Origin of the sequence: Corynebacterium sp. Marseille-Q2823 (assembly GCF_903645345.1) — a bacterium.
Classification (GTDB): Bacteria; Actinomycetota; Actinomycetes; order Mycobacteriales; family Mycobacteriaceae; genus Corynebacterium; species Corynebacterium hiratae.
The window spans coordinates 56878-114548 of record NZ_CAHJXS010000012.1; the positions used below are offsets into that span (position 1 = coordinate 56878).

The 57671-nt window shown below is 61.8% G+C and carries 47 protein-coding genes and 4 pseudogenes (2 of these 51 only partly in view); 26 read left to right on the top strand and 25 right to left on the bottom strand.

The window, feature by feature from the left end:
- Nucleotides 1-367 (top strand): annotated as a pseudogene (locus HWX44_RS12235) (ISL3 family transposase) (it extends 948 nt beyond the left edge of the window).
- On the opposite strand, the gene HWX44_RS13530 reads toward HWX44_RS12235, so the two are convergent.
- Entirely contained in the window at nucleotides 269-541 is a 273-nt protein-coding gene (locus tag HWX44_RS13530) for a MerR family transcriptional regulator (protein ID WP_080969572.1), read from the bottom strand. The pseudogene HWX44_RS12235 and the gene HWX44_RS13530 overlap by 99 nt on opposite strands.
- A gap of 167 nt (nucleotides 542-708) precedes the next feature.
- Between HWX44_RS13530 and HWX44_RS12245 the strand changes: the two are divergent.
- From HWX44_RS12245 to HWX44_RS12255, 3 genes and pseudogenes are all read left to right on the top strand, one after another.
- Nucleotides 709-1419: pseudogene (locus HWX44_RS12245) on the top strand (siderophore-interacting protein); the annotation flags it as partial.
- Between the two features lie 244 nt (nucleotides 1420-1663).
- Nucleotides 1664-3292 (top strand): ABC transporter ATP-binding protein, encoded by a 1629-nt coding sequence (locus HWX44_RS12250; protein WP_175974946.1) that lies wholly within the window; start codon nucleotides 1664-1666, stop codon nucleotides 3290-3292.
- A 99-nt stretch (nucleotides 3293-3391) separates the two neighbouring features.
- On the top strand, nucleotides 3392-5266 hold the full coding sequence (locus HWX44_RS12255; RefSeq protein ID WP_175974949.1) for an ABC transporter ATP-binding protein: 1875 nt from the start codon (nucleotides 3392-3394) through the stop codon (nucleotides 5264-5266).
- Nucleotides 5267-5458: 192 nt separating this feature from the next.
- Here the strand turns inward: HWX44_RS12255 and HWX44_RS12260 are convergent, their stop codons facing one another.
- The 7 genes from HWX44_RS12260 to HWX44_RS12290 form a co-directional block, all read right to left on the bottom strand.
- On the bottom strand, nucleotides 5459-6193 hold the full coding sequence (locus tag HWX44_RS12260) for an ATP-binding cassette domain-containing protein (protein ID WP_016456434.1): 735 nt from the start codon (nucleotides 6191-6193) through the stop codon (nucleotides 5459-5461).
- Nucleotides 6180-8186, bottom strand: a complete 2007-nt coding sequence (locus HWX44_RS12265) for a hypothetical protein (protein ID WP_175974951.1) — start codon at nucleotides 8184-8186, stop codon at nucleotides 6180-6182. The genes HWX44_RS12260 and HWX44_RS12265 overlap by 14 nt, the downstream gene beginning before the upstream one ends.
- A 5-nt stretch (nucleotides 8187-8191) precedes the next feature.
- Nucleotides 8192-8701, bottom strand: a complete 510-nt coding sequence (locus HWX44_RS13420; RefSeq protein WP_254868251.1) for a lactococcin 972 family bacteriocin — start codon at nucleotides 8699-8701, stop codon at nucleotides 8192-8194.
- A gap of 279 nt (nucleotides 8702-8980) precedes the next feature.
- Nucleotides 8981-10492 (bottom strand): recombinase family protein, encoded by a 1512-nt coding sequence (locus HWX44_RS12275; RefSeq protein WP_144013977.1) that lies wholly within the window; start codon nucleotides 10490-10492, stop codon nucleotides 8981-8983.
- 155 nt (nucleotides 10493-10647) lie between these two features.
- Nucleotides 10648-11436 carry a zeta toxin family protein gene (locus HWX44_RS12280; protein WP_175974954.1) on the bottom strand — a complete coding sequence of 263 codons (789 nt, stop codon included), beginning with the start codon at nucleotides 11434-11436 and terminating at the stop codon, nucleotides 10648-10650.
- 3 nt (nucleotides 11437-11439) lie between these two features.
- Complete coding sequence (locus HWX44_RS12285) at nucleotides 11440-11703, bottom strand: hypothetical protein (protein WP_070524133.1); 264 nt, start codon at nucleotides 11701-11703, stop codon at nucleotides 11440-11442.
- Nucleotides 11704-11733: 30 nt separating this feature from the next.
- The gene (locus HWX44_RS12290) at nucleotides 11734-13143 is read right to left on the bottom strand and encodes an aldehyde dehydrogenase family protein (RefSeq protein WP_175974956.1); all 1410 of its coding nucleotides are present in this window, start codon (nucleotides 13141-13143) and stop codon (nucleotides 11734-11736) included.
- 151 nt (nucleotides 13144-13294) lie between these two features.
- Between HWX44_RS12290 and HWX44_RS12295 the strand changes: the two genes are divergently transcribed.
- Nucleotides 13295-14215 carry a helix-turn-helix domain-containing protein gene (locus tag HWX44_RS12295; protein WP_175974975.1) on the top strand — a complete coding sequence of 307 codons (921 nt, stop codon included), beginning with the start codon at nucleotides 13295-13297 and terminating at the stop codon, nucleotides 14213-14215.
- A gap of 86 nt (nucleotides 14216-14301) precedes the next feature.
- Here the strand turns inward: HWX44_RS12295 and HWX44_RS12300 are convergent, their stop codons facing one another.
- The 7 genes from HWX44_RS12300 to HWX44_RS12330 all read right to left on the bottom strand — a co-directional run bounded on the left by HWX44_RS12300 (nucleotide 14302) and on the right by HWX44_RS12330 (nucleotide 22310).
- Nucleotides 14302-15789 carry an NAD-dependent succinate-semialdehyde dehydrogenase gene (locus HWX44_RS12300; RefSeq protein WP_070512982.1) on the bottom strand — a complete coding sequence of 496 codons (1488 nt, stop codon included), beginning with the start codon at nucleotides 15787-15789 and terminating at the stop codon, nucleotides 14302-14304.
- Nucleotides 15790-15798: 9 nt separating this feature from the next.
- The gene (locus HWX44_RS12305) at nucleotides 15799-16584 is read right to left on the bottom strand and encodes an HpcH/HpaI aldolase family protein (protein ID WP_070512979.1); all 786 of its coding nucleotides are present in this window, start codon (nucleotides 16582-16584) and stop codon (nucleotides 15799-15801) included.
- Nucleotides 16569-17354 carry a 2-oxo-hept-4-ene-1,7-dioate hydratase gene (hpaH, locus tag HWX44_RS12310; protein WP_175974977.1) on the bottom strand — a complete coding sequence of 262 codons (786 nt, stop codon included), beginning with the start codon at nucleotides 17352-17354 and terminating at the stop codon, nucleotides 16569-16571. Before hpaH ends, HWX44_RS12305 begins: the two co-directional genes overlap by 16 nt.
- A gap of 157 nt (nucleotides 17355-17511) precedes the next feature.
- A complete protein-coding gene (hpaD, locus tag HWX44_RS12315) occupies nucleotides 17512-18588 on the bottom strand; it encodes a 3,4-dihydroxyphenylacetate 2,3-dioxygenase (protein WP_102234302.1) in 1077 nt (358 codons plus the stop codon).
- 53 nt (nucleotides 18589-18641) lie between these two features.
- Nucleotides 18642-20159, bottom strand: coding sequence for a 5-carboxymethyl-2-hydroxymuconate semialdehyde dehydrogenase (gene hpaE, locus HWX44_RS12320; protein ID WP_046648739.1), 1518 nt, complete (start codon nucleotides 20157-20159; stop codon nucleotides 18642-18644).
- A gap of 16 nt (nucleotides 20160-20175) precedes the next feature.
- Nucleotides 20176-20838, bottom strand: a complete 663-nt coding sequence (locus HWX44_RS12325; protein WP_046648738.1) for a GntR family transcriptional regulator — start codon at nucleotides 20836-20838, stop codon at nucleotides 20176-20178.
- Complete coding sequence (locus tag HWX44_RS12330) at nucleotides 20835-22310, bottom strand: fumarylacetoacetate hydrolase family protein (RefSeq protein WP_046648737.1); 1476 nt, start codon at nucleotides 22308-22310, stop codon at nucleotides 20835-20837. Before HWX44_RS12330 ends, HWX44_RS12325 begins: the two co-directional genes overlap by 4 nt.
- 122 nt (nucleotides 22311-22432) lie before the next feature.
- Between HWX44_RS12330 and HWX44_RS12335 the strand changes: the two are divergent.
- Together HWX44_RS12335 and HWX44_RS12340 are read left to right on the top strand one after the other, a co-directional pair.
- A pseudogene (locus HWX44_RS12335) lies at nucleotides 22433-23796 on the top strand (MFS transporter).
- Between the two features lie 205 nt (nucleotides 23797-24001).
- Nucleotides 24002-25852 (top strand): FAD-binding monooxygenase, encoded by a 1851-nt coding sequence (locus tag HWX44_RS12340; RefSeq protein ID WP_175974979.1) that lies wholly within the window; start codon nucleotides 24002-24004, stop codon nucleotides 25850-25852.
- A gap of 169 nt (nucleotides 25853-26021) precedes the next feature.
- Here the strand turns inward: HWX44_RS12340 and HWX44_RS12345 are convergent, their stop codons facing one another.
- Genes HWX44_RS12345 through HWX44_RS12355 form a run of 3 tightly spaced genes read right to left on the bottom strand, consistent with a single transcriptional unit; the run spans nucleotide 26022 to nucleotide 28651 of the window.
- On the bottom strand, nucleotides 26022-26810 hold the full coding sequence (locus tag HWX44_RS12345; RefSeq protein ID WP_046648735.1) for an ABC transporter ATP-binding protein: 789 nt from the start codon (nucleotides 26808-26810) through the stop codon (nucleotides 26022-26024).
- A 3-nt stretch (nucleotides 26811-26813) separates the two neighbouring features.
- Nucleotides 26814-27671 (bottom strand): ABC transporter permease, encoded by an 858-nt coding sequence (locus HWX44_RS12350; protein ID WP_046648734.1) that lies wholly within the window; start codon nucleotides 27669-27671, stop codon nucleotides 26814-26816.
- Nucleotides 27668-28651 (bottom strand): ABC transporter substrate-binding protein, encoded by a 984-nt coding sequence (locus HWX44_RS12355; RefSeq protein WP_175974981.1) that lies wholly within the window; start codon nucleotides 28649-28651, stop codon nucleotides 27668-27670. The genes HWX44_RS12350 and HWX44_RS12355 overlap by 4 nt, the downstream gene beginning before the upstream one ends.
- 431 nt (nucleotides 28652-29082) lie before the next feature.
- Here HWX44_RS12355 and HWX44_RS12360 point away from each other — a divergent pair, with 431 nt between their 5' ends.
- The 6 genes from HWX44_RS12360 to trpA are packed head-to-tail and all read left to right on the top strand — an operon-like array spanning nucleotide 29083 to nucleotide 35701.
- Nucleotides 29083-30582, top strand: coding sequence for an anthranilate synthase component 1 (locus tag HWX44_RS12360; RefSeq protein WP_175974983.1), 1500 nt, complete (start codon nucleotides 29083-29085; stop codon nucleotides 30580-30582).
- Nucleotides 30579-31223 carry an anthranilate synthase component II gene (locus HWX44_RS12365; RefSeq protein WP_070547213.1) on the top strand — a complete coding sequence of 215 codons (645 nt, stop codon included), beginning with the start codon at nucleotides 30579-30581 and terminating at the stop codon, nucleotides 31221-31223. Before HWX44_RS12360 ends, HWX44_RS12365 begins: the two co-directional genes overlap by 4 nt.
- A complete protein-coding gene (trpD, locus tag HWX44_RS12370; RefSeq protein WP_175974985.1) occupies nucleotides 31223-32260 on the top strand; it encodes an anthranilate phosphoribosyltransferase in 1038 nt (345 codons plus the stop codon). Before HWX44_RS12365 ends, trpD begins: the two co-directional genes overlap by 1 nt.
- Complete coding sequence (gene trpCF / locus HWX44_RS12375; protein ID WP_175974988.1) at nucleotides 32238-33620, top strand: bifunctional indole-3-glycerol-phosphate synthase TrpC/phosphoribosylanthranilate isomerase TrpF; 1383 nt, start codon at nucleotides 32238-32240, stop codon at nucleotides 33618-33620. The genes trpD and trpCF overlap by 23 nt, the downstream gene beginning before the upstream one ends.
- Nucleotides 33621-33665: 45 nt before the next feature.
- Complete coding sequence (gene trpB / locus HWX44_RS12380) at nucleotides 33666-34880, top strand: tryptophan synthase subunit beta (protein ID WP_175974990.1); 1215 nt, start codon at nucleotides 33666-33668, stop codon at nucleotides 34878-34880.
- Entirely contained in the window at nucleotides 34880-35701 is an 822-nt protein-coding gene (gene trpA / locus HWX44_RS12385; RefSeq protein WP_070547217.1) for a tryptophan synthase subunit alpha, read from the top strand. Before trpB ends, trpA begins: the two co-directional genes overlap by 1 nt.
- A gap of 113 nt (nucleotides 35702-35814) precedes the next feature.
- Here the strand turns inward: trpA and HWX44_RS12390 are convergent, their stop codons facing one another.
- Together HWX44_RS12390 and HWX44_RS12395 are read right to left on the bottom strand one after the other, a co-directional pair.
- Entirely contained in the window at nucleotides 35815-37020 is a 1206-nt protein-coding gene (locus HWX44_RS12390) for an HNH endonuclease signature motif containing protein (protein ID WP_246819111.1), read from the bottom strand.
- A gap of 360 nt (nucleotides 37021-37380) precedes the next feature.
- The gene (locus tag HWX44_RS12395) at nucleotides 37381-38616 is read right to left on the bottom strand and encodes a dicarboxylate/amino acid:cation symporter (RefSeq protein ID WP_102234294.1); all 1236 of its coding nucleotides are present in this window, start codon (nucleotides 38614-38616) and stop codon (nucleotides 37381-37383) included.
- A 156-nt stretch (nucleotides 38617-38772) separates the two neighbouring features.
- Between HWX44_RS12395 and HWX44_RS12400 the strand changes: the two genes are divergently transcribed.
- The 4 genes from HWX44_RS12400 (at nucleotide 38773) to HWX44_RS12415 (ending at nucleotide 41475) form a co-directional block, all read left to right on the top strand.
- Complete coding sequence (locus HWX44_RS12400; protein WP_070517670.1) at nucleotides 38773-39237, top strand: SdpI family protein; 465 nt, start codon at nucleotides 38773-38775, stop codon at nucleotides 39235-39237.
- A gap of 511 nt (nucleotides 39238-39748) precedes the next feature.
- Entirely contained in the window at nucleotides 39749-40120 is a 372-nt protein-coding gene (locus tag HWX44_RS12405; protein WP_049155608.1) for a Rieske (2Fe-2S) protein, read from the top strand.
- Between the two features lie 80 nt (nucleotides 40121-40200).
- On the top strand, nucleotides 40201-41160 hold the full coding sequence (locus HWX44_RS12410) for a bile acid:sodium symporter family protein (protein WP_049155609.1): 960 nt from the start codon (nucleotides 40201-40203) through the stop codon (nucleotides 41158-41160).
- A 6-nt stretch (nucleotides 41161-41166) separates the two neighbouring features.
- Complete coding sequence (locus tag HWX44_RS12415) at nucleotides 41167-41475, top strand: hypothetical protein (RefSeq protein ID WP_049155610.1); 309 nt, start codon at nucleotides 41167-41169, stop codon at nucleotides 41473-41475.
- 10 nt (nucleotides 41476-41485) lie between these two features.
- On the opposite strand, the gene HWX44_RS12420 is transcribed toward HWX44_RS12415, so the two are convergent.
- The 4 genes from HWX44_RS12420 to HWX44_RS12435 are packed head-to-tail and all read right to left on the bottom strand — an operon-like array spanning nucleotide 41486 to nucleotide 44590.
- Nucleotides 41486-41818 carry a branched-chain amino acid transporter permease gene (locus HWX44_RS12420; protein WP_070547221.1) on the bottom strand — a complete coding sequence of 111 codons (333 nt, stop codon included), beginning with the start codon at nucleotides 41816-41818 and terminating at the stop codon, nucleotides 41486-41488.
- Complete coding sequence (locus HWX44_RS12425; protein ID WP_070547222.1) at nucleotides 41803-42519, bottom strand: AzlC family ABC transporter permease; 717 nt, start codon at nucleotides 42517-42519, stop codon at nucleotides 41803-41805. Before HWX44_RS12425 ends, HWX44_RS12420 begins: the two co-directional genes overlap by 16 nt.
- 35 nt (nucleotides 42520-42554) lie before the next feature.
- Entirely contained in the window at nucleotides 42555-43154 is a 600-nt protein-coding gene (locus HWX44_RS12430; RefSeq protein WP_049155619.1) for a YqgE/AlgH family protein, read from the bottom strand.
- Between the two features lie 2 nt (nucleotides 43155-43156).
- Nucleotides 43157-44590, bottom strand: a complete 1434-nt coding sequence (locus tag HWX44_RS12435) for a CCA tRNA nucleotidyltransferase (protein ID WP_175974992.1) — start codon at nucleotides 44588-44590, stop codon at nucleotides 43157-43159.
- Nucleotides 44591-44633: 43 nt separating this feature from the next.
- On the opposite strand from HWX44_RS12435, the pseudogene HWX44_RS12440 reads away from it, so the two are divergent.
- The 9 genes and pseudogenes from HWX44_RS12440 to HWX44_RS12480 all read left to right on the top strand — a co-directional run.
- Nucleotides 44634-45221 (top strand): annotated as a pseudogene (locus HWX44_RS12440) (NUDIX hydrolase); the annotation flags it as partial.
- On the top strand, nucleotides 45218-47314 hold the full coding sequence (locus HWX44_RS12445; protein ID WP_175974996.1) for a hypothetical protein: 2097 nt from the start codon (nucleotides 45218-45220) through the stop codon (nucleotides 47312-47314). The pseudogene HWX44_RS12440 and the gene HWX44_RS12445, both read left to right, overlap by 4 nt.
- Before the next feature lie 9 nt (nucleotides 47315-47323).
- Nucleotides 47324-50566 (top strand): murein biosynthesis integral membrane protein MurJ, encoded by a 3243-nt coding sequence (gene murJ / locus HWX44_RS12450; RefSeq protein ID WP_175974998.1) that lies wholly within the window; start codon nucleotides 47324-47326, stop codon nucleotides 50564-50566.
- A gap of 211 nt (nucleotides 50567-50777) precedes the next feature.
- Complete coding sequence (locus tag HWX44_RS12455) at nucleotides 50778-51311, top strand: YceI family protein (RefSeq protein WP_175975000.1); 534 nt, start codon at nucleotides 50778-50780, stop codon at nucleotides 51309-51311.
- Between the two features lie 290 nt (nucleotides 51312-51601).
- Complete coding sequence (pepN, locus tag HWX44_RS12460) at nucleotides 51602-54112, top strand: aminopeptidase N (protein ID WP_175975002.1); 2511 nt, start codon at nucleotides 51602-51604, stop codon at nucleotides 54110-54112.
- Nucleotides 54113-54217: 105 nt separating this feature from the next.
- Complete coding sequence (locus HWX44_RS12465; RefSeq protein WP_158396865.1) at nucleotides 54218-54793, top strand: RNA polymerase sigma factor; 576 nt, start codon at nucleotides 54218-54220, stop codon at nucleotides 54791-54793.
- A gap of 54 nt (nucleotides 54794-54847) precedes the next feature.
- Nucleotides 54848-55774, top strand: a complete 927-nt coding sequence (trxB, locus tag HWX44_RS12470; RefSeq protein ID WP_049155640.1) for a thioredoxin-disulfide reductase — start codon at nucleotides 54848-54850, stop codon at nucleotides 55772-55774.
- 7 nt (nucleotides 55775-55781) lie between these two features.
- Nucleotides 55782-56105, top strand: coding sequence for a thioredoxin (gene trxA / locus HWX44_RS12475; protein WP_046648711.1), 324 nt, complete (start codon nucleotides 55782-55784; stop codon nucleotides 56103-56105).
- A 65-nt stretch (nucleotides 56106-56170) separates the two neighbouring features.
- Nucleotides 56171-57355 (top strand): N-acetylmuramoyl-L-alanine amidase, encoded by a 1185-nt coding sequence (locus HWX44_RS12480; protein WP_070512899.1) that lies wholly within the window; start codon nucleotides 56171-56173, stop codon nucleotides 57353-57355.
- Nucleotides 57356-57513: 158 nt separating this feature from the next.
- Here HWX44_RS12480 and HWX44_RS12485 read toward each other — a convergent pair whose 3' ends face one another.
- Nucleotides 57514-57671 carry the 3' portion of a hypothetical protein gene (locus HWX44_RS12485; RefSeq protein ID WP_046648707.1) on the bottom strand. The gene runs 418 nt beyond the window's last position, so only the last 158 of its 576 coding nucleotides appear in the window; the start codon falls outside the window, past its right edge; its stop codon occupies nucleotides 57514-57516.

The window sequence follows — 57671 nt, forward strand, 5'->3', positions numbered from 1 at the left end:
GCCACCGATGACGAATACGTGGCACTCGAGGTCACGTGGATGGCTCTCACAGGACATGATCCAGGCCTACGGGCACCCGAAGAAATCGGAGGGCAAGAAGTTGATGGAACGGATCATCAACACCCTGCGTAAGGGCGTGCCGAAAGGTCTGGAGGAGCTGGCCCAGCTGGGTCGGACGTTGTGGCGCCGGCGCGAGGATGTGCTGGCTTACTTCGACATCGGGGCGTCCAACGGGCCGGTCGAGGCCATCAATGGCCGGTTAGAGCATCTACGGGGGATCGCCCTGGGGTTCGGCAACCTCGACCACTACATCTTGCGGTGCCTGATTCACTCCGGGCAGCTGCACACCCGGATCAACGCACTCTAAATCGTGAAGAACCCGTAAAGCGGAAATCAATTCGAGGCGCTCGCGGTGCGCGGGACCGTAGACGGACGTGGTCTGGTTCTTCTTCGCCCCGGGCGGAAGCAGGCCCTCGCGGATGTAGTACTTGATGGTCGCGGTCGACGTGTCCGTGGCCGCCGCGAGCTCGCCGAGCTTCATCGTGCCGCCCTTTCGATCGGGGATGGCCGCATTGGGCAGTGGCGCTACCTTGCCGATGGTCGGACGCCATGGAACCTGTCACATAGTTAGGCTAGGCTGTCCTTAAAATGTCTGCGTCGGTCCCGTGCGCTTTGCGACGGGACCCATCCTCGAAAGGTGAGTGGTCGATGGCGAAGGGGTTTGAGGCCGTCGTACTCCGTGGCCTGGGCGCCAAGGAACATGCGGTGACCGTGATCGGGAAACGCCGGCTCGCGCCGCACTTCATCCGGGTCACGTGCCGCTCGGAAGGGCTGCTCGATCCGAAGGGGGAAGCGCCGGCGAACTGGCTGCGCCTCTGGTTCCCCGACCCCGACGGCGGCCCGAAGGAGTTCCAGCGCGGCTACACGCTCGTCGATCCCGATCCGGCGACCGGCGAGTTCTCCATCGATTTCGTCATACACGAGCCCGCCGGGCCCGCCTCGCACTGGGCGGTGAACTGCGAGGAAGGCGACCGGATCGTCGCCATGCGCTACGGCGAGCAACCCTTCGCCCTGCCCGAGCCGCCCCCGGCGGGGTACCTGCTGCTCGGGGACCTCGCCGGCTATCCGGCGATCCGCGCCCTGGTCGCCGCCATCCCCGAGGACAGCCCCGTGGTCGTCTACCTGGAGCGGCACAGCCCCGACGACGACCACATCGCCCTGCCCGAGGGCCCGAACATCACCGCGTCCTGGGTCGACGAGCTTCCCGACGGGCAGGCGCTGGTCCAGGCGATCAGCGACGGGGACTGGGCCGGCTGGTACGCCTGGGTGACCGCGGAAACCGCGTCGACCCGGCACGCGAAGACACTGCTGCAGAAGAAATTCGGACTCAACCGAGCGACCTTGCACGCGCATGCCTACTGGGTCCGCGGACGCCAGATGGGCAAGACGCAGACCATCGATTCGGCGGGTCGAGGCAAGAGGCGTGCAAGGCTGCCGCCGCGCGACGCCGCCTCGATGTCAACGTCATGCTGCCTCGCTGCTCCCGCTGCCGGCACCACCGCCGTTGTCCAGCGCCTCCACGTCCGCAAGTGCCGGCGCCGTCGGCTCCACCGACGCTCCCGAACCCCGGCAAACCCCGGGCGCCGACGCCGGCAAGGGGGGTGTGCTCCGGCCGCTCAAGCGTCCGCTCATCGCCGCAGGCATCGTCGAGGGAGCGCTGTCCCTGCTGCAGCTGATCCCCTTCATCCTGTTCGCGGAACTGGCCCGGCTGTTCGTCGAAGGGGCACCTGCGGAGGCTTTCGCCAAACCGGCGATCTGGGCGGTGGTCGCGATGGCCGTCTCGGCGGCGGGGACGACGCTGCTGGTGCTGTGGCTTCACTTCCTGGACGCCAACTTCGCCACGGCGCTGCGGCATCGCCTCTTGGCGAAATTCTCCCGGCTGCCGTTGGGCTGGTTCATGCGCGGCCGGGCGGCCGACGTCAAAAAGATTGCCGGCGATGACGTCAGGGCACTGCATTACCTGGTCACCCACGCGGTGCCCGACATCGTCGGCGCCGTCGTCGCGGCGCTGGGCAGCCTGATCTACCTGTTCGCCGTCCAATGGCGATTGGGCCTGGTACTGCTGCTGCCGATCGTCGCCTACATCTACGTCATCAAGGGAATCCAGCGCCGCGACAAGGACAAGGTGCTGCAGAACCAGCGGTACGAGGTGCTGGCGGCGGGCCAGACCCAGGCCTTCATCGGCTCGCGCGGGACCTCCGCGGTCTTCGGGCCGAAAGCGGTCGTCGACCTCGAGGGCACGCTGCGGGAATCCGGTGATTTCATGGCCGATTGGCAGCGCGACACCGGCCCCCGCAAGATCATCGCGGTGATGACGAACCGCCCCACCACGGTGCTGGGCGTGCTTCTAGTGGCGGGATTCGCGATGGTCGTGGCGGGCTGGATGCCGGCGACGGATCTGATCCCCTTCCTCATCCTGGGCACGTCCTTCGGCGGCCGGCTGCTGAACCTCGGGTTGGGCGTGGCCAGTTTGTCGGGCGGACTTGACGCCAAAGCCAGCGTCGAGCTTTTACTGGCGACGCCGGAGCTCGCGCCCCCGGTGGATCGTCCCGCGCCCCCGGGCCACGTGCGTTTCGACCACGTCGATTTCACCTACGGCGGCGGCCGGAAGGTCATCGACGATCTTTCCCTCACGCTGGAGCCCGGCAGCGTCACCGCGCTGGTGGGCCCCTCGGGGGCGGGCAAGTCGACGGTGGCGGCGTTGCTGGCCCGGCTGTGGGACGTCACCGGCGGTTCCGTGAGCATCGACGGGGTCGACGTGCGCGATCTCACCCAGGAGCAGCTGTATTCCTCGGTGTCGGTGCTGTTGCAGGATGCCCAGCTGGTGCATGCGGGCATCCGCGACAACATCGCGCTGAACCGTCCCGAGGCGACCGACGCCCAGATCCGCGAGGCTGCGGAGGCCGCGGACGTGCACCGGGTCATCAAAGCGCTTCCCGACGGCTACGACACCGTGGTCGAACCGAACCGTCTTTCCGGCGGCGAACGCCAGAGGGTGGCCATCGCCCGCGCGCTGCTGGCGAACACCCCGATCGTCGTGTTGGACGAGGCCACTGCCGCGGCCGACCCGGACTCCGAGGCCGCGATCCACCGTGGGCTCGAACGCCTGCTGGCGGGCAAGACGGTGCTGATGATCGCGCACCGGCTGCACACGATCAAGAATGCCTCGCGGATCTCGTCTGGACGAGGAGGTGGAAGAGGCACGCATTCGGCGGCGAGGGTTATCGGGTGAGATGCATTGCGCGCACTGTCCGTCGCCGTTAACGAGAGAATGATGGATCGCACTTCGTCGGGGTGTCTCCGTTCTCGCGTGCCGTGTCGGACTCTCCAGGTGGCGGCCGTCGTTACCCTCTACCCGCTGTTGGGCGCGCTGTTCTCGGCGGACCCCGGGGCGGCGTTGCCGTGGCTGGCGCTGTTACTGCTGTTCGTGGCCTGCAGTTGGGGTGTCGACATCTTCGCCGCCCACAGGGGGCTCGATCTGGGCATCGCCGTCATGCGCGAGATCCACAGCAACGCCCCGGGTGCCGTGCTTTCGTGGCCGGATGCTCGGCTGACTTCCGAAAAGGAAGGTGCCATCCGCGATTTGGTCACCAAGGCCAGCACGGTCACCTCGGCGGTGATCCTGCTGATCGGGCCCGTGATCACCTCGATTGTGTTCATCTTCGGGTTGGGCATCGGGCTGCTGCTCGTCTCTCCCGCGCTTGGCGCGGTGACGTTCCTCGGCGGCATCGCTTGCCTGGGGTCGCTGTGGGCGTCGGCGAAGCTGGAGGACAGGTCCACGGCGGAGTTTGCGGCGGCCAATGCCGGTCTCGATGACAGGCTTTTCGAGTTCGCGCTCGTGCAGCCGACCTTGCGCACCGCGCGCCGGGTGGACGCGAGCACCCGATTGGTTGACCGGGCCATCGCCGAGGCGCGGCGGAAGACCCGCAGGGTCCTGCTTTGGCAGATCCCCGGGCAGCAGGTGTTCACGGTCGTGGTTCAGCTGGTGCTGTTGGCGTTTGGGTTCACGGTGTGGTGGTCCTACGACCGTTCGGCGTTGACCGGAGCCGCGGCTGCCGCGTCGATTGTGGTGTTGCTCCGGGTCGTCGAGCAGGCCAACGTTCAGGCGGGATCGGTGGAGGCCGTCGTCGAGCTGCGGCGCTCCCTGTCCGAAGTGCGCGAGCTGATGGAAGTCGAGCGGGTCCGCGCCGGCGGCCCGGGCGAGGGCCCCGCCACGGTGGAGGTCCGGGGCGTCGATGTCACGTTCCCCGACGGCACGACGGGGCTCGACGGCATCGACGTGGACTTCGCGCCGGGCACGATCACGGCCGTCGTCGGCCCGTCCGGCAGCGGCAAGTCGACGCTGGTGTCGCTGCTGGCCGGGCTGACGGTTCCCGGCGTGGGCACGGTCGACGTTGACGGGAAACCGGCTTCCCCCGGTGACCTGCGCGGCCGCGCCGCGATGGTGTTCCAGCGCACCGTCCTGCACACGGGGTCGATTCGTGACAACCTGCTCGCCGTGAACCCGGATCTGACGCAGCCGGAATTGGATGCGATCGCCGTCAATTGCGGCCTGGCCGAGGCGATCGAGCGCTTGCCCGATGGCTGGGACACTCCCGTCGGCGAGCTGGGCAATCGGCTGTCCGGGGGCGAGCGGCAGCGGCTGGGCCTGGCCCGTGCCCTCGCCAAGCCGGCATCGATCCTGCTTGTCGACGAAGGCACCTCGGCCCTGGACGGGCGCAATGAGCGGACGGTGACCGATGCCCTGTCTGGGCTGCGCGGCTCGTACACGACCGTGGTCGTCGCCCACCGCCCCGCGATGGTGGAGATCGCCGATCGCGTCATCGTCATGGAATCGGGGCGGGTGGTGGAAGCTGGCCCCATCGATGAGTTGGAGAAGGCCGATGGGCCCTTCGCCCGCATCGCGGAGCAGTGGCGGGAAGCGGCGACGGGGGGGATCGGCGAGGCGCAGAGGGTCAGGGGATGGCGGTCCCGGGCCCCGCCAGTGGCGGTCCAGGGCGCCGGCATGAGCCGGCGGGTGGTGGGCCGGGCCCCGGGGGCCGGTGGCCGACCCGGGTGTCGGCCGTTTGCGTGGCGACGGGACGTCGTAAAGCGTCGGGGATGGCACGCCCCCGCATGGCCTGTGCGCGTCGACGATTGCCACCGTCAGCTTCGGCGTACTTGGGCATCGTGCGCGGGAACCGGCGGGCGCACGCGGGCAACATGATCGGCTCGTACGTCGACAAGTTGATCGGATTCGGGTTCGCCGCGCCGAGAAACACGGGCCTGACCCCTGGAAAGTAGACACGTCGGGGGTCAGGCCCGTGCTCGACAACCCCAGCGGACTCAACGCCCACGCCAGCGTCGCGGACCATGCGGCCGGGTACCGGAAGGTGGCCAAGGCCGCGGGCATCGCGATTTAATCCCGCGCAGAGCCGGAGACTGTGACCTGGCGATCATTGATGCGCAAGGTGCTGTCAGCGGCAGCAATAACTGCGGCATCGTGCGTGGCGGCCAGAACGAGTGCGCCCCCGTCCGCAGCTCGCCGCAGGAGCGCGATAACTTGGTCGCGGTTAGTGGGGTCGAGGGAGGCGGTCGGCTCGTCAGCGAACACATAAGCCGCGCCGCGGAGCAGGGCTCGGGCGATCGCCAGCCGCTGCTGCTCGCCTCCGCTGAGAATAGCTGCCGGCCCGTCGAAGGGGACATCAAGACCGACTTCGCCGAGGGAGTGCAGCAATTCTTCTTTGGAGTATTGCTTCCTGGATAGCCCGAGGGTGAGGTTATCTTCGCAGCTTAGTTCGGGAATGATTCCGTGGTCTTGGTGGATTATCGCTGCGCGTTCTCGCCAGAACCTCCGCCTCCGCTTCATCCTCCACGCGGAGGCATTCTCACCGTCTATCCGGAGGAGGCCGTCCGCCGGCGGCAGGAGCCCGGCCAAGGTGTTGAGCAGCAAAGTCTTTCCGGAACCGCTGGCTCCACAGATGGCGACAAAGCCTGGCCCGGGTAGGGAAAACGTTGCATTTTCCACGAGGGACTTCTTCACCATCCGCGTGCTGCGCCCCACAGAAAAAGTCGACTCCGCGGCGAGACAGAGATGAGAGGTGGAAATCTCCGGCGGCAGAGTGGGGGACTGATTGGGGCTAGCCAATGACATTGTGACTCCTAGGGGAGGCGGACATGTGCTGAGAAATACTGAGACGGACAAAACCGAGGTAGACGATTAAGACAAGGCAGCTTAGCGCGGTGAAGGTGTAGAGGAACGGGTTGGGAAGCAGTAGCGGAGCCAGGACGGACAATATGACGACAACTGTCAGGCTGACCAGTTGGCTTTTGAATAGTCGCCACATCGTTTTGTCCGGTGATTGCCCAGCGCTGTGGAGGAGTACCAGGAGGCGACGGTGAACTCGGAGCTGGATGCGCGCCTGGACTATCAAGGCCGCAAGCGTGACGAGGAAAGCTCCGAGGACGCTCAGGATACTCAGCCAGAACAGCGCCGTGCTGGCTACTAGTTCGGCCAGACCGCGATCGGCCGCGCGTACCGGGTACACGTAGCCTTCGAGGCCGGCAGCGGTAAGTTCTGGACCCAGTTCCGAGAAATCCGCGAAGAGCAAATTTTCACTCGAAGCTGTGGAGCTTAGGAAGTCTGCGTCGAAGCCGGATAGATCGTCCGTTTCAAGCACGTAAAAACAATCGCCGGGAACCAGTTCCCCCGACATTGTTCCACTAATGAATCCGACCGCATGATCGGCACTGACCGGACCAATTTGCGCAGATTTAAGGAGCAGGTCGCCGGATTCCTGAGCCCACAGATCCACGGAAGCTGCGAAATGCTCTTGGGCTGCGGAATAGTCGACCGAGTGGTTGTCGTCTCCGGGACGAAACTGATAATCCTGCAGATCGTGCCATTGGCGGTTAGCAAGTGCCACGGGGCAGGAGTCCGGCACACCGGTACCTTCTTTCGGCAAAGTATGGCTGAGGACAGCCCCGTGCTCCCGTTCCCAGCTGATCGCGAAGTCGCGGAAGTTCTCCTGCACACTGGGCGGCAAGAGCTCGCCTCCTTCCGCGCGGCCAGCAGGGCCGTCGAAGTTGGCTGAAAAATGCAAGGCTCCAAACTCCGCGAGAGATTTCCAGGTCTGTTGGGCCTCGGATTCCTGCTGGTAGGAGCGGAGCGCAGCCGCTGAGCTAAGACCCGCTGCTACAAAGGTCACGCAGGTAAAGACCGAAATTACTTTCAGCGCTTTTCCCGCCGCCTTCTCTGCGGGGGCACGCTGCCCCAGCAGCGCTACTGCGCGGCGCAACAATGGGGCGGTGACGGCTACGGCCAAACCGGTGGTAGCCAGGGCCAAGCCTATCCCGGCGGCGTAGAACCTGAGGAACAGGAAGGCAAAAGAATAGCTTCCTTGGCGGGCGAGGAATGTACTCGCAAGGCCAATGAGAACTAGGTGCGGGAGGATGACAAAGGCCCATTGCCGCCAATTGCCTTTTTGACTGCGGTGCCCTCCATTTATTGTGCGCAGCGCTGCCAATCTAAGACCGGAAACCCGAAGAACAAATACCAGGGCAAAAAGGGAAACGACAAATAGAAACAGGATCGCCACCAACGCGGGCAGGCGGAATACGACCGATTGGATGAGGTGAAGGAACTGCGTCTTTTCGCTTAGCCTGAGCCCGTCATTCCTGGCCGATTCGTAGAAGTGGTTCGCATTGCCACCCGTTGCTTTGGGAACCAAGACGTAGTCACCGTGGTAATCCAGCGACCCAAGCTCACTGGACGCTTGGCTCAAGGCATCCGGCCGGTTGAGCCGGGGAATGCGTTCCGGTGCTGGATAATTTTGCTCCAGCGGGATGAAAACCTCGTGGGAAGTCCCGCTTGCGTCATCGGTGCCAGTCAGCCGGTAGATGGAGTAGCCGTTCTGCTCGGCCAATGAAACCAGTGAGTTACGGATTACCGTCGGTGCGTAGTCTGACTCAAGTTCCTCCGCGAGTGAAGTCTTAGGCTCGACGTAGTCAAGACTAAAGGTTGATTCGACCCCTAAGGACAAGGGCTTGGTGGAGTCAACCAGGGCTGTCAGCAGCCACCCAGTAGTCGCGATGACTGCAGCAAGAAGTAGGCTCAAAAGCCCAAGTACTAGGGGTCGAATACGCATGAGTTCTAGCAGAAGTTGTAGTAGTAGCTGTCCTTAGTGCCCGGCAAATTCGTTGCCCAAAGCTCGGCGATCGACTTCTGGCCGCCGCGGGTGTTGATGCTTCGTTGCGTTCTGTCGTTGACGATCACAGTCGAAGTATGGCACCGATTCACGGTGAAATAAGAACGCGCCTTAGCGTCCCAGAATCCGTACTCCCAGGTCCCGCCACCTGCAGGGTAGCGAACTTTCCGGCCGACAGATGCCCAGTAGGTTGTGAAGGCTGGTGCTGCCTCGCCGAGTAGCTCGGCCATCACACCGGAAGCAAAGCCTCCCTTGGCGCCGTGGTCTTGGAATTCTTCTGCGGAAGCAACGGCTGAGTTAGATACGGAAACGCTCAGAGCAGAGGCAATCAGCAGCGCTGCAAACTGCCGAGTGCGCTTTTGGGGGTCATAACAGTCTCCTTTGAGAGAGGAAATGAGGCGGGATTGCCTCAAAAGGGAAACTACCCTAAGTGAATACAAACGGGAATAGAACAAGTTTTCTAATTATATTGGTACTTTTCACAGGCCTTAGGCTCGGGAGCGCGGTGGTTGTCCTTGGTCCGCTATGTCTTGGATTCACCCCGTACGGAGTGGGGTTGCCCGCAACACGCCCTTTCGTCCTTGCTCTCTTCTGACGTCATCCTCGCCAACGTCAGCTGCGCGAAACTCCTGCCTAGTTTCGCACGCCGCAATCGCACGGTGTCGTGCGCTTGCTTAGGCCGCCCCTAAGGCGCAGCACATGCGCGCGATTGTTGATGTGCCACACACTGCAACCTAGTTCCACACGATCTGCACCGATTCAGGGTTGAAGGTCTTGGTGCCGCGCACGCCACGGCGCAGGCGCACCTGGCACAGGGTGTTGATGACTCGACGCTGCACGGCAAGCTCTGCGTTGTCGAAGGCGTCCACGGGCGAGGCGTAGCCGGTTGTGTCGAGCAGCGCCGATGCGCCAGCAAGGCGGGCACGGCGCGTTTCGAGTTTCTCGATCTGCGGCTCATAACGGTTTCGCGCGCGCTTGAGGTCACGGGCCTCGATAAGCTCCTCGTCGTAGTCAGCCTGGACGCGGGCGAGCTTTGCGCGAAGCTCAGCGAGTTCGTCGTCGATGGCGTCGACCTCGTCGTCATCCGCAGTTGGCAACAGGTCTGCTAGGTCGTCACGGCCAAGGCGGGCGCGGATCACGCCGAGCACAAAATCATCGACGCTGTGAGTGCGCACTAAGCCACAGGCCGCGCAGCGGTAGCGGTCGGCATGCGTGTGCACGGGGTTGCCACACTCGTCGCAGACATACAGACCCGAACCGAGATGGCGGCGAGTGTTCCGGCGCTCCTTGTTTGTCAGCCGGTCGGGATCATCGAGCACGTTTTGCACACGCCACCACAGATCGGGTGTGACGATCGGCTCCCACTGCCCTTTCACCGGCTCGCCGGTATCGGGGTCGCGGACGATATGCGTGACACGGCGGTATTTGTTCTTCACGCCTTTGCGCTTGGCCTTCTTATACGTGGAGTAGCCGGCATACACGGGGTTGCGCATGATCGAGTGCAACGACGTGTAGGCCCAGGGCTGCGCGTCGGGAACCGACTTTTCTTCCTGGCCAGCAGCGCGACGGCGTGCGTTGCGCTCTGTGACCACGGTGTGCATATGGCGCGGCGTGGTCGGAATGTCCGGCAAGCCCGGTTGATCGACCCCAGATAAGGCGCGTGCGATATCGCGCATGGAGTTGCCCCTCTCGACAGCGCGGAACATACCGAGCACGGCGGCGGCTTCGGATGGGATGATCTCGCCGGTGGAGGTGTAGCCGATCGGGCGCACACCGCCGGAGTACCAGCGGCCCTGCTCGGCGCGCTGCTGTTGCGCACGGGATTGGCGCATGCTTTTGCGTTCGATCTCGCCGCGCGCCACGGCTGCTTTGATACGCGCGTACATTCTGCCGCCGTCGGTGGCAAGGTCAACATCACCGTTCTCGGTGACGAGTTTCAGCCCCTGCTCTTCCGCCCTGTCGATCCACTCTTCGAGCTGCGCGGGCTGTCGTGTGAGGCGGTCGAGGTTCCAGCAAATGATCGCGTCGATCTCGCCGCGCTCAAAGGACGCCACCATCGCGTCGTAGTCGGGACGGTCCACGTCCTTCTTTGATGCAGAGATCGATTGATCGACGTAGGTATGCACGACGTCCCAGCCGCGTTGCTCGGCGAGGGCTTCGCAGTCCTGACGCTGCCGGTCGATGGCGAGGCCGTCCATGGCAGCATCTAACGAGATACGGAGGTAAATAGCAGCACGTGTAGTCATACGCTATTCATAGCGCATTTAGGTTACATTGAAACGAAACTCCACGCAGACGACATCCTCAGCCTGCTCGACCTCGCAGACCGCTAGCTCGCCAGCAGCCGCTTTGACACGAAGCTCCCACCGCCTACCGGGCGCGCAGTTCCACGGGCACAGCCTTAAAGTTTGCGGATACGCTCTGCATCAGCCACGAGGTTGTGCGTGAGCTTTTCCGCTTCAAGGCCACTCAAGTCACAGCTGTCAAAACGGGCCAGCCAGTCGGCCCGAACAGCGGGGGAGTCGAACCAGGTTGCGCGCTCAGCCTCAATATCCTCGATGCCGCTCAAGGTACGGCCGTCGCGGGTGCGGATCTCGAGGTCGTCGACAAGCGGCGCAATAGCCTGAAGCCCTGGGACGATGGCTTTAAAACCCGACGTGTGGGAAACCTCATTGGTCCAACGCGGGTAGCGGCTCACGCGCTGCGCCTCCAGGTAGCGCTGGACGACACCGAGCCTGGAGACCTCCTGCGCCACCGCCAAGCCCACGACCCTCACGCGGAAACCCGCGGAGCGAAACTTGGCTATCTCTCCTGCGATGAATTCCGGGTTGGACAGCGTGTTCTCAATGATGAGGGAGTGCCCGTGCTGCCGACCATATTCAATCAGCGAGGACATCCAATAGGGCACCGGTCCATTGGTGAGCACGTCCATGCGCAGGGGATCGCGCTCCATGATCTCGTCGAGGGCGGGGTGCAGCTTCCGAACCTCATCGGAATCAAGGACCGCGTGACCATTCTTTACAGATTCAATAGCCGTTGATTTGCCTGACGCTGGCTGCCCCGCCACATAAATGACCTCTGGAACAGCCGGACTGTGAGTATTCGATCGGCCAAAGTAGCTGGCTTGCAGAGTCTTTAGCCGTTGCTCCATAACTTGTGGATCAACGGGGAAATCAGCGGCGGAAAGCATAAGCTATGCCGCTTTGTGCTCGGAGGAGAGGGCTTCAAGCCGCTGCGCAAAGAGAGCCGCAGCGGCGCGGATGGCTTCAATGTCGGTTGAATCAACACCACTGACTATGTCCTCTACCAGCCAATTCTGACGAATCCACCATTGTGATTCAACATCGTTGCCTGCTTCAGCAGCCCTAGTGAGGTAGGCAGCTTTCAGCGAGGACGCAACCTCCTTCATGGCGTCGAAGGCTGCGTACTCGATCTCCGGGACTTTGGCGGTGCTCATGGCGCTAAGAATAGCAGCGCCATGGCGGTTTTAGCCGTTGATGATCTGCGGGTAGGCCAGGCCCTTGAGGCCCTCGGTGCCGAACTCCACGCCGTAGCCGGAGGACTTGATGCCGCCGAAAGGCACGCGCGGATCCACGGCACCGTGGCTGTTGATCCAGGTGGTGCCAGCCTCCAGCTGTGCGGCAACTTCCAGAGCGCGCTCGCGGTTGGAGGACCACACGGAGGAGCCCAAGCCCACGTCCAGCTTGTTGGCCTGCTCGATGGCCCAGTCGAGGTCGGTGTACTTGATAATCGGCAGTGCCGGACCGAACTGCTCCTCGACGACCAGCGGGTTATCCGGGTCGATATCCGCCACCAGGGTGGTGGGGTAGAAGTAGCCCGGCGCGTCGTAGTCCGGGTCGCCGCCCAGCAGCACGCGGGCACCCGAGTCCTTGGCAGCGTTGACGAGCTTGTCAACGATGTCGAACTGCTGCTTGTTCTGCAGCGGGCCGAGCACGTTCTCTTCCTCCAGGCCCACGCCCATCGGGGAGGCCTTGGCCACCTCGATGAGGGCTTCGCAGACGGCGTCGTACAGCGACTCCGGCACGTACACGCGCTTCATCGCCGCACAGGTCTGGCCGGTGTTGATGAACGCACCCCAGAAGAGGTCGCCGGCGATCTCCTTCGGGTCGGCGTCGTCCAGCACGATGCCGGCATCGTTGCCGCCGAGCTCCAGCGTGAGGCGGGTGAGGTTGTCGGCGCTGGCCTCCACGATCTTCTTGCCGGTGGCGGTGGAACCGGTGAACATGATCTTGTCGACGCCCTCGTGGGTCGTCAGCGCCGCACCAACCTCACCGGCACCGCTGACGACCTGGAGAACACCCTCCGGAAGCACGGAGTTCACGACCTTGAGCAGGCCCAGTACGGAAAGCGGGGTGTACTCGGAGGGCTTGACGACGACCGCGTTACCCATACGCAGCGCCGGCGCAATCTGCCAGATGGTGATCATCATCGGCCAGTTCCACGGGCCAATAGCTCCAACGACGCCGAGTGGGCGGTAGTTAACGGTGGCGGTGATGTCATCATCAACGGCCGTGTAGTTGGGGTGCTCGAAGGAGGCGGTAGCATTCAGCCACGCAGAGCAGGCGCCGACCTCGAAGCGGGCGTTCGGGCCGTTGAGCGGCTTACCCTGCTCACGGGAGAGAAGCTCAACGAGGGCTTCAGCGTTGGCGTCGATGGCGGCGGCGGCCTTGGTGAGCAGCTCGCAGCGCTCTTCGTCGCTCAGCTTGGCAAAGTCCTTTTGTGCCGCGCGTGCGGTCTCAACTGCAGCGTTGAGGTCCTCTACGGTGTTTTCTGGGGCGCGGCCAACGACCTCACCTGTGGCGGGATTGAGGATTTCGCGGCCGTTTTCATCCGTGATGGCGTCGAGCAGATCAGCGTAGGTGGCGAACTGAGTCATGAGATCTCCTTGTGAAGCAGTCGAGGGCCCCGCGAGCAAGGCCCAAAGAAACTTTTACCTAGGATGTTACCTGCACCACATTGAATCAATTGACTCTGAGTGCACACAATTTGTCCAATAATGTGCCAGTTCTCACGATATGATGCCACTTATGTCTACTTCCGCCGTTGAGCACTTCGATATCGCGTCATGGCGCACGGCGTCATCCGAGTCTTTTGGCCAACTCGACGTGGATACCGAAGACCCCTCGTCCTTTCACGCCACGCTGCGCTCAACGAAAGTGGGGGACATATCTCTCTTCGATATGTGTACCTCCCCGCACACCGTGAATCGCTCCAAGATAACCGCCAACGAGGCTCCCTTTTGTAAGCTCAGCCTGCAAATCACCGGATCCTCAACCATGAGCCAAGACGGGCGAAACTGTGAGTTGCACCCTGGGGACTTGGCATTGTACGTCACCCAGCGGCCTTACACTCTGCACTATCCGGAAGAGCAAAACACCCTCATCGTGCACTTCCCGCAGAGCTTCCTCAACATTTCACCAGCACAGATTCAGCGCCTCACCGCCAACCCCATCTCACGCTCACATGGCCTGGGTGCAGTGGCGGTTCCCCTCTTTGAGCAGCTGGCCAAGAACCTCGACCTTCTCAAGGGCCCACACGCCACAGCCTTGGTCCGCTCCGCTCTCACCATGTTGGTGTCGGTTCTCTCCTCCGACGTAGCCGATGAACCCTCTGCGGGCACGCTCCTGTTTAACCAGGCCACCGCCTACATTGAGAAGAACTTGGGCGACCCCGAGTTAGGCCCCAGCACCATTGCCCAAGCACTCTTTGTGTCCGTGCGCCACCTCCACGCCAAGTTCTCCGAACAGGGCCTCTCCGTAGGCAGCTACATCCGAACGAGGCGCCTAGAGCACATCCGCAGAGAACTCGTGGACCCGCGGCACTCCGAGGAATCGATCAGCCACATCAGCGCCCGCTATGGCCTGCACGATCCCTCGCACCTGTCACGCATCTTCAAGGCGGAGTACCACAAGTCACCGAGTGCGTACCGAGCAGCGGCCAGCGAATAGCACCGGCAAGTTTGGCATAAAAGACAATGCTGGCACCTCTCACAAAGGAGGTGCCAGCATCATTATCAGCGAATTTAATGCACTATCTATGCATTCGCGTACGGGTCGCGCATAGCGATGTACTGCAGCGAGGTGTACTCGTCCAGGCCCTCAGCGCCGCCCTCGCGGCCCATGCCGGACTGCTTCACGCCACCGAATGGGGCAGCGGCGTTGGAGATGACGCCGGCGTTGAAGCCCATGAGGCCGAACTCGAGGCCGTCACCGATGCGCCACATGCGGTCCGAATCCTCGGTAAACACGTAGGAGGCCAATCCGTACTCGGTGTCGTTAGCAATCTCAATTGCTTCCTTCTCATCGGAGAAGGTCAGGATCGGAGCAATCGGGCCGAAGATCTCCTCCTGTGCCACGCGGGCATCACGAGGAACGTTCGTCAGAACAGTGGGGGAGTAGAAGTAACCCTTGCCCTCACCCGGCTTGCCACCGACGATAGCCTTGGCGCCCTTGGCCACGGCATCGTCGACAAGCGCGGTGATGTTATCCAGCGCCTTCTGCTCCACGAGCGGACCACAGGTAACGCCCTCGTCGAGGCCGTTGCCCACCTTGAGCTCACCGATGCGCTTGGCGAACTTCTCCGCGAACTCATCAGCGATGGACTCGTGAACGATGAAGCGGTTGGCGGCGGTGCAGGCCTCACCGATGTTGCGCATCTTGGCGCCCATTGCGCCCTCGACGGCCTGGTCAATGTCGGCGTCCTCAAAGACGATGAACGGAGCGTTGCCGCCCAGCTCCATCGAGGTGCGCAGGACGTTGTCCGCAGCTGCCTTGAGCAGAGTCTTGCCCACCGGGGTGGAGCCGGTGAAGGAAACCTTGCGCAGACGAGAATCCGCCATGATCGGCTCGGAGATAGCAGACGCAGACTTACCGGAGACCACGTTGACCACGCCAGCCGGAACGCCAGCATCAATCATGGTCTGTGCGAAGTACTGGGTGGTCAGCGGCGTCAGCTTGGCCGGCTTCACCACCATGGTGCAACCAGCGGCGATGGCCGGTGCAATCTTACGGGTAGCCATGGCCAGCGGGAAGTTCCACGGAGTGATAAGCAAGCACGGGCCCACCGGCTTACGACGGGTCACCATGCGCAGGGTGCCCTCCGGCGCCGGCAGGGTACGGCCGTAGTCACGAACGGCCTCCTCGCTGAACCAACGCAGGTACTCAGCGCCGTAAGTAACCTCACCGTAGGACTCTGCCAGCGGCTTGCCCATCTCCAGGGTCATCAGCGCAGCGAACTCGTCCTTGCGCTCCTGCACCAGGTCAAAAGCACGGCGCAGCAGGTTGGAGCGCTCGCGGGTGGACGTGCGTGCCCACTCATCCTGCACGGCGCAGGCGGCGTCCAAAGCCTTCTTCGCATCCTCAGAAGTAGCGGAGGCAAGGGTGGCGATAACTTCACCGGTTGCCGGGTTTTCCACGTCGAAAGTGGATCCATCGGAGGCGTCTACCCACTCACCGTTAATCAGCAAGCCAGTCGGAACCTTGGCCAGCAGCTCGTCAATATTGACCTTGTTGTTTTCACTCATGGTTCTTTTTTACCCTCCCAAATGGAATTTGTCTGCCAGTTGGCGTGCCGCACCCGAAAGAAGTTGAACATCCGCCCCAACCAGGGCAAATGATGCGCCGGAAGCTATGTATTTCTGGGCCTGTTCAAGGTTGAAAGCGTTGACGCCTACCTTCTTTCCGGAAGCGCGCACGGCTTCAAATGTGTGATTAACCGCCTCGATCACATCCGGATGGGTCTGCTGACCCAGCAGCCCCATGGAGGCCGCCAGATCAGAGGGACCGACGAAGATGTTGTCCACCCCGTCAAGAGCCACGATTTCTTCCACGTTCTCTACCGCGGTCGCAGACTCAATCTGCACCGTGAGGCTCACCGTATCTGAGGCATTGGCGAGGTAGTTCTCCACGCCGTTCCAGCGTGAGGAGCGGGCCAGCGCCGAGCCCACGCCGCGCACGCCGCGGGGAGGGTAGTGCATGGCTGCTACGGCAGCCTCGGCTTCCTCGACGGTATCAATCATGGGCACCATCAAGTTTTGTACACCCAGGTCAAGGTACTGTTTGATGAGTGCCGTGTTGTTTACTGGCACGCGGACCACGCGCGTCACGCCGTAGGCGTCGGTAGCCCGCAGCAGAGAGAGGATGGTTTCGAGGCCATAGGGCGAGTGTTCGCCGTCGATCAGCGTCCAGCTAAAGCCAGCCGAGGCGATGATCTCCGCTGCAGCCTCCGAGCCGGAACAGATCCAGGCGCCAACGAGCGGCTGCTCGGCCTTTTCTAGGACGTCCGCGAAAGTGGGCGGCAGCTTTACTGGAATCGGCATGTGATGGACCCCAACTTTCCATAGTCTGCATGGACGGTATCGCCCGGTTCAACCCACATGGGCTTGGTGAAGGAACCGGCCAGGATGATGTCGCCGGCGGCAAGGCTATCGCCGTGCGCATGAAGCTTGTTGGCAAGCCAAGCCACGCCCATTGCCGGGTGGTTGAGCACGGCCGCCGCTACACCCGTATCTTCGATAGACTCGTTGCGGTAGAGCAATGCAGACACCCAGCGCAGGTCGACGTCCGCGGGATCCACCGGGTTGCCGCCGTAGATCATGGCGCCGAGGGCTGCGTTATCCGAAATGGTGTCGACAATGGTGCGTCCCTCCATCTCAATGCGGGAGGAGAGGATCTCCAGAGCAGGGAGGACGTACTCCGTAGCGCGCAGCACGTCGAAGATGCTGCAATTCGGTCCCTTTAGCTCCTCCTTGAGCACGAAGGCCAGCTCAACCTCGATGCGGACGTTGGAGAACTGCGCGTGCTCGATAGTGGAGCCGTTCTCATAAACCTGGTCTTCAAAGATTGCGCCGTAGTCCGGCTCGGTGATTCCCGTGGCCTCCTGCATAACCTTGGAGGTCAGACCAATCTTACGGCCGACGAGACGGCGCCCGTCTTCGATGCCGCGGCGCACCCACTCGCGCTGCACCGCGTAGGAATCCTCGATGCTCATCTCCGGGAAACGGGCGGTCAGCAGCGGGACCATCGACCGGTCCTTTTCGGCTTGCGCCAATTCATCTGCGATAGCGATGTGCTGTTTCTCATCCAGCATGTTCTTCGCTCCTTACTGTGTTATTGAACGTGACTGTGGTGTTGTAGATGGTTGTTAAACGTCGCAGTTTCACGTGAAACGACAACGCGGCCCCGCGTTATGTGCGCATTATCGACGCCGCGGGACCACGTTAATCAACCTGAGTGCTTAGGCCGGTTTAGAGCTGGTTACCCAGCTTGTACTCGCCCTGCTTCCACTCCGGCATCTCCTCCGAGTCTTCCTTACGGGTGTAGGAGAAGCCGTCCGCACCAATGGTGGCCTCGAGCTCGGACTCGTCTTCGCGAGCGACCAGCGGCACCGGGTTTCCGTCGAGATCGAGGACGGTGGAACCATCGCGGTACCAGGACGGAACAACCGGGGTTCCCCACCAGTCACGGCGCTGGTTATCGTGGACATCCCAGGTCACGACCGGGTTATCCGGGTCGCCGGTGTAGTAGTCCTGGGTGTAGATCTCTACGCGGTGGCCATCCGGGTCACGCAGGTACAGGTAGTAGGCGTTGGAGACGCCGTGGCGGCCGGGGCCGCGCTCAATGCGGTCGGATTCGCGGAGCGCACCCAACTTGTCACAAATCGCGATGATGTTGTGCTTCTCATGGGTAGCAAAGGCGATGTGGTGCATACGCGGGCCATCGCCACCGGTCATGGCGGTGTCGTGCACCGTCGGCTTACGACGCATCCATGCAGCGTAAACGGTTCCTTCCTCATCGCGAATGTCCTCGGTGGTGCGGAATCCGAGCTCCTCCATGTACTTCACGGCAGCAGGGACATCCGGGGTGATCTGGTTGAAGTGATCGAGGCGAACGAGCGCACCAGGGATGTGGGCGTCGTATGCCCAGGCCAGACGCTCACGGTGCTCAACCTCGTAGAAGAACTCGTACGGGAATCCCAACGGGTCCTGAACACGCACGGAGTCACCGATGCCCTTGACGAAGCCATCCTTGTTACGGCGGACCTCGCAGCCACGTGCCTTGTAGAACTCCTCGGCGAGATCCAGATCCTCCGGCGAACGAACGCGGAAGGAGAATGCAGCGACGGCAGCGACGGGGCCCTGACGCAGCACGAGGTTGTGGTGGATGAACTCCTCGTAGGTGCGCAGGTAGATTTCGTTCTCGTTTTCTTCGGTCACGACGAGACCGAGGGTGTCAACGTAGAACTTACGGGATGCAGCGAGATCGGTAACGATGATCTCCATGTAGGCGCAACGCAGAATGTCGGGGGCCTGAATGTCAGCCATGATGGCTCCTTAGTGTGAATTAGTAATGGGGGAGTGGAGGGGGCGTGTAGACGTTACTGGTCCTGCTTGCCAAAGACCGGGTTGTGCACCTTGTCCAGGTTGATGTGGACGGCCTGCTGATCGGTGTAGAAGTCGATCGAGCGGTAGCCGCCCTCGTGGCCCAGGCCGGAAGCCTTCACGCCGCCGAAGGGGGTGCGCAGGTCGCGGACATTGTTGGAGTTGAGCCACACCATGCCGGCCTCAACGTTCTGGGCAAAGTTGTGGGCACGCTTCAGATCCGAGGTCCACACATAGGCGGCAAGACCATACTTCGTGTTGTTCGCCAGCTCGAGTGCCTCTTCGTCGGTATCGAACGGGGTGATAGCAACGACGGGGCCGAAGATTTCTTCCTGGAAGATTCGTGCGTCCGGCTTGACGTCAACGAAGACGGTCGGCTGAACAAAGTTGCCTTCCGGGAAGCCTTCCGGACGCTCGCCGCCGGCGGCCAGGGTGGCCTCCTGCTTGCCGATCTCGATGTAGGAGGTGACCTTCTCGTAGTGCTCCGGGTGCACCAGGGCGCCGACCTCGGTGGTCGGATCGGAGGGCAGGCCCACCTTCACGCGCTTAGCCTGGGCGGCGTAGCGCTCCACGAACTCATCGTAGATATCGCGCTGAACCAGGATGCGGGAGCCGGCGGTGCAGCGCTCACCGTTGAGGGAGAAGACGCCGAAGATGCAGGCGTCAATAGCTGTCTCCAGGTCGGCGTCGCTGAAGACGATGGCCGGGGACTTGCCGCCCAGCTCCATCGACAGGCCCTTGAGGTGCGGGGCTGCGTTGCCGAAAATGATCTGGCCGGTGCGGGATTCACCGGTGAAAGAGATCAGCGGGACGTCCGGGTGCTTAACCAGCGGGTCGCCGGCGTAGCCTTCCTCGCCGAAGCCGTTGACCAGGTTAAAGACGCCCTTCGGGAGGCCGGCCTCCTCGAAGATGCCTGCCCACAGCTGTGCGGAGAGGGGAGTGAACTCAGCCGGCTTGAGGACGACGGAGTTACCGGTGGCGATGGCCGGGGCGAGCTTCCAGGACTCCAGCATGAACGGGGTGTTCCAAGGGGTAATCAGGCCCGCCACGCCAATCGGCTTACGGTTGACGTAGTTGATCTGGCGGCCCGGTACCTTGTAGGCGTCGTCAGCCTGGGCGACAATCAGGTCAGCGAAGAAGCGGAAGTTCTCCGCAGCGCGCTTGGCCTGACCGTTGGCCTGGGTGATCGGCAAGCCGGAGTCGAAGGATTCCCAAGCAGCGAGCTTGTCCGCGCGGCTTTCGACGATATCCGCAATCTTGTTGAGCACACGGGCGCGCTCACGCGGCAGGGCCTTGGACCACGGGCCGTTCTCGAAGGCCTCCTTAGCGGCAGCAACAGCCTTGTCAATGTCTTCCGGCTTGCCAGAAGCGGCCTTGATGTAGGCCTTATTGGTTACCGGGTCGAGGACCTCGAATTCATCTCCGTCAATCGACGGGACAAACTCACCGTTGATGTAGTGAAGAATTTTCTCTGGAAGGTCGGTGGGCTTAGCAGCATCGTTGTTGATAGCCATGAGTACTGTGAACTCCTTAATCGTTTTTCTTGCGATAGGTGTTGAGGGTGGCCAGTCGGTGTTGCCTGGCCACTTTTTCTATGTAGGCGGGTTCCGCGCCAGCCTCGATGAGGCTGACCAATTGCTCGTGCTCGCGCGTTGACTCTTGGGCTCTCTCCGGCACGTAGCGGAAGGTCGAGACGCGGTGGTATTCCAATTGCTTCCATTGGTCCACCACCAAGTCCTTCAACCTCTCGTTCGGGCACTTGGAGAAGAGAACGCTATGAAATTCTTTGTTGAGCTGGGTAAATTCTTCTGGATCGTGGTGGATATCGAGCTCCCGCATGCGCTGGTTGATCTCCCGCGCCCGGGCAATATCCTCCGCGTTGAGATACGGGGCGGATTGGGCCGTGGCATTGGCTTCCACGGTGGCCACGATGTCCATGGATTCGTAGTAGGCCTCGCGATTGTAGGTGGTCACGCTGGCACCGACGTTGCGTTCGTAGGTGACCATCCCTTCCGCTTCGAGTTGCCGAATAGCCTCACGGACGGGAACTACGCTGATCCCCAGTTCATCCGCGATTGTTGCCAACACGAGGCGATACCCGGGCTCATAGTCGCGAGTCCGAATCCTTTCACTTATCCAGTTATAGGCTTGTTGGGATTTACTTTCCCCGGCTGGTGCTGCGGTTTGCGTCATTGACCACCTGCCTTTCCATCACGGAAAGCGATGTAGGCTTCCTTGTTCGCTCCGGTCGGCGGGAAGAGCCCATCCAAGCTGGCGCCTTCCTCCACCTGGGAAGCGACCCATTCGTCCTCGTGCTCCTTGGCGAGGGCACCTTCGGCGACTTCGGCTGCGATATCGCGGGGGATGACCACGACGCCGTCATCATCACCAACGATGATGTCACCTGGGAGGACGGTGGCGTTTCCGCAGGAAACAGCGATATCGCTATCCCACGGGACATGCTTACGGCCGAGAACGCACGGGTGTGCGCCCTGCGTGAAGACGGGCAGACCAATCTCCTTAACGGCCTCGTAGTCACGCACGCCGCCGTCGGTCACGACGCCTGCGGCACCGCGGACCTTCGCGCGGAGCGCCAGGATGTCGCCAAGCGTTCCGGAGCCGGATTCCTGGCGGGCCTCAATAACGATGACCTCGCCTTCCTTGACGGTGTCGAAGACCTTCTTCTGCTCGTTGAGTCCACCGCCATGAGACTTAAACAGATCCTCACGGCCAGCCACAAAGCGCAGCGTGCGGGCAACACCCACCATCTTGGTTCCCTTGGCCTGCGGGTAGACGCCTTCGATCACGGATTGGTTGATTCCGCGCTGTCGCAGCTGGGCGGACAGGCCGGCGGTCGGTGCCTTCTCCAATGCTGCCTTGAGCTCTGGGTCGAGCCCGCCCTCATCCTTGGGGGGAAGGCCGGCGGATTCGCGGTCACCGTAGGCGTCCTCGCGCTGCTTATCGTCCACGTAGGGCAGGTTGCCCAGCTGTGGATCGAAGGAAGCGGGGACTTCCTTCACGGTGGTCTTCAACCTGCCGGAGCTCACGCCACCCGGCACGTCAACCTCGACCTCAACGACATCCCCCGGCTCGATAACGGAGGAACCCGCCGGGGTGCCGGTGAGGATGATGTCACCGGTCTCCAGCGTCATGTGCTGGGATAGGTCGGCCACAAACTGGGCGAGCGGGAAGATGAGATCCTCATCAGAAGAGGTTCCCTCCTGAACAACCTCGCCATTGACCCAGGTGCGCAGGCGCAGACCCTTCGGGTCGATCCCTTGGGCGTCGATAAGCTCCGGCCCAATGGGGGTGTACCCGTCACGGGACTTGGAGCGGGTGTTGGAGCCCTTATCCTGCACCTTGTAGTCATACAGGCCGATGTCGTTCGAAGCTGTCACGTAGGCGACGTGCTTCCACGCATCCTCAAGCGATACGTTGCGGGCCGGGGTTCCGATGATGAGCGCGATTTCGCCCTCGAAAGCCAGCAGCTCCGTTCCCTCGGGGCGTTCAACAACCCCGCCCGATTCAGCCAGCGTGCTGGTCGCCTTAAGGAAGTAGCTCGGGGTCTTGGGCCAGCGACCGCGCTGAGCTGCGCGGGACTCGAAAGCCACATGGACAGCGATCATTTTGCCCGGTTTAACCGGCAAGAACTCAGGTACAGCCATGAAGAATCCTTAATTGTGAACAAATCCTTGCCCAGATCGTATATTATCCCTACCACCACCGCAAGTGGTTCAACTCACACGCATTTCCATATATGGCACACCACATGCCGAAAGGAACCAGAATGTCGCACACATCTGTCACGCCGGCAATTTCGACGGCCGAACGCCGCCGCGTCGTCGCCGCGACTACCATCGGTACCGCCATCGAGTGGTACGACTACTTCCTCTATGCCGCAGTGGCCGGACTCGTGTTCAACCAGCTCATGTTCGGCCCGCTCGAGGGTGGCCTAGCCACCATCATTTCCTTCCTGACCGTGGGATTGTCCTTCCTGTTCCGCCCCGTCGGCGCGTTTCTGGCAGGACACTTTGCCGACCGTCTTGGCCGCCGCGTGGTTCTCATGGTCACGCTCATCGCCATGGGCGGTGCGACCACCCTCATCGGCCTTCTGCCCACCTACGAGACCGCTGGAATCTGGGCGCCGATCCTTCTCATCACCCTGCGCATCATCCAGGGCATCTCCGCAGGTGGCGAGTGGGGATCCGCCGTGCTCATGGCTGTGGAACACGCGCCGAATGACAAGCGCGGCCTCTACGGCGCAGGCCCCCAGATCGGCGTTCCTGCCGGTCTGCTGCTTTCTTCCGGCGTGCTCTCCATCATGAACACCATCGCGCCTGGCGACGCCTTCATGAGCTGGGGCTGGCGCGTACCTTTCCTGCTCTCCTTCGTTCTCATCCTGGTGGGCTACCTCATCCGCATGGGCGTCGACGAGTCCCCGGTCTTCGAAGAGATTGCAGAGCGCGAGGAGGAAGAGGCCACCAACCCCATAGGCAAGCTCTTCAAGAACTTCACCCCGCTAGTCCTCGTTGCCGCCCTCGTTTTGCAGGTAACGGCACCGTCGGCTACATGACCACGGGCGGCTATATTCAGCGCTACGCCACCGATCCCGACGGCCTCGTTGCCCTCGACCGCGGTGACGTGCTCAACGCGGTGACCGTCTCTGCAGTCACGTGGGCATTGATGACTTTGTTCGCGGGATACATCTCCGACTATATCGGCCGCCGAAACACCTACCTCATCGGATTCATCTTGCAGGGAATCGGCGCTGCCGCCCTTTTCCCGCTGGTCAACACCGGTAGCCTGGGGCTTCTCTACGGCGCACTCATTTTCCTGACCGTCGGCCTGGGCCTGACCTATGGGGCACAGTCCGCGATGTACGCCGAGCTCTTCCCAGCCTCCATTCGCGCTACCGGCGTGTCCATCACTTATGCGCTTGGCTCGGTGTTGGGCGGCGCCTTCGCCCCCATGATCGCCGCGTCGCTCGTGGAGGCTACCGGCACCACCTTCGCGGTGTCGGGCTACCTCGTCTCCGCCTCGATTGTCGGCTTCATCTGCGCTTTCATCCTGCGCGAGCGCAAGGGAATCGCACTCGGCGCAGAGCACGAGTCCGAGCAATCTCAGGGACACTTCATCTTCAGCCCGCGCTAGGCGACGTCCTGTGCGCAGATCATTGTGCAGAAGACGCGCATCATATATGATTCTAAAAATAAGACCCAGCTCACATACTCCAGACGCCTTGAACTGAGTCACCATCTCCACGAGCAAAGCTCACAGAGCGATGGGGGAGTAGCTACCACCCCCATCACTCGCTTTTGTTCTCGACCACGACAACCCGCTGACTAAGGAGTCCACAGTGCAGTTCCACCACAACGGCTACGTTTCGGAAGATCCCCGCGTGCACGATGCCGCAGGGTATGGCATCGATCGCGCCTCTGAGCTTCCCGATGAAATGGACGTCCTCATTGTGGGCTCCGGCCCGGCCGGCATGATCGCAGCCGCACAGCTAGCAATGTTCCCCGACGTCAACACGCGCATCATTGAACGCCGCCCCCACCGCCTCGAGTTGGGCCAGGCAGACGGCATCCAGTCCCGTTCCGTAGAAACCTTCCAGGCCTTCGGCTTTGCCAAGGAAATCACGGAAGAGGCCTATGAAATCACCGAGATGTCCTTCTGGAACCCCGATCCGCAGGACCGCTCCAAGATTGTTCGCGGCGCCCGTCCGATTGACGACGAACACGGAATCTCCGAGTTCCCCCACCTCATTGTGAACCAGGCTCGCGTGTTGGACTACTTCGCCCGCTACGCACGCCGAGCACCCGGCCGAATCACCCCGGATTACGGCTGGAACTTCGTCTCCCTTGAGGTAGGGGAGGGCGAATACCCCGTGACGGTGCACCTCGAGGATGTCGACGGCAACCCGCGCGACGTACGCGCTAAGTACGTCGTGGGCTGCGATGGCGCGAAGTCCCGCGTCCGCAAGTCCATTGGGTGCTCGCTCAAGGGTGACCAGGCCAATCACGCATGGGGCGTCATGGACGTTGTCGTCGATACCGACTTCCCGGACTGGCGCACCAAGTGTGCCATCCACTCCCAGGCAGGCTCGATCCTGCACATCCCGCGTGAGGGCGGTTACCTCTGCCGCATCTACGTCGACCTTGGCGTCGTGCCCGAGGATGACAACCACAAGGTCCGCTCCACCCCGATTGAGAAGATCATCGAGAAGGCAAACGAGATCTACTCGCCCTACTTCATCGACGTCAAGATGGTCGCTTGGCACTCCGTGTACGAGGTGGGGCACCGCCTCGTCGATGCCTTCGACAACAACGATGAGGACCCGCGCGTCTTCCTCACCGGCGACGCCTGCCACACCCACTCCGCCAAGGCCGGCCAGGGCATGAACGTCTCCATGCAGGATGGCTTCAATATCGGGTGGAAGCTCGGCCACGTCCTCGATGGCCGCGCGCCGAAGGAACTCCTGGCCACCTACCACGGCGAGCGCCAGCCAGCCGCGCAAAACCTCATCAACTTCGACCGCGAATGGTCGACCCTCATGGCCACCCCAACCGAGGAGCTGGATGATCCCGAGGCAGTCGAGAAGTACTACGTCTCCGCAGAGGAGTTCGCCGCCGGCATGATGACGCAGTACGAAGAGAACCTCATCGTCGGCAACACCGAGCACCAGAAGTTGGCCGTCGGCTTCCCGGTAGGCAAGCGTTTCAAGTCCTACGAGGTTCTGCGCCGCTGTGACGCGTACCCCCAGCACCTGGGCCACCAGCACACCGCTGACGGCCGCTACCGCATCTACGCCTTCGCTGATGCCCCCAAGGCCGGCGAGACCTCAAAGCTCAGCGAGTGGGCTGACAAGGTGGGCCCCATCCTGGCCAAGTTCACGCCCGAGGGTGCCGATGAGAACACCTATTTCGACGTGAAGGCTATTTACCAGCAGACGAACCATCACGAGTACGAGATCCTGGACGCTCCGCTCCTGTTCCGCCCCCGCAATGGCAAGTTCACTATCCCGAACTGGGAGAATGTTTTCAATGCTCTGCCGGGAGACAAGGACATCTTCCACACCCGCGGCATTTCCCGCGACGGTGCCGTCGTCATCGTTCGCCCGGACCAGTACGTGGGAGCGGTCCTTCCGCTCGATGACCCAGCTGCCATCGAGGACTACTTCTCTTCCGCGCTCATCAAGCTCACGTAGTTCGTTTCAAGCTCAAGGAGCTTGAAACTGAAAGGGGCCCAGCACAACGCTGGGCCCTCTTTTAATGCCGCCGCTAAGCCCCCACAGAAAGAAAGAAACCTAGCAAAAGAAACCTAGCTGCTGCCAAACACAGCACCTAGGTTTCACGTGAAACAACCTCGCAGGAATGCTACTGCAGCAGCGTCCTATCGGAGGTCGCTCCCTTAATCTTCGCGAACTCCGCCATGAGATCCTCTACCGTGAGCTTCGCCTTCTGCTCGGCGTCAGCGGAATAGATGATCTCTCCCTCATGCATCATGATGAGACGGTTTCCCACTTGCAGCGCTTGCGCCATATTGTGCGTCACCATCAGAGTCGTGAGCTGACCTTGCTCCACAATGCGCTTCGTCAATGTCGTTACCAGCTCGGCGCGCTGCGGGTCGAGGGCCGCCGTGTGCTCATCCAGAAGCATCACCTTCGGGTTAGTAAAGCCGGCCATGAGCAACGACAGCGCCTGGCGCTGACCGCCGGAGAGCAGCCCTACCTTGGTCCCCAGACGCTTCTCTAGGCCGAGCTCGAGGGATTCCAACTGTTCCACGAAGATGGCCCGGCGCGCGGAGTTGAGACCCAAACCGAGGCCACGCTTCTTGCCGCGCAGGTACGCCAAGGAGAGATTCTCCTCAATCGTGAGGTTTGGTGCCGTACCCGCCATGGGGTCCTGAAAGACGCGCCCGACCTTCCTTGCACGCTTGTGCTCCGGCTGGCTCGTCACGTCCTGGCCGTCGATCGAGATCTTTCCCGAATCCGGGATGAGTCGGCCCGCGACGGAGTTCAGCAGTGTCGACTTTCCCGCACCGTTAGAGCCGATGACAGTGACAAAATCGCCGGAGGCAAGTTCCAGGGAGACGTCGCGAAGCGCACGGCGTTCGTTGACCGTACCCGGGAAGAAGGTCTTCGAAATCTTATCTACTTTGAGCATGATCTAGGCCTTCCTCTTCCCGCGCACCTTCGTCATACGCGGCACCAGCAGAGCGACAATAACCAGCAGCGCCGTGATGAGCTTCATGTCATTCGGGTTGAGGCCTACCTGAAGCGCAGCGAAGATGATGAGACGGTAGATCACGGAGCCCAACGCCACCGCAACCACGGCCATCCACAAGCGCGACTGGGGGAGTACCGCCTGTCCCAGGATGACGGATGCCAGACCAACCAGGATGAGTCCGATACCCATCGAAATGTCGGCGAAGCCCTGGTACTGCGCGATGAGCGCACCGCACAGGCCCACCAGGCCATTGGACAGGGCCAGGGTCAGGATCTTGGTGAAATCGGTGGACACGCCAAAGGAGGTGATCATCTGCTGATTGTCACCTGTTGCGCGCAGAGAAAGTCCCAGGTCCGTGGACAGGAACCACACGATCAGCAGGCAGAGCAGCACCGCACCCAGGGCGAGCAAGCCCACCCCGGCCCACGACCCCATTACTGCATCCAGCGGGGTAAACACCGAATCTTGGGAGAGCAACGGAACGTTGGCGCTGCCCATGATGCGCAGGTTGATGGACCACAGACCAATCATCGTGAGGATACCCGCAAGCAAACCGTCGATGCGGCCTTTCGTGTGCAGAAGTCCCGTGATGCAGCCGGCGATAAAGCCGGTGACAAAGCCTGCGGCCGATGCCAGAAAGGGATTAACCCCATTCGTAATGAGCACGCCGGCCGTCGCAGCCCCGGTGGTAAAGGAGCCATCGACGGTCAGGTCCGGGAAGTCAAGGACGCGGAATGTCAGGTAGACGCCCACGGCCATGACCGCATAGATGAGCCCTAGCTCGAGTGCACCAATCACAGCTTCTCAGCCTTCTCCATGATCTCCTTCGGTACCTCAACGCCCTGTGCCTTCACGGCATCCTCGTTAATGACGTAGGTGTACTCAGAGGCGGTTTCTACCGGGGTCTCGGCCGGGTCTGCGCCGTCCTGGAGGATGCGCAGCGCCATCTCACCGGTCTGGCGGCCCAGCTCCTTGTAGTCGATACCGATGGTGGCGGCAGCACCACCTTCAACGGCACCCGAGTCCGCTGCGATGACCGGGATGGTCTTGTCGTTGGCTACCTTGATCAGGGAGGAGATGCCGGAGACGACCATGTTGTCGGTGGGCACGTAGATGGCATCGACATCGCCCAGCGCTTCCACGGCCTGCGGGATCTCCGTCACGGAGGTTACGGTCTGCGACTTCACCTCAATACCCTTCGGCTTAGCGGCCTCCGTCAACTGCTCCACCTGCACCTTGGAGTTGACCTCGGCGGAGGAGTAGACCACGCCGACGGTCTTGGCGTCTGGGACCAGCTGGGTAATCAGCTCAACCTGCTCCTCGATGGGCGCGGCGTCAGAGGTACCAGTGACATTCTTGCCCGGCTTATCCAGGGACTCCACCAGCTCCGCCTCCACAGGGTCCGTCACCGCGGTGAACAGAAGCGGTTTGTCCTTGATGGACTTGCTCATGGCCTGGCCGGCCGGGGTGGCGATTGCCAGGTAGAGGTCGTGATTAGCATTTGCCATCTGCTGGGAGATGGACACCGCGGTGCCCTGTTCGCCATTGGCATTCTGGATGTCCCAATCCACGTCCACGCCCGCTTCCTCGAAGGCTTCCTGGAAACCTTCCGCGGCGGCGTCGAGCGAGGGGTGCTGAACCAGCTGGTTGATACCGATGGAGTAGGAGTCTCCACCACCGGAATCACCGCCGGCGTTGTCCGAGGATGAGGAGCACCCCACGAGGGCGGCGGCGCTCAGAGCGAGAGCGGAGAGAGCAGCAGCAGTTTTAGAGAACATAACGGTCCTTTTCTACTCTAGAGTGACTGTTGTGACCGTTATTTAAGCCTCTTTCCATGCGTTTAAGCAGCAGTTTTGTGAATATTTTTCCCGCACGGGGGTACTCTTAGCCCTCCAAAAGCTATACTGTGACAGTTTTAGAGTCCTATATCACATGCTTAAGCTGCATGTTTCCTACATCACCCAGCTCGCTGTGGCCCTGCAGCACATAGACCCCACGGGGGTACCCGCTCACATTTATCTGTACGGCAGAAGGTATCGGTGTTAGAGTCAGTGATGTGAAGAACATTTCGAACCTTTGGTGGTGGCGCGCGTAACCCGCGGGCCTCGTTGTTCTCCCATATTTAAGGCCCGCAGCTGCGGGCTTTTCGGCGTTTTGCTCTCTTTAAAAGCTCGCGGCAGCACACAACATCGTTAAAGAAAGACACCGTATGCCGTTTACAGCCAAACGCGAGGTCGGGTACACACCCGACGCCAGTGCGCTCTTTTATGCCCTCGCCACGCCGCAGGACTCCCTGCTCTTAGAATCAGCGGACATTGAGTCCAAGAAGAACCTCACGTGTATCGCGATCACCAAGGCAGCGCTCAAAGTCGTCTGCCGCGGCCAAGCGGTCACCGCTACCGCATTAACGCCCGCTGGCCAGCTGCTCCTCGACGAGCTTCGCCAAGACTTCCGCTCCAGGATCAGCCAGGACGGTGAGGATAGCACCACCTTTAGTTTCGAGCTCTCCACCGAGCACGATGAGCGCGCCCGCCTCCGCGCCACCTCCACCGCGGATATCCTGCGCACCTTACAATTCAGCCAACTGTATTCCAGTGAATCACTGCCCTTCATCGGCGGCGGTTTCGCCTTCGACTACGTCGAAACCTTCGAGAAGCTACCCCCGGTTCCCGACGGACTCAACGGATACCCCGATTATGAGTTTCTCGTCGCCGAGCACGTTCTCACCGTGGACCACCTGACGGAGACCGCGAAGATCGAGGGGTGGGGCGTCGACAAGCAGGCGCTCGAGGAGGAGCTCGACCGCGCCGCCCGCACCGAGCCCATCACGCCCCAGCCCCCGCAGCCACTCACCACGTTCTCCGCGCGCGCCTCCATCGACGACGCTGCTTTTCGACGCCACGTGGAGCGCCTCCAGGGCAACGTCCACGCCGGCGATATTTATCAGGTGGTCCCTTCCCGTGCGTTTAGCCTCGACTGCCCCGACGCCTTCGCTGCCTACCGCACGCTGCGTGAGACCAACCCCTCGCCGTACATGTTCTACCTGCGCGGCGCCGAGCACGAGCTGTTCGGCGCCTCTCCGGAATCCAACCTGAAGTACACGGCCACCGACCGGCAGGTACAGCTCTACCCGGTCGCCGGCACCCGCCCGCGCGGCGCGACCCACGAGCTGGACATCCGCAATGAACTCGAGATGCGCACCGATTCCAAGGAGGTCTCCGAGCACATCATGCTGGTGGACCTGGCCCGCAACGACCTCGCCCGCGTCGCCGTCCCCGGCACCCGACAGGTCGCTGATCTGCTCCAGGTGGACCGCTATTCCCGCGTGATGCACCTGGTCTCCCGCGTCGTCGCCACGCTGCACGAGGATTTCGACGCCCTCGACGCCTACCGCGCCTGCATGAACATGGGCACACTGACCGGCGCGCCGAAGCTGCGCGCGATGGAGCTCATCCGCGAAACTGAGGGCACTCGCCGCGGCTCCTTCGGGGGAGCTATCGGTTACCTGCGCGGCGATGGATCCATGGATAACTGCATCGTCATCCGTTCCGCATACGTCAAGGATGGCACGGCCGTCGTCCAGGCCGGCGCGGGGGTCGTGCGCGATTCCATCCCCCAGTCCGAAGCCGATGAAACGGTCCACAAGGCCTACGCGGTGCTCAGTGCCATCGCCCAGGCACACAACGCATCCCTGGAGGTCATCCGATGAACCCACACGTCGTCCTCATTGATAACCACGATTCCTTCGTCTACAACCTCGTCGACGCCCTCGCCGGCTATAACACCACCGTTTTCCGTAATACGGTGCCGGTGGAGGAGGTTCTCGCCGCCCAACCCGACATCATCATCCTCTCTCCCGGCCCCGGCCATCCGCGCGACGCTGGATCGATGATGCAACTCGTCGACGCCTCCCTCGGCCGCATCCCCATCCTCGGCATCTGCCTGGGTTTCCAGGCGCTGCTCGAGCACTTCGGCGGCACCGTCGAGCCCTGCGGCCCAGTCCACGGTTCCTCTGTGCCCATGACGCTGACCGACGCTGGCGCGAAGCACCCGCTCTTCCAAGGGCTCACTACTGATTCCGAGCCAGATAATCCGAACTACGTGGGCCGCCTCGTCCCCGTTGCGCGCTATCACTCCTTGGGCTGCGCGAGCATTCCCACCCAGATGCGCAGCCTCGCGGAGACGGAGACCGACATCGGCCCTGTCACGATGGCGGCGGAAACCGTCGACGGCATGGCCCTCGGCCTTCAGTTCCACCCGGAGTCGGTGCTAACTCCGACCGGCCCCATCATGATCGAACGCTGCATTGAACAACTTTCTTCTCTACCCACCATGGAAGGAGCCAAGTAATGACCAATAATCACGCCCTCAAGACACTGCAGGAATTCCTCGATATCTCCGAACCGACCCTCGAGCAAGCAATCGAGGTCTTCACCCCGCTGACGGTGGGGGAGTATGACGACATCCATATCGCCGCCCTCCTTACCCACATCCGCACGCGCGGCGAGACCTTCGCCGATGTAGCCGGCGCCGCCCGCGCCTTCCTCAACGCCGGCCGCCCCTTCCCGGTTACCGGCAAGGGCCTCATGGATACCGCGGGAACCGGTGGCGATGGCGCCAACACCATCAACGTCACCACCGGCGCATCCCTCGTCGCCTCCGCCGGCGGGGTCAAGATGGTCAAGCACGGCAACCGCTCCGTATCCTCCAAGTCGGGCTCCGCGGACGTCCTTGAGGCCCTCGGCATTCCGCTTGATCTCGATCCAGACCGCGCGGTCCGCCAACTCGAGGCCTCGAATTTCACCTTCCTCTTCGCCCCCGCGTATAACCCGGCGGTTGCCCACGTGCAACCGGTGCGCAAGGGCCTTGGCGTCTCCACACTCTTCAACACCATGGGCCCACTGCTCAGCCCAGGCCACCCGGAGTTCCAGATCATGGGCATCGCCAACCCCGAACAGGGTCAGCTCATTGCTGAGGTGTTCAAGGATCTTGGCCGCACGCGCGCGCTCGTCGTCCACGGCGCCGGCACCGATGAGATCGCTGTCCACGGCACCACCCAGGTCTGGGAGCTTCGCGACGGCACCATAACCCACTACGAACTCACCCCTGAGGACCTCGGCATTTCCCGCCACGAGCTAGCTGACCTCGCCGGCGGCAACGGCAAGGAAAACGCCGAGGCCCTGCGCGCCGTCTTCGCCGGCACCGGCAAGCCCGCCCACCACGATGCGATCGCCGCGACCGCCGGCGCGATGTTCTACCTCAATGGCACGACCGACTCCATCCAAGAGGGCGTCGCGCATGCCGACCAGCTCATCAAGGATGGCACCGTGGCTGCATGGCTGAAGAAGCACGAGGAGGCGAACTATGGCTCTGCCGACCGTGCTTGAGGGGATCGTCGCCAAGCGCCGCACGCATCTGCCCGCAATCCGTGAGCGCCTGGCGCACGTTGATTTAGCTTCCCTCCCGCGCTCGGAGCGCTCCTTCTACGATGCGCTCCGCGGCACCAACCGCTTCATCATGGAGTGCAAGTCTGCCTCTCCGTCGCTGGGGCTGATTCGCGAACACTACGAGCCCGGGGCCATCGCACGGGTGTACTCGCGCTACGCTTCGGCCATTTCGGTGCTGTGCGAACCGGATCGTTTTGGTGGCGACTACGACCACCTTCAGACCGTGGCTCTATCCACGCACCTGCCCGTCTTGTGTAAGGACTTCATCGTTGACCCCATTCAGGTCTACGCCGCTCGCTATTTTGGCGCCGACGCCATTTTGCTCATGATGTCGATCGTCGATGACGACACCTACGCGGAACTCAAGCAGCTGGCGGATTCCCTTGGGCTCGATGTCCTCACCGAGGCCATCACCGAGGAGGAGGTCGCCCGCGCCACTGCCTTTGGCATCGACGTGATCGGAATTAACAACCGCAACCTCCACGACCTCAGCATCGATCTCACTCGCTCCGAGCGCCTTTCACACCACGTCCCGGCTGGCAAGGTCATCGTCTCGGAGTCGGGCATCCGCGACAACCAGACCGTTCGCCGCCTGGGCTCTCACGCGAATGCCTTCCTCGTTGGCTCCCAGCTCACCGGCACGCCCGATATCGACCGGGCCGCCCGTGAGCTAGTCTATGGCCAAAACAAGGTCTGCGGCCTCACGACGTGGTCAGCGGCCCAGGCCGCCCGTGCCGCCGGTGCCGTCTACGGAGGATTCATCTTCGAGGAGGCGTCCCCGCGCAATGTTTCACGTGAAACCGCGCTCGACATCATCGCCCACGAACCCGACCTCAACTACGTCGCGGTCTCTCGCCGCATCTCCGGCTGGGAGGAGCTTGCCTTCGACGACATCGCCGCCCTACAACTCCACGCGCCTTACCAAGGAAGCACCGAGGCTGAGCTCGAACTCATTGAGTCAGTGCGCGCCGTGGCGGGGGAGCGACAGGTCTGGCGCGCCATCGACATGACGGCACCCCATGGCCCCGCCCTTGCCTCCGCGCTTGCCGACGCCGCCGACAAACTCATCCTCGACTCCGGCGCCGGCGGCACCGGCACCTCCTTCGACTGGACTACGGTTCCGGACGGCGTAAAGAAGAAGGCACTACTCGCTGGCGGTCTCAATCCCGACAACCTACCGGATGCACTGCGCGTCGGTACCGTTGGCCTCGATATCAATTCAGGCGTAGAGGTTAACGGTAGGAAGGACACCGCGCTCATTGCCAAGGCCTTCGACACGATTCGTCACTTTACGTATTAACCCCCACCCCAAGCTTTGCTCCAAGCCCTAGCTAAAAGGAACACTATGACCAACCCACAGGACACCAGGGAGACCCTCCTACCCGCTTATTTCGGGGAGTTTGGCGGACAATTCGTTCCCGAATCCCTCATCCCGGCGCTCGACCAATTAGAGAGGGCCTTCGTCGACGCACAGAACGATCCCGCCTTCCGCGAAGAGCTGGCCGGCTATCTTCGCGACTATCTCGGCCGCCCAACCCCTCTCACCGAAGCCACCAAGCTCGGCGGAAAGGCACGCATCTTTCTTAAGAGGGAGGACCTTGTCCACGGCGGCGCGCACAAGACTAACCAGGTGATCGGCCAAGCGCTCCTGGCCAAGCGGATGGGGAAGACCCGTATCATCGCTGAAACCGGCGCCGGCCAGCATGGCACGGCGACCGCCCTCGCCTGTGCTCTGCTTGACCTCGATTGCGTGATCTACATGGGCGCGAAGGACGTCGAGAGGCAGCAGCCCAACGTCTACCGAATGGAGCTGATGGGCGCGAAGGTTGTTCCGGTCGACTCCGGTTCCGGCACGCTCAAGGATGCCGTCAACGAAGCTCTCCGTGACTGGACCGCCACCTTCCACGAATCTCATTATCTCCTCGGCACTGCGGCTGGGCCGCACCCCTTCCCAACGATCGTTCGCGAGTTCCACAAGGTGATTTCCGAAGAGGCCAAGGCCCAGATGATCGAGCGCACCGGCGGTTTGCCGGATCTCGTCGTCGCGTGCGTCGGCGGCGGCTCGAACGCCATTGGTATGTTCGCTGACTTCATCGATGAGGAATCCGTCGAACTCGTTGGAGCGGAACCCGGGGGAGAGGGACTCGATTCCGGACACCACGGCGCGACCATCAACAACGGCACCATCGGCATCCTCCACGGCGCCCGCTCATATCTCATGCGCAATGCCGACGGCCAGGTTGAGGAATCCTATTCCATCTCCGCTGGCCTCGACTACCCGGGCGTCGGTCCACAGCACGCACACCTCGCTCAGACGGGGCGCGCAACCTACGTCGGCATCACCGACGCCGAAGCTCTCGAAGCCTTCCAGCTCCTCAGCCGCCGCGAGGGCATCATCCCCGCCCTCGAGTCCTCGCACGCATTGGCCTATGCCCTCAAGCGCAAGGATGAAGACATCACCATTCTCGTTTCCCTGTCTGGGCGTGGCGACAAGGACATCGACCACGTCCGCCGAACCCTTAGCGAGCACCCCGAACTCAAGATCACGGAGGACAAGTAATGAGCCGTTACGAGAAACTCTTCTCCACCCTAGCCGCACGCGGTGAAGGCGCTTTCGTTCCTTTCATCATGCTCAGCGATCCCGATCCCGAGACCGCACTCACCATCGTCCGCGCGGCCGTCGCCGGTGGCGCCGACGCCCTCGAGCTTGGTGTCCCGTTCTCGGATCCTGTCGCCGACGGCCCAACGATCCAGGCCTCCCACATTCGCGCGCTCGCCGGCGGTGCGACGGTGGATTCCGCTATCGAGCAGATCCGTCAGATCCGCAGTGAATTCCCGGACCTGCCCATCGGCATGCTCATCTACGGCAACGTTCCCTTCACCCGCGGGCTCGAGACCTTCTATTCCGAATTTCACGAGGCCGGCGCCGATAGCATCCTGCTTCCCGACGTCCCCGTTCGCGAAGGCGCCCCCTTCGCCGCTGCAGCCGACAAAGCAGGAATCGATCCCATCTTCATCGCACCAGCACAAGCCTCCGAGAAAACACTCGAGGGCGTCGCGAAGTATTCCAAGGGCTATATCTATGCGATCTCCCGCGACGGCGTTACCGGCACCGAGAAGGAGTCAGAGACACGCGGGCTCGCTGACGTAGTGGACAACGTGAAACGTTTCGGAGGTGCACCGATTCTCCTTGGCTTTGGAATCTCCACCCCGCAACACGTTGCCGACGCCATTGCTGCTGGCGCTGCGGGAACAATCACCGGTTCCGCTCTGGCCAAGGTCGTTGATGCCCACCTCGACGATGACAACCGCCCCAACGACACTCTCGCCGCTGCGGTCACCGACTTCGTATCCACCATGAAGGCAGCCACCAAACAGTAGCCACGAAACAGTAGCCGGCTTCGACAGGCACGCCTCGCAACGGTCTCTTTCCGTCAGAATCCGCGCCTACGCGCGGCAGAGCGGAAGGGGGCCGTTTCACGTGAAACACTTCCCTAGAAGGGAATCTCCTCTCCGCCATTCGTGTAGCGATCTGCCGGATCAGTCATGTCGAATACTTCGACCATGGTTCCGTTATCCATTTCCACCTTCAGAGCCTGCGCGGCTTCGTGCATCTTGCGACGGTGAGCAACGACGTCTTCCGCAATGGTCCGGGCCCACACCTTCGAGGCTGGTGCCAAAGGGCCGGTCGCTTCCGTGACCGCCCAGGTTCCGTCCTCGTACAGCCACACGACATCGCCGGTTGCGGGATCCAGGATGTAAAAGGCCCGCCCATCTGTCTTCATATTGTGATGGTGCTGGCAAAGGGCCACCATGTTATCCGGATGCGTCGGGCCGCCATCCGCGTAGTTAATCCGGTGATCCAACTGGCAGGCCCATGCAGGACGATTACAACCAGGCGCCCGGCATGTGCCGTCGCGGCCTTCGACATACTTTCTCAAGAATTCCGACGGCTGGTAGCCCTGACAAGCTTCCGGGGCAGTGGTGAAATCGCGCCTCACGGTCTTCGAAGCCGGAACGCCCTCGCCGTTCCACCCATGTCCTTGGACATAGACCGGCGCACCCTCGACGTCTTTTGCCTTGTATTCGTGGACGACGACCTTACCCGCCTCTGGCTCGATCTTGCCGGTAATGAGCAGTACCAGCGCATCGGCCATGGAGACGCCATGTTCCTTTGCTGCCAACTTGATGGTTTCGTGGATGACGACACCCACGTTGCTATCCACTTCTAGCTCGATTAACCCACGTTCCCCGCGGGTGAGAAGAGAGTAGCGATTCTTCTTGCGCTTGTCACGGAAGGATACGGAGTCATCGAGCACCTTGCAGATGTCTCGAACCTTGCGCCGTATCTTCTCTACTGAGGGAAAGACTTGATTCGGCTTGGTCGGCGTTAACCAGACGGATAGCTTCTCATCCACTTCCGCTATAACAGCCGCCGTCGGATTGCCAAGCTTTGCCATCACCTGATCGATAGCAACTAGCATCTGCATGTCCAGTAAACAGTCCGCCTTCTGCAGGGCACGCAGCTTCGGCATTTCATCAAGACGGATCAGCGCCATGACATTGCGCGCAACGTGAGCCGGAGATTTTCCGGTCTTTTGCCCGATGCGCATAAAGGCGGTATCGGAGTCCTCATCGAGTGGTGGTTGGACGCCTGACCAGAATTCGTACTCGATTCTGCGCATGAGCTGACCAGCCATGCATTCAGGATCACGCGGATTTGAGTGGGAAAAGTATGCAGTGGGAAGTGACGTAGATGATTGTGCTGTGGTTGCCATGGGTAGCTGCACCCCTAAATTTGCGGAACAATTCGTTCCCCCACACCCAGCTATAGAATACCTGTTCTAACAATAAAGCGCAAGCCCTCTCCCAAGAAAATGGGGCTTAGGCCCGAACCGCCACGGCCAGAACCGCAGTCTACGCATCGGGCCACTAGCCCCCCACACGGCTGCGCACACTCTCCGAAATTAGGGCAAGAAAAATCCCCCTTCGCCCAACTATCCATCGCGGGTATCATGTCGGAAAAGGGGGAGTAGAAGCTTCAGGGTTTCACGTGAAACTTAGGCCTTGCTGAGCTCTTCGTCAGCAGCCTCGGCATCTGCCTCGGCCTCTAGGCCCTCAATCTTATCGCGCGCGAAGCGGTCGACGATCATGGCGATGGCGCCGTCCCCTGTAACGTTTGCGGCGGTACCCACGGAGTCAATAGCGATGTAGGCGGCAATCATCAATGCGACCATCGAGTTATCAAAGCCCATATTCGCTTGCAGAAGTCCGACCGCGACCATCACCGCGCCACCCGGAACGCCAGGAGCAGCGACCATCATGATGCCCAACAGCAAGATGAAGCCAAGGGCCTTCCCAAGGTCAGCTTCCATACCATCAGCCATGTACACGATCGCGAAAGCGTACAGGGTGAGCTTGATCATCGAACCAGAAAGGTGAATCGTCGCGCAAAGCGGAATCACGAAACCTGCCACCGGCTTGGAGATTCCATTCTTCAGTGCGGCGTCGAGAGTGACCGGAATAGTAGCCGCAGAGGAAGACGTACCCAACGCAGTAAAGTACGCCGGAGCCATGTTCTTCAGTGCAGAGAATGGATTCTTGGCCGCAATCGCGCCAGCGATAATGTACTGCAGCACCAGGTAGACCAAGGTCATCACAACCGCGAGCAGAAGCACCTTAGTGAAGGCGATCAGCACGGTACCGATATTTCCATTCATACCCAAGGAGAGGAACATACCGAAGATGTAGATCGGCAGAAGGGGGATCACGAAACCCCAAATGACCTTGATAACGACGTTCTCAAATTCCTTCGTAAGTGTGTAAAGATTGTCCGACTTCACAGTCGTCATGGCTACGCCGATACAGAAGGACAGCAGCAGCGCCGTCATCACTTCGAAAGGCGCTGGCATCTCAACCGTAAAGTACGGCTCGAGAGCTCCCGCATCGATGTCAGAAACCTCGGTATTGAGCGTTTGTCCGGCCAGCAAAGTGGGGTAGAGGACCTGGGTCAAGCCGTATGCGATAAGCCCTGCCACGATAGTCGAGCCGTAGGCAATTCCCGCAGTAATGCCCAACCACTTACCGGCACCACGCCCAAGGCCTGCGATTGCCGGGGCCACGAGCGCAAGGATAAGGACTGGAATGAAGAAGCCGAGGAAGTTTGAAAACAGGCCGTTATAGGTTGCGAAAGCCCTGCCAAACCATTCCGGGGCAAACTGGCTAACGATGATGCCCAAGACTATCGCGACGATAATCTTGAACAACAGAGAGTTGAGAACACTCTTAAATGTCATGATTGAATCTTTTCTATGGTTGCTACCACGCTGATCAGTTCGCTCGATAATAAAGTCTTTAATATCTACCAAGCGACACGAAATGTATATTACAGCAGCATGCGAATAAATTGAACTGACTTTCTCCCTAACTACGGGGCGGGATAGACTATGGGCATGCTCGTAGTCGGAATCATCTTCCTCATCGTGGCCGCCATCTTTATCGTCGTCGGCGGCCTAGCCTCGCTCCGGAAGCTCCCGGGTAATAGCGTCGTCGGTTTGCGCCTCGCGGAGATCCGCAAGACTAAGGAAGCTTGGGATAATGCCCACGCCGTTGCAGGACCGTTCTGGTTCCTCGCCGGCGTCGCTTTAGTGTTTGGCGGAATCATCGCGCTGCGGGCCGAGGGTTGGATGTGGTTGATCCCAGCACTCACGTTCGTCGTAGCTGTTCTCGCACTCTCGGTCGGTTCCAATATGGGCGCCCGCGCGGCGTATCTCTGGGATCAAGCCCACAAAGAGGATGAGGGTTGCGGTGAATCCTGCAACTGTGGCGACGGTGGGTGCGGGGGAGAGGCACCGACTGTCGACGTCTCCGCGGCCCGTGCTGCCGCAAAACGTGCCGATAACAGCAATCCTCGCTAGCAATCAATAACGTACAGTGACGTTATTATAGTGACATCTTGATTGCTCGCGTTTCGTCACTAACATTATTATTCCAAAGGCCATTCCAATGGTGGGCGATACTCACCATTGGAATGGCCCTTTGTGTGCAGACCCCAGTCTGAAAGATGACTGGGAACTCGACGCCAACTTCGTGGGAAGCCGGCATCGTCTCGTGACAACCTTTAACCTACGGCGCACTATGGATGGCATGAAGAAAAGCGTTAACACCCGAGCAATCCGAATCATCGCCGCAGCCGCACTCAGCATTAGCGTTCTGGGCGCTGGGGCAACCTATGCCTTCACGAATGATTCACGGGGCGGACGACACGTAGCTTCGCCAGGGACCATCTATAGCGATGTCGGTACATCGTACGGATCCTACGATTTCAGCGGCAGTAGGGAAGAAGAGTTACCTGTGTGGGATGGCAAACTCAGTTAAGAACGCTATACCTCACACTATGGAACACGCCGATCAGATAGAGTAAGCACCATGACTACGTGTTCCCGCCGCCTCTTCCTCCTCGGTACTGCCACCACCTTCGCTGGTGCCTATCTCGCCGCCTGCGGCAAAGAACCTACCGCCGAAATAGCCGCGACGGATATACCCGTTGGATCAGCCATCATCGTGGACAAAGTGATCTTTGCTCAACCCACGGAAGGGGAGTTCAAAGCTTACTCCCAAACCTGCCCGCACCAGGGATCCCTCATTACAAAAATCGAGGGCATGACCGCCACCTGCACCAGCCACTATTCCAGCTTTGACCTCGGCACCGGCGAAGTGACCGGCGGTCCCAGCGCCAAACCGCTCACGGAGTACGGCGTGGAGAATGACGGGGGAACGGTACGCAACGTCACCGCCTAACGCACGGTCGAAGCTTCGGGCCGCTTCGCTCAAACCGATGTTTCACGTGAAACGGTGGGGGTGCGTCTACACTCTGTTATATGCTTGAGCGCCTCAAAAGACTCGATCCCCTCATTGTCCTCATCCTCTGCGCCGTTGCGGTCGCCATCGTTCTTCCCGCGCGAGGCAGCTTTGCAGATACCTTCGACGTCCTCACGAACATCGCGATTGCCCTCCTCTTCTTTCTCTACGGAGCTCGACTGTCAACGCGCGAGGCAATCAACGGCATCAAGCATTGGAAGCTCCATCTGACCATTTTGGTCTTTACCTTCGTGGTGTATCCGATCATCGGTCTCGCACTCCGTCCACTCACGGCTTTCATCCCAACCGATCTATACCTGGGCATTCTTTACCTCACCTTAGTTCCATCAACGGTTCAATCATCGGTAGCCTTTACCTCCATCGCCCGCGGAAACGTTCCCGGCGCAATTGTCTCCGCGTCCGCATCGAATCTGGCCGGCGTCTTTCTCACGCCCCTACTTGTCATGGCGCTCATGGGTGCCGGCGACGGCATCCACATCGATAGCTCCGTCTTCCTAGAGATCTCCGTGCTTCTGCTTCTGCCTTTCGTGCTCGGGCAACTCACCAGAAAATGGGTAGGAAAAGTCGCAGCCAGCAAAGCCACCAAAGTGGTGGATCGCGGCTCCATCGCGATGGTGGTGTATGCCGCCTTTTCGAAGGGAATGGTGGACGGGATATGGGCGTCAATTAGCGTCTGGCAGATTCTGTTTCAGATTGTATTCTCAACTGCATTCGTCTTCTTCATGCTCTGGCTGACCAAAGTGGTGAGCAGAAAGCTGGGCTTCGACCGAGAAGACACCATCGCCATCCAGTTCTGCGGTTCGAAAAAGTCCCTCGCCACGGGACTGCCCATGGCCTCGGTGATCTTCGCCTCTGGTGGCACGTCTTTGGGGCTTCTCATCCTCCCCCTTATGATCTACCACCAGGTGCAATTGATGATCTGCGCGTCTATGGCGGCTCGCTATTCGCGGGTAGAGTGAGACCACATGAAAAAGCTTTACGTTCGCACCACCATGACTGTCCCGGAGGTCGGCACCGCCATCCACATCGCGGAACTCGAGGAAATCAGCAACGAGGCTTGCTCCATGTTGCGTATGATTGCCCTCGCGCCGAATGACGCCATCGTCGGCGCCGCAACGCCGACCGCCTCGGTGGGTGACGCCAACATCCCACAGCAAGTGGTGCCGCACCCTGACACCTACGACACGTTCCCCGACATCGACGCCGAGCTTATCGACGCCTTCCAGTTCCACTCCCTGTGGACCGAGGCCATCGCGCTATTCGGCGACTTTTAGCGTACCCACGCTACAGAACGAGATTCACCAGCACCATATAGAAGGCAGTCCCGCCGAAGATGGAAAGACCGGAATTGCGGCGCCACAGGTGCAACGCGGCGGTCACAGCGGCGGCTACGAGGGGAGCAACAATGCTTCCCGTATCGCGAGCTTGGCCGAATAAGGTATAGACCACCAGAACTGCCATCACGCCGACCGGCATGGTGAACCCGAGCATGCTGATGAACTGGCTACCCTTCAGGGCCTTCACGAAGGCGAAGGGAAGCCAACGCAGCACGACGGTCACAATCCCGACGGGGATCAGCACGGCGAAGATGCTGGCCAGTGTTACTCCGGCTGGCATGACGCCTCCCTCCGTAGAATCAGTGCGGTATCGACGCGAGGGGAGAGGTAGCGCACCACGAGCAACACAAAGTAGGCGGACAGCGCCACCATAAGAAGCTGACCAGGAAACAAGAAGCCCGCGAGAATCCCGAGCACCACGGCAGACAGCGGAAGCGAGTAGTCCTTGTTGTTCTGGAAGGAATCGATGGCAAGGACGATGAACAGTGCGACGAGGGCAAACTCCAGTCCCTTCACAGAGGGCGGGATTGCCTGACCGGCCACCGCGCCAATGATGCCGGAACCGACCCACAGCACTTGGCAGTAAAACTGCACCGTGAAGACGAAGGCGCCGCTTGGGCGAGAGTCTCGGGGAAAGGCGGAGAGGACGGCATAGGATTCGTCGGTAAGCGCGTAGGTGGAATAGGCGCGGCCGAGGGGACTAGAAATCTGATCGCGCGGGAAGGTCAATCCATAAAAAATGTGGCGGAAATTGACCATGAAACCAGTGAGCGCAGCCACGGCGGGCGTCACGCCGCCGGTCACCATGGAAATAGCAAGGAATTCCATCGAGCCGGCGTAAATAACGATGGAAAAGATAGGGGTCCACCACCAGTCGAAGCCGGTCTGAACCATGAGCACGCCGAAGGCGAGGCCCAGCGGCACCACCCCCACGGCGATAGGCATGCAAGTCCGTATAGCCTTGATGATCTCCGCGCGCATGGCAGAGATGTTAGCGCAGGGAGAGGCGAAGAGCTCTAATTATCTTCATCGATGTAGCGCGGGAAGGTCGCAAACAGCGGCAAGGGCATGGCTTGGCGGCGCATCACGTCCGACCACGTATCGGTCGAGCCAGAGGAGACCACGTCCTGGGGCAGGGCGGGGGCCACGTACCACTCGCCACGGTCAATTTCTTCATCCAGCTCGCCCGGGCCCCACTCAAAGAAACCAGCGAAGAAGCGCATACCCTCCACCAGATCGGCGACGTCCTCCGGGCTCACGCGCAGATCGACGAGCGCCACGCGCGGGGCGAGGCGATTCAGCGAAGGCTCTTTCTCAATGTCCACGCCCTGGCGGGTCAGCGCCACACCGATGGCCGCCTGCTGGTTGTGCGGGCCGCCGATATAGAGGGCCTGCGGCTTGGCCGCTACGGGTACCCATTCCGGCATGACGTTGAAGAGGGCGACCTCGGAGCGGTTGGTTAGATCCACGCCATACGTGCGCCCGGCGTGCTGCTCCGTGATCAGAATGACGGAACGGTTGTAGTGGGGCGTGAGAGTGTCGGGCGCCGCCACAAGGAGCTGGCCAGGGGCGGGATCATTGCGCTCGAGGGCGTTGAAAAGTCTGTCTGCGTACATCCCTATCTAGAATTCCACCACTCGCGCAGCTTCGCAATAGCCACCTCGCGCTCGAGGGGCCCCTCTTCGAGGCGGAGCTCCTTGAGGTAAGACCAGGCCTGGCCCACTTCGGGGCCGGGCTCAAGGCCGAGGATCTCCATGATCTCGTTGCCATCGAGATCCGGGCGCACGCGTGCAAGATCCTCCTTGGCGGCGATATCCGCGATGCGCTCCTCCAACTGATCGTAGGTGCGCTGCAGGCGGCGGGCCTTGCGTTCGTTGCGGGTGGTGCAGTCAGCGCGCACAAGCTTGTGCAGGCGCGGAAGGAGATCGCCGGCATCGGTGACGTAGCGGCGCACAGCGGAATCGGTCCACTGGCCATCGCCGAAACCGTGGAAACGCATGTGGAGGTAGACCAGCTGGCCGATGTCCTCGGTCGTGGCCTTGGGGAACTTCAGCTTGCGCAGGCGCTTGCGGGTGAGCTTCGCGCCCACCACCTCGTGGTGGTGGAAGCTCACCTTGCCGTCGGTGGTGTCGCGGGTATCCGGCTTGCCAATGTCATGGAGCAGGGCGGCCCACCGCAGAATGAGATCGGGACCGTCTTCCTCCTGCTCCATGGCCTGGCGCAGTACGGTCAGCGAGTGCGCGTACACGTCCTTGTGCTGCGCGTGCTCGTCGGGAGCCATGCGCAACGCCGGGATCTCCGGAAAAACGTAGTCTGCAATGCCGGAGTCAACGAGCAGGTCAATGCCCTTCCACGGCGCGGTGCCGCAGATGAGCTTGTTGAGCTCCACCTGCACGCGCTCCACGGTAATGCGCTGAATTTCACTAGCCATGTCGGTCATGGCGTCGCGCACGCGCTGGGCGACGTCAAACTCCAACTGCGCCGCAAAACGCGCAGCACGGAGCATGCGGAGAGGATCATCGTGGAAGGAAATCTCCGGCGCATCTGGGGTATCGAGGATGCGATTCGCCAAGTCCTCGAGACCGCCCATCGGATCGTGGAATTCGCGGGTGCCGTCCGGGCGCAGCTCGATGGCCATGGCATTGACTTTGAAATCGCGGCGCACGAGATCGCCCTCGAGCGTATCGCCGTACATGACCTCGGGGTTGCGGGACTGCCCGTCATAGCTATCTGAGCGGAACGTGGTGATCTCGATCTGCTGGCCCTTATAGGCCGCCGAGACCGTGCCGAAGTCAATGCCGGTATCCCATACGGTCTCCGCCCACTCCTCGAGGATGGAATAGACCACGTCGGGCCGGGCCGGGGTGGTGAAGTCGAGATCGTTGCCCAGGCGGCCGAGCAGCGCGTCGCGGACGGAGCCGCCGACGAGGTAGAGGGGGGCGTCGTGAAGCGCAAAGCGTTCCACCAGGCCGCTTAAGAGGCCACTGAGCCGGGCGACGGTGGCGTCCGCGCGGGCGAGAACGCCGATTAGCTGAGTGTCCTGAAAATTCACGGATCGAAGTCTACTACGATTAGCAGGGATGACTAAGAACACGCCAGGGTCCAAGCGCCGCCGCCGGCGGGGCGCGGGCCACCGGAACCACCGCACGGGACGCCCCCAGCGCACGTCCACCAACCGCATGACCACGCGGGATGAGACGTCCGCGGGCGGACTCGTCGTGTCCGGATTGGCGGAGGCCGTCGACGTGGACGGCAACGTGGACCTCTCACAGATCTATGTCGCGCTCATCGGCAGGCTGGACCGCCGCGGGCGCCTGCTGTGGTCCATGCCGAAGGGGCATGTGGAAAACGGCGAAGCCAAGGAGCTGACCGCCGAGCGCGAGGTCTGGGAGGAGACTGGCATCCACGGCGAGGTCTTCGCGGACCTGGGAATGATCGATTATTGGTTCGTCTCCGATGGCGTGCGCATTCACAAGACCGTGCACCATCACCTTCTGCGTTTTGTCGATGGCATCATGAACGACGAAGACCCGGAGGTCACGGAGGTGTCCTGGATCCCGGTCTCCGAGCTCATCGAGCACCTGGCCTATGCCGACGAGCGCAAGCTGGCGCGCATCGCCCACGACCTTCTTCCGGATCTCGCGCGAAAGGAAGCTGCCGAAGGAAAGGCGACCCCGCGGTGAGCTGGCGCGCAGCGGCGGCCATCGCGGCCTTGGCGGTGGGCTGCACCGTCCCCGTGGTCCAGGCGGAAACCCTCGATACTGGGATCACCGACTCCCACTACTGGCTCGGCTCCCGCGGACCTGATGAGCTGGAGCTGAGCCTGCTCAGCGCGAGCGAGGCGCGGGTAGGGGAGACGCTGGAGCTGCAGCTGCGCATCCACAACCCAACCGAGAGCGCCGTTGATGATCTCCAGATCACCTCCCGCCGCAGCACTGCCGTGACCTCCACTACGCAGGCCCGCCAAGAGCTGGCCGCAGGATCCTTTCCTTATTATGGGGCCTCGCTCGGCGCAGGGACGCTCCAACCGGGGGAGAGCCGCGACGTCACCGTCAAGGTGCCCACCGCTCTGGGGGAGGACTCGACCCTGGCCATCACGGAGCCCGGCGCGTACCCGCTCCTGTTTACCTTGACCGGCACCCGCGACGGCCAAGCGGCCAGTTTCGCGGAGGAGCGGACGATCCTGGATTTCCAAGGAGAAGAGCCGGATGCCGAAGAGGAGGGCGAGCATTCCTTTTCCCTGGTCTATCCCATCACCGCCCAAGTGGACGTGGTTCCAGGTGATACCGGCGGCGAGGAGCTCATCTTAGAAAGCGAGCAGCTGGCTGAGCAGCTCTCGCCGGGCGGGCGCCTCGATCAGCTGCTCGATGCCTACCTGGAGCATGATCTGCACGGCTCCGGCTGCGTGGCTGGACCTGCGCTGTCGACGCCGCCGACCGCATCCGCCGCTAACCGTCACAGAGCCCTCCATGCCAACGCCCGCCTGCGCGATTCCTGGTTCCCCAGTCGACGATCGCGAACGGCGCGGTGTCAGCGCCGCCGGGTCAAGCTCAAGGTGGACTGCCGCATGCTCATGCCGTGGGCCAACGCAGACACCGACGCCGTGGCCAAAGTGGGCAATGAGTGGCTCACCCACGAGGCCGTCGAGCAGGGCGCGGCCACCATCGAGCGCATCCTCGGCGCCCCGCTCAGCACGCCACTGACCGCGCCGGCCTCTGGGACAAGCGAGCACGCGATGCCCGTTCCGCTGTTGGTGGCGGATAATTCCGAATGGGCAGGCGAAGCCGCCACCTTTGATGCCTCCCTCGGCGCACTCTTAGCCCAAACCGGCTCGAAACCACAGACCACCGGGTACTCCAACCCGGAGCTGCGCTATGACTTTTCCATGGATTCGGAGCAGGCGCGGGCGCTGACGGCGGGGGCGTCGATAAGCGTGGCGTCGGCGCAAGAGGAGACCGTGGCCAAGTTGCCGAACTACCAAGACCCTGCGGCCGCGCGCGCGGTGATGGAAGCAGCGCAGAGGCTCCTTGATTCTGGGCGCCTCCAGCCGCGCCCCGTCACCGCGCTAGATGTGGAGGAGGGCAGCGGTACCCCCGGCAGCCCCTACCCGGATCCCGCGGCCTTTCACGACGCCGAGATCACGCAGGTGACACAGCAGGCGCGCTATACCGATGAACTGATGTCCATCATGGTTAATGATCCAGGCATCGCCATGACGCGCTATAGCTTCACGGCGCCCCTGCGCCACGATCTGCTCACGGCGCTGAGCGCTACCGACCGCTCCAGCCTGCACGGTTTCACGCCCTCGGTGAAGCAGAGCCGCACGCGACTGGAGAAGAACGCGAATATGCTGCGCGAGCTCCGCGCCTCCGTCTCCCTCATCCCGCCGGGCAACGTCTACACTCGCGTTTCGGAGTCATCGCCGCTGCTCATCGTGGCGGAGAACGGCCTGCCGCTGCCTGTCGACGCCCACCTGGCCTACGATGCCCCGGACGGCGCCACCTTGAACACGCAGGACTTGATTCACATTCCGGCCAAGGGATCCATTACCGTGTCCATGACCGCTGACCTGCCGAGCGACGTTGACCAGATGTCGCTGCGCCTGTGGCTAGCAACACCATCTGAGCACCTCATTTCGGATCCAATCGACATTACGGTGCAGACGCGTGCCGGTATCGTTAGCGTCTATGGAGTCGGCGCGATCGCCGCGCTCGCCCTCGTCCTTGCCGCCCTGTTCCGGCTAGGTAAGCGGAAGAAAAAGAAGTCTCACGGATAGTTTTTCTCTATGACACATGAACCTATGTCTGGTGCCCGTCGACGCATTGTCACGCCCTCGCCGCCGGCACCGGTCCCGGAAAAGCGCGCGCCGAGTGGCGTCGTTGCTGTCGACGACGAACTCGAGGACCGTTCGGGACTGAAGGGCAAGTCTGCCTCGGCCCCGAGTGAGTCCCCCGGCGAAGAGAACTCCGACCGCGCCGTTGTGCGCGCCACCGGTTCGATGGCCATCGCGACGATGATCTCCCGCATCACGGGTTTCATCCGCAACGTGCTCATTGGCTCTTCGCTGGGCCCGGCCATTTCTTCCGCTTTCACCACTGCGAACCAGCTGCCCAACCTCATCACGGAGATCGTGCTGGGCGCGGTGCTCACCTCGCTCGTCGTGCCCGTGCTCGTGCGCGCGGAGAAGGAAGACTCCGACCGCGGCGAGGCCTTCGTCCGCCGCCTCTTCACGCTGGCCTTCTCCCTGCTGGCGACGATCACGGTGCTCTCCTGCATCTTTGCCCCGCAGCTCACGCGCATGATGTTGCCGGAGGACGGCAAGGTCAACGCCGTGCAGGCCACCTCCTTTGCCTATTTGCTGCTGCCGCAGATCTTCTTCTACGGGCTCTTCGCGCTCTTCCAAGCGGTGCTCAACACCAAGAACATCTTCGGGCCGGGTGCGTGGGCGCCGGTGGTCAATAACATCATCTCGATCTCGGTGCTCGTGGCCTATCAGCTGGTGCCGGGCAGCCTACATCCCAATGCGCCCTCGCCGATCACGGACGGGCACGTGCTGCTCTTGGCGCTTGGTACCACGGCGGGCGTGGTGGTGCAATGCCTCATCTTGTTCCCGTACCTCAAGAAGGCAGGCATCAACCTCAAGCCGCTCTGGGGCCTAGATGACCGGCTCAAACAGTTCGGTGGCATGGCGTTGGCCATTGTGGCCTACGTGGCCATTTCCCAGCTGGGCTATGTCATCACCTCCCGCGTGGCGGCGCATGCCGATAAAGGTGCGCCCTTTACCTACCAACAGGCCTGGCTGCTTCTGCAGGTGCCCTACGGCGTCATTGGTGTCACCCTGCTGACCGCGATTATGCCGCGACTGTCCCGCAACGCCGCGGACGGTGACGTCAAGGCCGTGGTTCGGGATCTCACGCTCGGCACGAAGCTGACGTTTATCGCGCTGATCCCCATCGTCATCTTCATGACGGGCTTCGGCATCCCGATTGCCCGCGGCCTCTTCCAGTACGGCGCCTTCGACGCGGATGCGGCCGAGTTGCTCGGCCTCACGCTGAGCTTCTCCGCTTTTACCCTGATCCCCTATGCCTTGGTGCTGCTACACCTGCGCGTGTTCTACGCGCGTGAGGAAGCGTGGACGCCGACGTTCATCATCGCCGGCATCACGCTGACCAAGGTGGTGCTTTCCTTGCTGGCCCCGCACGTGGCGGACTCCCCGGAGCGCGTGGTCATCCTGCTGGGCACGGCCAACGGCTTCGGCTTCGTGGCTGGCGCGGTCATCGGCGGCTTCCTGCTCAAGCGCAAGCTGGGCAGCCTGGGCGGCCGCGCGGTCATCGCGACGACTATCTGGTCAGTGCTGGCCTCCATCGTGGGTCTGGTCGTTGCCTACGCCATCAACTACGGCATCAACTTCGTGCTCCCGGCACAGGTGCCGCCGTTTGTGTACCTGCTCAAGCTGGCCGTCGTGGGCCTGGTCTTCGTGATCGTGACCGGCATCGTGCTCTCGCGTTCGGGTCTGCCGGAAGTCATCAACCTGGGCCGCCAGCTGCAGCGCATTCCGGGTATGTCCCGCATCATCAAGATCGAGCATGCAGAGGCCATCGAGGTCGAAGCCCCGGAGCAGCTGGAGTTCCAGCCCATCTTCAGCGTGGATGCCTTCAACTCCTCGCCGGTGCCGCCGCCGATGTCTGCCGGTATCGTCCGCGGCCCGCGCCTGGTACCGGGTGCCCCAGTCTCCGATGGCCGCTTCCGCCTGCTCAAGGATTATGGCTCCGCCCCGGGTACCCGCTTCTGGAAGGCCCGCGAGCAGGCCACCGGACGCCTGGTATCGCTGACCTTCGTGGATACCACGGGCGAGGCACCGATGGCTCCGGCCACCCCGGCCGTGGCCGCCCGCCGCTCCGCCGAGGTCTCCCGCGCCACGCGCCGCCTGGCGGAAATGGAGCTGGATGCCGTGGCGGAGAACATCGATATCCTGTCCTACCGCCAGGGCTGCCTCGTCGTGGCGGACTGGGTCGAGGGCACCTCGTTGAAGACGGTGTCGGAAGACAAGGACCTCGATCCGCGCGCCGTGGCCCACGCCTTGGTACCGCTGGTGCGCACCACGGCCGCCGCCCACGCGGCGGACCTCGTGCTGGGTATTGAGAACCGCAACCGCATCCGCATTTCCACCGAGGGCGTTGCCACGCTGGCCTTCCCCGCGGTACTGCACAGCAACGATGAGGAGACGGACCGCTCGGCGCTGGCCTCCGCCATCTCGCTCCTCGTGGAGTCCACCAAGCCCACCCCGGAGGTGCTGCAGGAGATTGCCGCCGATGCCGAAGAGGGCGAGGACTCCGATCTCGAGGACATCGCTCACCGCCTGGCGGCCTTCGCCGGCGATGGCGAAGAAGGCGAGGAAACCCTCCAGGTTCCAGTGGAGGAAACCCCGCGCAAGGAGGATCCGAGCCCCGCACCGGGCTTCGGCGGCCGCGGCTACTCGGGCTCCGGCACCATCGTGCTGGGCGTTCTTGCCACCCTCTTCGTCGTGGCGATGGCCGCGCTGAGCGTGTGGATCCTCTCCCAGGTGGGTAACGAAAAGACTTCCCCGGTGGTGACCAAGAGCGAAGCCTCGACGGAGGCCACGTTCCCCAACGTCCCGCCGGTCTTGTTCAAGGACGTCAAGAGCACGTCCGTTCCGGAGGGCAAGGAGGTCACGGGCGAATGGACCACGAAGGAAGCAGAATCCGGACTTCTGCTCAGCATTGACAAGCCCACGCAGCTGCACGTGCTACCGCTGGAACAGAAGGATTCCATCGGCGCGAAGTACGTGGTCTACGGGGTGGATACCAAGGATTTCGATCCCACGGATCCGGAATCCGGCACGCTCACCGAACTCGCGCACGGCACCCTGACCAGCGCACGCCAGGACATCGAGCTGAAGAAGAAGCCCGTGGCCTTCGACGGCGCCCTCATCCTCTTTACTGACATGCCCAAGTCCGGTTCCGTCACGCTGGAGGAGGCCACCCTGGTGGGCATCCCCACCAACTAACGCACCTCCTCACGCATTTCCCCAGACCTCGATCCCGCAACTCCCTGCTCGCTGACTCAGATGTGCAACGCGCTTGACGACGCCCACCTGCAGGTTTCGGGTTGCAGGTCTGGGGCTTTGTAGTTCTTGCGCTCTCTTCCCTTGACAGATAAGGGGAGGGGCGTATAATTGTTGTTGTCACGTCAACAAACTAGAGAACTGAGGAACCCCCATGACTATCACTGCAGGAACGTACGCACTGGACCCGGCACACACCACCATCGGCTTTGTCGCCCGCCACGCCATGATCACCAAGGTGCGCGGCAATTTCAACGAGTTCGACGGCACCCTGACCGTAGGGGAGAACATTGCTGACTCCGCCGCCACCGCCACGGTGAAGACCGCGTCCATCGACACCAAGAGCGCTGACCGCGATGCCCACGTGAAGGGCGAGGACTTCTTCGACGTTGAGAAGTTCCCAGAGATGACCTTCACCGCGACTAAGTTCGACGTTAACGAGGCAGGCGAGGGCACCGTCACCGGTGACCTCACCATCAAGGGCACCACCAAGTCTGTCGACTTCAAGGTAGACGAGGCCGGCGTCGCCGAGGATCCCTTCGGCAACACTCGCCTGGGCTTCGAGGCCAAGCCCTCCATTAACCGCCTTGACTTCGGTATCGACTTCAACGCCCCGCTGAAGACCGGCGGCGTGCTGGTCTCCGAGGAGATCAAGATCGAGCTCGAGGTTTCTGCCATCAAGCAGTAAGCCATAAAGCGCGAAACCTCGCCGTAAGAGGTAGTTCTAAGTTGTTGCCCGTAGTGCCCATTTCGGTACTGCGGGCAACAACTTTTTAACAACTAGAGGGACAACAATGGAGTAATAAACAACTCCTCAACAACTCGCACATCGTTGTGGCCTGCACTTTTAAGATTGCTTCTGCGTCAGAAGCTGCCATATTAGCCAATAGTTGTTTATTAGTTGTTGCGGAGTTGTTTGAAACAACTTTGAGCAGCTTACCTGTGATACGCACCGCAGTGACGTTTAAGATGTAGCGCATGACTACCGCAAACCTCACCCATGCTGAAGCTTCCGCCCGCAGCGCCGCGCTGCGCCTGAGCACCTACGAGTTGCACCTCGACGTCACGAGCGCACCAACCGACGCCGATTCCTACGAGGTCACCTCACGTATTACATTCACCACCACCGAACCCGAGACCTTCGTGGACTACCTGGGCAAGGCCGTGCACGCAGTGCGCGTCAACGGCGAGGAGGTGGAGAACACCTTCGACGGCGGACGCGTCTACCTGCGCAACCTTCCAGTGGGGGAGGAGCTCACCGTGGAGATCACCGGCTCCTCCTATTACTCCCGCACCGGCCAGGGCCTGCACCGCATGCACGACCAAGCCGATGACACCACGTACCTCTACTCGCACCTCGAGCCTTCCGATGCCCGCCGCATCTTCCCCTGCTTTGATCAGCCGGACCTCAAGGCCAGCTACGAGGTGCACCTCACCGGCCCGGAAGGCTGGCAGCTCTTAAGCAACCAGCCGGAGGTTGGCCGCGAGAAGACCGAGGGCAGGGAAGTAGCGCACTTCGCGCCGACGCCTCTGCTGTCGACGTATTTGACGGCGTTTGCGGCGGGGCCGTACGTCGAGAAGCACAGCACCTGGTCCGCACCCGATGGAACCTTAAGCGTCGAGCTGCGCGCCTTTGCCCGCGCCTCCATGGCGGAGTACCTGGATGATGAAATCCTGCAGGTCACAGCACAAGGCATGGACTTCTTCCACAGCAACTATGGCTACCCGTACCCGTGGGGCAAGTATGATTCCATCTTCGTGCCGGAGTACAACCTGGGTGCGATGGAGAACCCCGGCCTGGTGACCTTTACGGAGCACTACCTCTTCCGTTCCGCCGCCACCCGCGCGCAGCATGCTGGGCGAACGAATACGATCCTGCACGAGATGTCGCACATGTGGTTCGGAGACCTAGTCACCCCGCAGTGGTGGGATGACCTGTGGCTCAAGGAGTCCTTCGCGGAGTTTATGGGCGCGGATTCCTCGGTGCACGCCACCGAGTACACCGAGGCCTGGGTCAACTTCGCTGGCCAGCGCAAGAACTGGGCCTACCTGCAGGATCAGCTGCCCACCACGCACCCCATCAAGGCCGAGATCCCGGACGTCGATGCCGCGCGCCAGAACTTCGACGGCATTACTTATGCCAAGGGTGCTGCGGTGCTCAAGCAGCTGGTGCACTACGTGGGCCGCGAGAACTTCTACGCCGGCGCGCGCGACTACTTCCAGGAGCACGCCTTTGCCGCCGCCACCTTCGACGACCTGCTCAAGGCCCTGAAGAAGCACACCGACCGCGACCTCGATGCTTGGTCCACCGCGTGGCTGCGCACGTGGGGCCCGGACACGCTGACCCCGGAACTACACACGGACGGCGATAAAATCCACGAGCTCGCCATCACGGTGGAAGCCGAGGACACCACGCGCCCGCACCGCCTCGACGTGACGTTATTCGACAACTCCCTGAACAAATACGCCACCCTTGACGTCGATCTGGAGGGCGAGCGCACCATCCTCGACGAGGCATCGGGGCTGCAGGCGCCGGCACTGCTGCTGCTGAACGACGGCGACCACACCTACGCTAAGGTCCGCTTCGACGAGACCTCCCTGGTGACCATCCGCACGCGCCTGTCTGAAGTCCCGGATGAGCTTTCCCGCGCGGTCATCTGGACCTCCCTGTGGAACCTCACCCGCGATGGCGAGTGGCCCGTGCGCTCTTACCTCGACACGGTGCTCAACCACGCCCCGGCGGAGTCCAACCCCACACTTCTGACCACGGCCTTTGCCAATGCAGGATATGCCATCGACCACTTCGTTGGCGAGGAAGAACGCGAAGAGATTCGCGCCGACTATGCCGAGCGCCTCTGGGAGGTGCTGCAGCAGGCACCGGCGGGCTCCGACGCGCAGCTCACCTTCGCACGCGCCACCATCCAGGCCCTCGCGGCCACCCCGGCGGAGTCCGGCACGCAGCGCCTGCGCGCGCTTTACGACGGCTCCCTCGACGGCCTCGCCCTCGACCCGGACATCCGCTGGGCCATCTTGCGCGCGCTGGCCGCCCGCGATGCCGTCAGCGCCGAGGAGCTCGAGGCGGAGAAGGAGCGCGATAACACGCTCACCGGTGCCGCCGCCTACCTGGGCGCCTCCCACGCCTTCCCGTCTGCCGAGCTCAAGCGCGAAGTCTTCGACCTCGTGCGCACGCCGGGTAAGTACTCCAACGCGGAGGTGGATTCCCTGCTCGCGGCGTTCAACGCGCCGCGCTCGGCCCACCTCACCGAGGCCTTTGCCCAGGAATACTTCGACTCGTTGTCTCAGCTGTGGGAGGAGCACCCCATCGAAATTGCCAACCGCCTCGTGCGCGGGCTCTACCCGGATCTCGCAATGGCCGACGCCGCCACCAGCGAGTTCCTGGCCACCGAGCGCCCACGTGCGCTGCGCCGCGTGCTGCTGGAATGCCAGGATGCGCTGCGTCGCGCGCAACGCGTCCGTGCCGCGCAATAAGCGCTTCGCGTAGCGGACAGAAGAATCTTCCCGTAAACTCGCAGACACATTAACGGGGGGACAATCACAAACCATCGGCTTTGGCTGGGGGCTGTGTTGACCCAAATGTCATTGCTCAAGTTTCCGGGGGGATTCTTAGTGTCAGCACAGCCGACCGATCGTGAACTCGTCGACGCCTTCATTGGCGGAGATACTAAGGCTTTTTCGGCAATCGTCGAGAAGCACCGCGCGCGCCTGACCGCCATGGCGCGGCGCTACACACGCAACGATGATGATGCGCAGGACATCGTGCAGGAGGCCCTGCTCAAGGCCAGCTGCAATATGGCCTCCTACCGACACGATGCCACCCTGAGTACGTGGCTGCACCGGCTGGTGATGAACTCCGGCTATGACTTCCTCAACCACCGATCGAACCGAGAGAACGCATCCCTGGATGCGGAGATCATTGAGGATGACCGCAACTATGCGCTCGCACACAACCCCAGCGAAAACCTGGCGGAACGCATCACGGTGGCCCAAGCGATGGAAACCTTGCGCGAGGACCAGCGCGAGGCGCTGTACCTCACCGACGTGGCTGGCTATCCCATCGATACCGTGGCCAAGGTGCAGGGGGTTGCGCCGGGCACGGTGAAGTCGCGCCGAGCCCGGGCTCGGCAAGTGTTGCGTGCGGCGATAGACTGAGGGCGAGTAGAATCTGAGTCTTACTTAAAAATTATCGTTTCAAGGGAGTTTTTAGTGACTATCCACGATGTCGCCATCGTCGGCTCCGGCCCCGCCGGCTACACCGCAGCGCTCTACGCAGCACGCGCCGAGCTCAATCCCATCGTCTTCGAGGGCTTTGAATACGGTGGCGAACTCATGAACACCACCGAGGTAGAGAACTACCCGGGCTTCCAGAAGGGAATCATGGGCCCTGAGCTCATGGAAGAGATGCGCGCCCAGGCCATCCGCTTCGGTGCCGACCTGCGCATGGAAGTCGTAGATTCCGTCGAGCTCGAAGGCGAGGTGAAGAAGCTGCACGTGGGCGACGAGGTTTATGAAGCCCGTGCTGTCATCCTCGCTACCGGTGCCGCTCCGCGCTACCTGGGTATTCCGGGCGAATCGGAGCTGACCGGCCGCGGCGTGTCCGCATGTGCCACCTGCGATGGCTTCTTCTTCAAGGACCACAACATCGCCGTCGTCGGCGGCGGCGATTCCGCCATGGAGGAGGCTACCTTCCTCACCAAGTTCGCCGAGACCGTCACCATTATTCACCGCTCGGAGAACTTCCGCGCCTCCAAGATCATGCTGGAGCGCGCCAAGGACAATCCAAAGATTAAGTGGCTGACCAACACCACCGTCGAGCGCGTCCTGGAGAAGGATGGCAAGGTCGGTGCCCTCGAGGTAAAAAACGTGCTGACCGGTGAGACCAGTGAACTCGACCTGACCGCCATGTTCGTGGCCATTGGCCACGATCCGCGCTCCGGCTTCCTTAACGGCCAGGTAGAGACCGATGAAGCTGGCTACGTGGTGGTAGAGCAGCCGTCCACCAAGACCTCGCTGCCAGGTGTCTTTGCCTGTGGTGACTTGGTGGATGACCACTACCAGCAGGCCATCACCGCTGCGGGCTCCGGCTGCCGCGCGGCCATTGATGCGGAACATTTCCTCGCCGAGAACCGTTAGTGATCACATGAGCAACATTAAAAACGTCACTACTGATTCCTTCCGCGCCGACGTCGTGGAGGCAGGCAAGCCCGTCGTCGTGGACTTCTGGGCCGAATGGTGTGGGCCGTGCAAGAAGCTGTCCCCGATCCTCGAGGAGGTCGCCGAGGAGCTCGGTGATGACGTCTCCGTGGTCAAGGTCAACGTGGATGAAGAGCGCACTTTGGGTGCCATGTTCCAGATCATGTCCATTCCCTCCGTCCTGATTTTCAAGAACGGCGAGAAGGTCGATGAGTTCGTTGGCCTGCGTTCTAAGGCCGACATCGTGGCACAGGTAAAGAAGCAGCTCTAACTGGTAGTCTTTAACTCGTTGACGGCGCACTAAGGTGCGCCTCCTTGATCACGAAAGGGGTAGGTGTGAACCGCGTTTTACGTGTAGGTGACCAGAGCGTTCGGGTCGCCGAAGCACGCGCAACCCTTGCCCGCCTCGGCCTGATGACTGACTACCAGGGGACCTTGTCCGACTGGAAGAAGCAGAAGTATTCCGAAGCCGATAAGTACTTTGATAACGAGCTGGCGCAAGTGCTCAAAGCCTTCCAGCAATCCCGCGGCATCGTGCCCAGCGGCGATATTGATGACCTTACTTTGCGTGAGCTGCGTCAGGCTTCCTACACCTTAGGCGCGCGGGTACTGGCTTATGAACCGGGCAACGTGCAGGTGGGAGATGATGTATCCCAGCTGCAGCAACAGCTCCAGGAACTCGGCTTCTACCAAGAACGCATCGATGGCCATTTTGGGGCCCGCACCTACGCGGCGCTGGCGGAATACCAACTGAACTCCGGCCTGCGCAGCGATGGCATTTGCGGCCCGGCCACCATCAACGCGCTCAATCTGCTGGGTCGGCGGATCACCGGTGGCTCGGCGCACAATATCCAAGAGCGCGAGCGCGTGCGCAACGCGGGACCCAAGTTGGCGGGCAAGCGCGTGGTGATCGACCCCAGCCTCGGCGGCTTCAACAAGGGCCGCACGGTCAAGGGCCGCTATGGCGACATCACGGAAGAAGAGATCCTCTGGGATCTAGCCGAGCGCGTCGCCGGCCGCATGATTGCCGCCGGCATGGAGACCATCATCTCCCGCCCGCGTACCGATGATCCCTCCATCCACGATCGCGCCGACATTGCCAATGCCTTTGGCGCTGACTTGGTCATTTCACTCGCCTGCGATGAGTACCCCACGGAAAAAGCCAATGGCGTAGCCACCTTCTACTTCGGTTCTGAGTCCGGCAATTCCTCCCTCATTGGGGAGACGCTCTCCGGCTTCATCCAGCGCGAAATCGTTGCCCGTACCGAGCTGGGCAACTGCCGCAACCACGGCCGCACGTGGGCGCTGCTGCGCTTGACGCAGATGCCGGTGGTGCAGGTAGTTCTGGGTTACCTGACCAGCCCGAAGGACGTGGCGATTCTGACTAACCCAGAGTGCCGCGATGACATCGCCGAGGCCATCGTCGTCTCCGTCAAGCGCCTCTACCTCCTCGACGACGACACCGCCGTGACCGGCACGTACCGCTTCGACGAGCTCCTGCGCGCGGAGCGCTCTTCCTAATGGAGCCTAGGGGGTGCCGTCCCAGACGGTTCCCCTCAAATGGTTCCAGTCAAACGGTTTCCTTGCCCCCAAACAAACCTTCTAGGACTTTCCAAAAGGTTCCCTTGCCCCCAACAGAACCGTTTGAGTAGAACCTTCTTACTAGAACCATCCTGTATCTAGGCCAAGGCGCGGGCGAGGAGGTCTTCCACGGCGGCTGCGGTCAGCAGATCGAAGGCAGGCGGCAGCTCGAGGCGCAGGCGCGGCGTGATGGGGTGATCGCGCTCCACCCTGAAACCGGCGGATTCCAGCGTTTCTACCGGTAGTAGGCCGATAC

Coding starts and splice junctions, on each gene's coding strand:
- murJ (WP_175974998.1), top strand. CDS start 47,324: ATGACACATGAACCTATGTCTGGTGCCCGTCGACGCATTGTCACGCCC.
- HWX44_RS12330 (WP_046648737.1), bottom strand. CDS start 22,310: ATGGCTGTACCTGAGTTCTTGCCGGTTAAACCGGGCAAAATGATCGCT.
- HWX44_RS12425 (WP_070547222.1), bottom strand. CDS start 42,519: ATGCGCGCGGAGATCATCAAGGCTATACGGACTTGCATGCCTATCGCC.
- HWX44_RS12325 (WP_046648738.1), bottom strand. CDS start 20,838: ATGACGCAAACCGCAGCACCAGCCGGGGAAAGTAAATCCCAACAAGCC.
- hpaE (WP_046648739.1), bottom strand. CDS start 20,159: ATGGCTATCAACAACGATGCTGCTAAGCCCACCGACCTTCCAGAGAAA.
- pepN (WP_175975002.1), top strand. CDS start 51,602: ATGACTACCGCAAACCTCACCCATGCTGAAGCTTCCGCCCGCAGCGCC.
- HWX44_RS12405 (WP_049155608.1), top strand. CDS start 39,749: ATGACTACGTGTTCCCGCCGCCTCTTCCTCCTCGGTACTGCCACCACC.
- HWX44_RS12410 (WP_049155609.1), top strand. CDS start 40,201: ATGCTTGAGCGCCTCAAAAGACTCGATCCCCTCATTGTCCTCATCCTC.
- HWX44_RS12395 (WP_102234294.1), bottom strand. CDS start 38,616: ATGACATTTAAGAGTGTTCTCAACTCTCTGTTGTTCAAGATTATCGTC.
- trxA (WP_046648711.1), top strand. CDS start 55,782: ATGAGCAACATTAAAAACGTCACTACTGATTCCTTCCGCGCCGACGTC.
- hpaD (WP_102234302.1), bottom strand. CDS start 18,588: ATGGCTGACATTCAGGCCCCCGACATTCTGCGTTGCGCCTACATGGAG.
- HWX44_RS12415 (WP_049155610.1), top strand. CDS start 41,167: ATGAAAAAGCTTTACGTTCGCACCACCATGACTGTCCCGGAGGTCGGC.
- HWX44_RS12300 (WP_070512982.1), bottom strand. CDS start 15,789: ATGAGTGAAAACAACAAGGTCAATATTGACGAGCTGCTGGCCAAGGTT.
- HWX44_RS12345 (WP_046648735.1), bottom strand. CDS start 26,810: ATGCTCAAAGTAGATAAGATTTCGAAGACCTTCTTCCCGGGTACGGTC.
- HWX44_RS12290 (WP_175974956.1), bottom strand. CDS start 13,143: ATGACTCAGTTCGCCACCTACGCTGATCTGCTCGACGCCATCACGGAT.
- HWX44_RS12355 (WP_175974981.1), bottom strand. CDS start 28,651: ATGTTCTCTAAAACTGCTGCTGCTCTCTCCGCTCTCGCTCTGAGCGCC.
- HWX44_RS12430 (WP_049155619.1), bottom strand. CDS start 43,154: ATGTACGCAGACAGACTTTTCAACGCCCTCGAGCGCAATGATCCCGCC.
- trpB (WP_175974990.1), top strand. CDS start 33,666: ATGACCAACCCACAGGACACCAGGGAGACCCTCCTACCCGCTTATTTC.
- hpaH (WP_175974977.1), bottom strand. CDS start 17,354: ATGCTGGATGAGAAACAGCACATCGCTATCGCAGATGAATTGGCGCAA.
- HWX44_RS12305 (WP_070512979.1), bottom strand. CDS start 16,584: ATGCCGATTCCAGTAAAGCTGCCGCCCACTTTCGCGGACGTCCTAGAA.
- HWX44_RS12465 (WP_158396865.1), top strand. CDS start 54,218: ATGTCATTGCTCAAGTTTCCGGGGGGATTCTTAGTGTCAGCACAGCCG.
- HWX44_RS12275 (WP_144013977.1), bottom strand. CDS start 10,492: ATGACTACACGTGCTGCTATTTACCTCCGTATCTCGTTAGATGCTGCC.
- HWX44_RS12285 (WP_070524133.1), bottom strand. CDS start 11,703: ATGAGCACCGCCAAAGTCCCGGAGATCGAGTACGCAGCCTTCGACGCC.
- HWX44_RS13530 (WP_080969572.1), bottom strand. CDS start 541: ATGAAGCTCGGCGAGCTCGCGGCGGCCACGGACACGTCGACCGCGACC.
- HWX44_RS12280 (WP_175974954.1), bottom strand. CDS start 11,436: ATGCTTTCCGCCGCTGATTTCCCCGTTGATCCACAAGTTATGGAGCAA.
- HWX44_RS12455 (WP_175975000.1), top strand. CDS start 50,778: ATGACTATCACTGCAGGAACGTACGCACTGGACCCGGCACACACCACC.
- HWX44_RS12400 (WP_070517670.1), top strand. CDS start 38,773: ATGCTCGTAGTCGGAATCATCTTCCTCATCGTGGCCGCCATCTTTATC.
- trpA (WP_070547217.1), top strand. CDS start 34,880: ATGAGCCGTTACGAGAAACTCTTCTCCACCCTAGCCGCACGCGGTGAA.
- HWX44_RS12265 (WP_175974951.1), bottom strand. CDS start 8,186: ATGCGTATTCGACCCCTAGTACTTGGGCTTTTGAGCCTACTTCTTGCT.
- HWX44_RS12295 (WP_175974975.1), top strand. CDS start 13,295: ATGTCTACTTCCGCCGTTGAGCACTTCGATATCGCGTCATGGCGCACG.
- HWX44_RS12365 (WP_070547213.1), top strand. CDS start 30,579: ATGAACCCACACGTCGTCCTCATTGATAACCACGATTCCTTCGTCTAC.
- HWX44_RS12390 (WP_246819111.1), bottom strand. CDS start 37,020: ATGGCTGGTCAGCTCATGCGCAGAATCGAGTACGAATTCTGGTCAGGC.
- trpCF (WP_175974988.1), top strand. CDS start 32,238: ATGGCTCTGCCGACCGTGCTTGAGGGGATCGTCGCCAAGCGCCGCACG.
- HWX44_RS12420 (WP_070547221.1), bottom strand. CDS start 41,818: ATGCCAGCCGGAGTAACACTGGCCAGCATCTTCGCCGTGCTGATCCCC.
- HWX44_RS12360 (WP_175974983.1), top strand. CDS start 29,083: ATGCCGTTTACAGCCAAACGCGAGGTCGGGTACACACCCGACGCCAGT.
- trpD (WP_175974985.1), top strand. CDS start 31,223: ATGACCAATAATCACGCCCTCAAGACACTGCAGGAATTCCTCGATATC.
- HWX44_RS12260 (WP_016456434.1), bottom strand. CDS start 6,193: ATGTCATTGGCTAGCCCCAATCAGTCCCCCACTCTGCCGCCGGAGATT.